We start from the raw sequence: 54,150 nt of genomic DNA, 5'->3' as shown, positions 1-54,150 counted from the left end.
CGAAACGCTGACCGCCTATCACCGGGCCGCACCCGCGCACGCCGGGGAAGTCGTCTCGGCCCACTGACCGTCACCGCTCGTCAGGGTCGCTCCGTCCACGCCAATACAGCGGCGCGAACAGCCACGCCACCAGGAACAGCACCGCGATGGTCACCCCGGCGAGCACGCCACCGGCCGTCCCGGCAACCATGCTCACCACCAACACCATGGCCCCGGTCAACGCGATGCCGAGCAGGCCGACACCGGACATCGCGCACCGATGCGCCGCGGCGACCACGTTGCCGAGACGATGCCGCCGGAACAGGATCCGATGCCAGGACACCGGCGCGACCAGGAACACGGTCGCCCCGATCGCGGCGCAGAGGGTGATGAGATAGAGCACCCGCAACGGGTGCGACAGCGTCCCGAACGACGCCTGGAACGGCACGATCAGCAGGGCCGAGATGAGGAACTGCACCCCGGTCTGCACCACGCGCAGTTCCTGGATGAGGGTGCCCCAATTGCGGTCCAGCCGTTCGGTTTCGGTCTCGCCGCGCACATCCCGGTTCCAGGTGTCGTTACGGCCGGGCACGAGCGGTCCTTTCCCGCTCGATCGCCGAGACGAGTCGTCCTCGGTCATCTCCCACCCGTCCTTCCGTTACCGGCCGTCGCGCACGGGAACGTGTACCCGGTCACCCCACGATTAACCAGCTACCCGCTGGGTATCACCGCAAAGCGCGCCCTGACGTACGCGTCCAGTCCATCGACGACGGAGAGAGTTGAGCCTCATGCGGATCGCGGCGATCGGCGATGTCCATTTCGGCACCGACTCGGCCGGCCTGCTCCGGCCCGAGCTGCTCGAACTGGCAGGGCGGGCCGACGCACTGCTGCTGGCCGGCGACCTGACCAACCACGGCACCCTCGACGAGGCCCGCGTGGTGGCGGCCGAATTCACCGACCTCGGTCTTCCGGTGGTCGCGGTGCTCGGCAACCACGATTATCACAGCGACGCCGAAGGCGATATCGCGGCAATGCTGTGCGACCACGGCATCACCGTGCTGGAGGGCACCGCGGTCACCTTCGACATCGACGGCCGGACGCTCGGCATCGCAGGCACAAAGGGCTTCGGCGGCGGCTACGAAGGCAAGTGCGCGGGCATCTTCGGCGAGCGGCTGATGCGCGAATTCGCCGGGCACACAGCGGATCTCGCGGCCTCGCTCGGATCGGCGCTGGCCGAGCTGTCCACCGATGTCACCCTCGCCCTCACCCACTACTCCCCCGTCACCGACACCCTGGTGGGCGAGCCGCCCGAGCTCTATCCGTTCCTCGGGTCCTACCTGCTCGGCAAGGCGATCGACGAGTTCGGCGCCGACCTCGCGCTGCACGGCCACGCCCACGCGGGCAGCGAACACGGGAAGACACCGGGCGGCGTCCCGGTGCGCAATGTCGCCCAGCCGGTCATCCACGCCGCCTGCCGAGTCTACGAATTGGTGCCGGCCGCAACCTGATCGGCCATCGATGGAGAGCGTGCGTTTCGGATTTCCCGACACGGGCACACGTGCCGTATGGACGCGCCGACGACTGAAACGAAGCGATACCGGACCGCCGCGCACCGAGCGTTGCCTACCCGATGACCGGGCACGTGCTGGTGGCGCGGCTGGACAGCGCGGGTGATGTGCTCCTGGCCGGTCCCGCCGTGCGCGCTGTCGCACGCAGAGCGGATTCGGTCACCTTTCTCGCCGGTCCGCGTGGCAGTTCGGCGGCCGCGCTGCTACCCGGCGTGGACCGGGTGCTGCAATTCGAGGCCGCCTGGGTCGAGGCCGATCCGCCGCCGCTGACCGATGCGGGCGTGCGCGCGTTGATCGAATGCGTGCGCATGCTGGCGCCGGACGAGGCGCTCATCAGCACCTCGGCGCATCAGTCCCCGTTGCCGCTCGCGCTGCTGCTCCGGATGGCGCGCGTGCCGCGGATCAGTGCGATCACCACCGACGAGGCCGGATCGCTGCTCGATGTCCGCCATCGCGTGAACGACGATATGCCGGAACAGATTCGGGCGCTGTCGCTGGCCGTCGCGGCGGGCTATCCGCCCGGCGGTCACCGGCTGCGGGTGCGCGACGATCTGCCCGAGGTCGCCGAATTGACCGGCGGCCCAGGCTATGTCGTGCTGCACCCCGGCGCCACCGAGCCGGCCCGCCGAATGTCGGCGCCGCGCAGCAGACAGGTGGCCGCGGCGCTGGCCGACGCGGGCCATCGCGTGGTGGTGACCGGCAGCGCGGCCGAGCGGGCGCTCACCGACACCGTCGCCGACGGGCACGCCCGCGATCTCGGCGGGGCCACCGATCTGGCCTGCTTCGCCGCCGTGCTGCGCGATGCCGACGCGGTGGTCGTACCGAACACCGGTGCCGCCCCGCTGGCCGCCGCGGTCGCGACGCCCGTGGTGTCGCTGTTCGCGCCGGTCGTGCCTGCCCGGCGCTGGGCGCCCTACGGTGTGCCGACCATCGTGCTCGGCGATCAGACCGCGCCGTGCGGGCGGTACGGCCTCGACGCCATTCCCGACGTCGCGATCGTCTCCGCCACCGAGCAGGTGCTGCGCGCCACCGATTGATCCTCGCCTGGCCGGGTATGCGGTCGAATGCCCCCTCTTCGGTGGGTAGGACCAGAAAGGATCCCTATGCTCCCCGGACCGGACGAGACAACCACCGGACACAGCGGCGCCGAACACCACGGCCGCCCCGACGACAACTTCCCGGACTACACCCGGACCTCACGCGCGCACGTCGGGGAATCCATCGCGGACGCCCGCAACTGGCCCGGCATCATCCTGGTGGCGATCGGCCTGGTCGGCCTCGCTCTGACGCTCACCGCGGCGGGCTACGGGTTCGCGGGCTGGGTCATCATCGGCGCCATCGCGACCGTGGTGTGCATCGGAGTCGGCATTTTCCTGGTCGTCGCCGAACATCGCCGCCTGAAGAATCGTGAGGGCTTGAACCTCACCGATCAGGCAGGTCATTGAGATGACCCGATATCGTCATCGGCCGGTGCTGCGCGCGCTGCTGATCGCCGGTGCACTCGCCGCCGCACCGCTGGTCGCCGCGTGTTCGGACAACAACATGGGCCCGGCGACCCCGGCCACCGCGACGAACAGCACCATCGTCTTCTCGATGCCGTCGCCCGCGCCGCAGGTGCCCAACCCCGACGCCCAGATCTCCGCCGCGGCGGCAAAACAGTTGTGCGACATGATGCGCCCGGACATCGACAAGTGGCGCACCGAAGGCGCGACCGTGGGCCGAGCTTCCTTCAACGGCACCGTGCACGACTGGGCGGCCCGCAACGGTGGACTCAACGGCACGGTGCTGAAGGACCGTGGCGTCGTCGACCAGATCACCACGCAGAACTGTCCCGACGTGCGCCAGCAGGCACTCGGGGCGCTCGACACCGATGACCTTGCCAGTGCCCTTGTCGGATTCGGAGGCTGATCATGATCAAGACCACCAAGTTCTTCGTGTTCGTGCTCCTCGCGGCGTTCTTCGTCGGCGGCTGCGGTGACGAGCCGAAGAAGCTCGTCAACAAGGGCGGCAGCACGCCGTGCAGCGAGTTCTCCGCGCAGGACGCCGACAAGCAGCGGATCACCGTCACCAAGTTCCTGGAGCAGGAACGCAACAGTGACTCCCCGGCCCCCGAGGGGCAAACTATCGATGCCGCCATCGCATCCATCAAGCTGATGTGCGCGGCGCAGGCAAACCCGGACACCCCGATCGACAAAGCTGATCTGACCGGCATCCTGGTCCCGAAGTAACCGAACGCATTCCGTCCCGAACGAGGCGAAGACATGACATCGCGTCACCACCAGAACGTCGTGGAACTCCTTGTTCTGCAACACAACCGGATGCGTGAACTACTCGACGACCTGCAGTCGACGGCGGGACCGGACCGCAGGGAATCGTTCGAGGAGTTCGCGCGCTGGCTCGCCGTGCACGAGGCCACCGAGGCGGAATTGATGACGGGCACCGTCAACTCACGGTGAGCAACCGCAACACCTGATCCACCGGCAGCGCCGGTGAGCGATGACCGCTGCGGCCGATCATCGTCTCACCGGCGAACAGCACGTTGACCACGGCTTCCTCCACGACCTGCACGACGGCGTCGTAGAACGGGTTGAGCTGGCCCCATGGGATGAATGTCAGTTGCTCGTACGGGGTTTCGGCGTTCGGAAAGGTGCTGGTGAGTGCGCCCTCGTTGGCGGTGGAGAAGGCGAGGAAGATGTCGCCGGAGAAGTGTGAGCCGCTGGTTCCGGTGCGGGCCAGGCCGAGTGGCACCCGGCGGGTCAGCGCGGTCAGCTGGCCGGGCAGCAACGGCGCGTCGGTCGCGATGACGACGATGACCGAGCCGGAGCCCGACGGCGCGGTCCACTCGCCCAGCGGATTGTCCTCGGCCAGCAGTGGGCCGACGGGGACGCCGCGGATCGTAAGTTCTTTACGAGAGCCGAAATTCGCCTGCACGAAGGCGCCGACCGTATAGGTGTCCTTGCCGTAATCGACTCGGCGCGAAGCGGTTCCGCTGCCGCCCTTGAAGCCGTAACAGTTCATTCCGGTGCCGCCGCCGACGCTGCCCTCGGCGATCGCGCCGCCCGCCGCGGCGTCGATGGCGGCCACCGCGTCGGCGGAGGTGACATGGGTGCCGTTGATGTCGTTGAGATAGCCGTCCCAGGTCTCGGCGACCACCGGAAGTGACCAGTCGTTGGGCAATTCGGGAAACGCGCCGATCAGCCAGTCGATGATGCCCCGATGGCAGGTGCCGACCGCGTGGGTGTTGGTGATCAGGATCGGCAGTGCCAGCGAACCCGTTTCGGTGAGCCAGGTGGTTCCGGTCATCTCACCATTGCCGTTGAGCGAATACCAGCCTGCCGCACAGGGAGTGAACACTCGCTCGCGGCCGCGCGGCAGGATCGCCGTGACGCCGGTGCGCACGTCCTCGCCGCGGATGAGGGTGGTGTAGCCGACCTCGACACCAGGAACGTCGGTAATCGCGTTCAAATCTCCGGTGGCTCCAGGGAATTGCAGCCCATACTCCCTTGCGCGCACATTCATGGGATGATCTTAGGCAAGGAAACGTTCTTCCGCTCGGAAACTTCTGCGGTTCAGCTACCGATTTCCGGGCAGCAACCGGCGGGTTTGCCGATCGGCGCACAGGCTATGCCGTGGTTATGACGTCACTATGGTTGAACGACGCAGAGGTTCCGGCACGTCTGCGATTAACGCCAGGATCACGCTTCGACACTGTCGTGATCGGCGGCGGTCTCACCGGATTGGTGACCGCGCTGTTGCTGGCCGAGAGTGGCGTCGAAGTGGCGGTGGTCGAGGGCCGGCGGGTCGGCGCGGGGACCACCGGTGCCACCACCGGAAAGATCAGTCTGCTCCAAGGAATTCGGGCCCAGCGGATTCGTCGACGGCATACCGCAGGCACGCTGCGTGACTATGTCGCGGCGAATCGTGAAGGGCAGCAATGGTTGTTGCGATTCTGCGAGGAGCACGGGGTGGGGGTTCAGCACGTCGCCGCGCTCACCTATGCGCAGTCCGAGGGCGAAATCGGCAAGGTGCGCGCGGAATTCGAGGCGACGCGGGAGGCGGGGTTGCCCACCGAGATGGTGGCGAAACTGGACGTGCCGTTCCCGTCGTATGGCGCGGTGCGGCTGGACGATCAGGCTCAGGTCGATCCCATGGCGGTACTGGCCGCGCTCGCCGCGGAGGTCGAATCGCATGCGGCGCCGGTCTATGAGTCGACCATGGTGCGCGGGGTGCGCGGTGGGGTGAACGGGGACCTGACCGTTGAAACCGACCATGGCGATCTCGGTGCGGGAACGGTTGTGTTGGCCACGGGTACACCGATTCTCGATCGCGGTGGGTTCTTCGCCCGGCTCACGGCTCAGCGCTCTTATCTTGCCGCCTTCCATGTGGACGAGCCGATTCCGCGGGATATGTACCTCAGTGCGGGACAACCCACTCGCTCACTGCGTTACGCGCCGACGCCGGACGGCGATGTGCTGCTGGTCGGCGGGAACGGTCACGTTGTCGGACGCACCAGGTCGGAGCGCCAGAAGGTCGACGAGTTGCTGCGCTGGACGCAAACCTGGTTCCCCACAGCGGAACCCATGCAGGACTGGTCTGCCCAGGATTACACGCCGGTCGGCGAACTCCCCTATGTCGGCCCGTTGCTGCCCGGGCAGGACAACATCCTGGTCGGCACCGGATACGCGAAATGGGGCCTCACCAACGGAGTTGCCGCCGCTTTGGCACTGGCCGGCCGCATCACCGGCAAGTCACCGAGTTGGAGCGGTGCGCTGGCCAGTTGGCGGCCAGATGAACTCAAGGCGTTGCCGTCCGCGACTCTCTCGAACAGCGCTGTGGCCCAACAACTCACGGCTGGGTGGTTACGCATGGCCGCCCACACCTCCGACCAGGTTCCTACGGAAGGCTGCGGCACTGTCGAACGGCACGGTGTACGGCCTACTGCCACTTGCACTGTCGACGGCACCACCACCGAACTGTCCGCCGTCTGCCCGCACCTCTACGGCATCGTCCGCTGGAACGACGCCGAACGTTCTTGGGACTGTCCGCTGCACGGTTCCCGCTTCGCGCCCGACGGGACGCTCCTCGAAGGTCCCGCCACCAAACCGCTCACCCCGCTCAGCGCGCCATAGCGGACCTACGCCAGCGGCTGCGCGCGGGCCAATATCTCGTCGACGGTCTGCTGAACCGTGAGATACGAAGTGTCCAGCCACAATCCGATCCGCGGCGTGCTCTGCCACAACGCCGCATCCAGCTCCGCAACACTGAACGCCCCATCGGCCGCCTTCCCCCGCCCCGCCTCCCGCGCGGCAACAACCTCCGGCCGCGGCGCCAGCACCACCACGAACAGCGGCCGCGTCTCGATCTGATCGATCGTGTATTGCATCAACTCGCCGAGCACCGTGTCCTGCACGATCGCCGTAAACCCCTCCGCCGCATAAGCATCAGCAGCCTTCGCGGCCAGCCGATGCCGCAAACACAGCTGCCGCAATGCCTCCTGCGACGGCTCCTGACTCATCTCCTCCCGCCCGCCGACCACAAACCGCCGAAAGCTATCCCCTCGCACGTGCGCCGACCGCGGCAACCGCTCGGCCAGCGCCTGCGCCACCGTCGATTTCCCGGCCGCCTGAATGCCGGAGATGAGGTAGACCGAAGGTGTCATGGCGATCATGATTGCACTCGAGGCAACCGAGTGCCCGCCGACAGCCAAATCGACTGCCGCGCCACCGAAGCCTGTCGGCCTACCTGATATGGAGGATTCCGATGGTTCGTTCACGCAGATGGGGTTCTACGTGGACGATATCGAGGCCACCGTCGCCGGCCTGCGTGATCGCGGCGTGGTGTTCAAGGAGTACGACGGCGCCGTGAACGGGATCATGGACATCGAAGGCAACTATCCGAGCAAGGGGCGCGGTGAGCGGGCCGCGTGGTTCCGGGACAGTGAGGACAACATGCTCGGGCTCGCCGAGGTGGTTCGATAGCCGGATGGCAGTTGATCCGATTCCCCAGGGCCAGCACAGTCTGACCGCGTACCTGTCCGTCGAGGACGCGCGCTCGGCAATCCAGTTCTACCAAGACGCTTTCGGCGCCATCGAAATCTACCGCGGCGAGTCCCCCACCGGCCGAATCGATCACGCGGAACTGAAGATCGGCGACTCCTCCCTGGTCCTCATCGAACCGTCCGAAGCCAGCCCACTCGTGACCCAACCCGGAACCTCAGTCGGCCTCCGCCTTTACCTCGAGGACGTCGACAAACACTTCGCCGAGGCCCTCCAACTCGGCGCCCGCCAGTTCAGTCCCGTCACAGACCTCTTCTACGGCGACCGCAGCGGAACCCTCGTCGACCCCTTCGGGCACGTCTGGATCATCTGCACCCGCACCGAGAACCTCACGATCGAAGAAATCCAGGAGCGCGCAAAGAAGTTGTACGGCGGATAGATCCGCTAGGCGTCTTCCCGCATGGTGATCACACCAGCCCGCCGACTGTCCAGCAAATCCAGGGGCAACCCGCGCCAGCGATCCTAGCCCGTGCCGGGGCAGGGCTACAGGACCATGGACAATGAGCGAGGCGGCGTTCCTCTCGTGTCCCGGTCGCGCTGGCCTGCCCGCAGGAATACGGCGGCGTCGTCGGTGTCATGAGGCTGGGTGCTGCTGTGTTCGGCGGAACGCAGCGGGGGTGGTTTGTGTTCGGAGAGTGAAGAATTTGCCGAAGTTGGTCGGTTCGGTGAAGCCGAGTCTGCTGCCGATGGTGACGACAGGGAGGTCGGTGTGGGCGAGGAGGCGTTTGGCTTCCAGAATGACCCGGTCATCGATGATTTCTTTGGCGGTGTGCCCTGCGGTGTGCTGGCAGGCTCGATTGAGGGTTTTGAGTGAGTAGCCGAGGGAGTCTGCGTAGGTCTGCGCGCGGCGTAGCACGGTGTAGGACCGTTCGAGTTCGTGGCGGAACCGGCGAAAGCAGTCGCCGTCGATCGCTGTGATGTCGCGCGGATCGGCGAGGCGGGCAATACGCAGCAACAGCGCAGCGAGTAGGTGTTGGAGCAACTCGACGTCGAGGTCGGCAGTCTGAGCGCTCAGTGCGCGGGAGTCGGTGGCCAGATCGGTGAAAGCGTGCGAAATGGCTGCATGGTCGGCGGGCGCGAGCTGAAACGCGGTCTGCCCGAACGGGTCGCCGATAACCGGTGCCGTGTGCGGTGAGTGGGCAGGGAAAGCCGCGGCGAACAGCACAAGGGTGGCATCGAGCTCGGCCGGTCGTTCGCCGCATTCGAGGGTGGGCAACCGTTGAACCTGGCCAGGCCTGGTGTGCAGCAGCGTCCCAGGAGTGCAGGGGAGTTCGGCGAAATCCACCATTGCCGTGGCAGCGCCGGCGTTGACCAACAGCAGCTGATGGAAGTCGAGCCGGTGCAGCTGTCCGAAGCCCGAGGCAGGTAGACGGGTGATGAGTTCGCGATAGGCCAGCACCTCGACACCGAGCCCGGGACGAGTCGGATGGCGATAGCCGCGCTCGATCAGCTCCATCTGTCCTATTTTAACCACCCCCGCACCCATTTATACCTAGCAGCTATGAGTCATGGGTTTGAACATGGACGAGTGAGTTACTGAATGGCAAATCTGCGAGAGGGATGGAATGACCCATACCGAGATCTCGATGCAGGCCGCGATTGCCGTGCCCGCGCCGGTGGTGGTTGCCGATTCCGGTGATGTCGCCGAACGCGGCCGCCTGATCGTCGACATCGGCGACGACACGATCGGCATCTTCCGCATCGATGGCCGCCTTTACGCCTATCACAACGTCTGTCCGCATCAGGGTGGCCCAGCGTGCCAGGGGCGGATCATCCCGAAGGTCCGCGAAGTCCTCGACGACCAGAAGCGTGCACGCGGGATGCGTTTCGACGAGTCGGAAATGCACGTCGTATGCCCTTGGCACGGTTCGGAATTCGTCATCACGACGGGCGAACACGCCACGAAACCGAACTTCCGGCTCAGCGCCGTCGAGGTCACCGAAACAGGAGGCAAGATCCATGTCCGCATCTGAGAATCTCATCGACGCGCTTGACCAGCTGCACGAAGGCGTCGAACGGCTGGCCTGCGGCGGTGTCGACACGTTGACATCGCAGGCGCTGTCGCGACTGGTCGCCGATACCGCCACCTTGTACGCGGCCGCGGCCCAATCGGCCGGCTACCTCCCGGCGCTCGACGCCGAGGGCTACTCGAGCACTGATGCCGTCGTGCTGATCTCGGCACTGATGGAATCGCAGAACCTCAACACCTTCGACCTCGCGCTGTGGCTGTCCCGAATCCCGTCGAGGGCAGGAGTCCGCTCGTGACCAGCACCATTGAGCCGAAGGTCGCGGTTCACCCGACCCAGGAAATCACCGTCACCACCGACTCGCGCCAGATTCTGGCCAACGCCGCCAACGACACCAAGCGCTACGGCCTGGACAGCCGCTTCATCGTCGATGTCGACTCCCACCACGTCGAGCTCGACTCCTGGCCGGAGATCATCGAATATCTCGATCATCCGATCCTGCGTGACTACGGCGAGCAGATCTCCCAGAACTGGCCCCAGGCGCGACATTTGGCGCTGTCCAACCACGTCGCCGGCCTGACCTTCCAGGACACCGCCGGCCGAGTACCGCACCAGGCCGCCTTGTCGGAATATGTCGAACCCAGTGGTGAGCACCGGGATTTGACCCTGGTGCGCCGCGCCATGGACGCGATGAGCATCGACTGCCAGGTGGTGTTCCCGCAACCGATGCTCGAAATCGGTTTGCACCCCAATCCGCTGATCGGGGCGTCGCTGATGATGGCCTACAACAAGTGGTTCGTCACCAACATCCTCGGCAAAGACCGCCGGATCAAGACCATGCTCGGGCTGCCGTTCGAGGACCCGGACATGGCATTGGAAACCATCCGCCTCTACCACGACCACCCCGATGTCATCGGGTTCCTGGTCACCAGCCAGCGCCACATATCGGTGCACGACAACCGATACATGCCCATCTACGCCGAACTGGAGCGCCTCGGCATGCCTATCGGCTTCCACGCCGGCCCGTCGTGGGGCGATTCGATGACCTCGACGATGAACCGCTTCACCGCCGTCCACGCCATCTCCTTCGTCACCTGCAACATCACCCACCTGACGAACTGGCTGTTCAACGGCATACCCGAACGCTTCCCCGGATTGAAAACGATCTGGATCGAAAGCGGCCTGGCCTGGCTCCCGTTTCTGATGCAACGCCTGGACCACGAATTCATCCTGCGCACCTCCGACGCCCCGCTACTGCGCAGGGCGCCGAGTGACTACATGCGCGAAATGTATTACACCTCACAACCTTTGGAGATGCCCGACCCCGATCTGCTACAGAGCACCCTCAAGGCTATCGACGCCGAGAACACCCTGATGTACTCCTCGGATTGGCCGCACTGGGACTTCGACACCCCGGGGCGCATCATGTCGATCCCCAACCTCTCCGAACACGCCAAGAACAACATCCTCGGCGGCACCGCCCTGAAGGTATTCGGCGCCAAAATCGCCGGACTCGCGCCCGCCACCGCCACGCTGGATTGTGCCAGGAATCGGTAGTTCCAGTTCGACCACCTCTGTGGAGACGCCCACCCCGCGTGAGACCCTCGTCAGCGACGTCAAATGCCGCCGATACCAGCTGATCTCAGCTTTGTAGTCCGACATCAGAACTCGCCGATAAGCGGCGGCGGAGTTACTGCCTCGTCAAGCCCGGTTGGAAACGACCGTGTGTTGGTGGAAGTCAGCGACCCGTTCCACAACTGAATTCGTGCCATAAACGTGCTACCTCTGGCGGCAGCGCCGCTGGCAGGAGACCGCCGGGCGCACGGCGAAGCGAAAGTGATTGCCACCGGCAAGATCACCGGTACCGATGCCCACAATCTGCCCGGAGTTCCCGGCCGGTGGAGCACCAACGATGCCGGCGCCCTGACCGCCACCGCGGCCGACGGTGTGCGGATCAACGACACACTCGACACGCGCTCTGCGGCATTGAAAGACGTTCGGACAGCCGTCCAACCCAGCTGATCCGCAGTGGATACGGGAGCTTCCTGTGAACCGGGCCAGATAGGCCGCGCAATTTTCTGAATACAGATTCTGATGTACCGTCGCAGGGTGGATATTTTGCTGCACCGTGACGCGCTGGCACGATTCGGGCACGCGCTGTCGGACCCGACTCGTACCCAGATCCTGCTGAGCTTGCGCGCCGCGCCGGGCTACCCCTCGGTTCTGGCCGAGCAGATCGGGGTCTCGCGTCAGATCCTGTCGAATCATCTTGCGTGCCTGCGGGGTTGCGGTCTGGTGGTGGCGGTGCCGGAGGGGCGGCGCTCACGCTACGAGCTGGCGGATGCCCGGATCGGGCGCGCGCTCGATGACCTGACCGGGCTGGTGTTGGCCGTCGACCCGGCCTGCTGCCCGGACTCCGAGTCCGAGGAGTGCTGCTGATGTCGCAATCACTGGGAATGCCGTCGGCCGTGTCGCGGAGGCTGTCGCCGCAGCGTCGGACGCTACTGGCACGGCGGATCCGCTGGTTTGTCGCGGCGACGATCACCTACAACGTCATCGAGGCGATCATCGCCCTGTCCGAGGGTGCTCGGGTGTCCTCTACCGCGTTGATCGGCTTCGGCTTGGACTCGATCATCGAGGTCTCCTCGGCGGCGGCGGTGGCATGGCAGTTCGCCGGGGCCGATCCGGAGAAGCGGGAGAAGGTAGCGCTGCGCATCATCGCTTTCTCGTTCTTCGCCCTGGCCGCCTATGTCGGCGTGGACTCGACCCGCGGCCTGCTCGGCGTCGGCGAGGCCCGGCATTCCCCGATCGGCATCACCCTCGCGGCGGTGAGCCTGGCGGTGATGCCTGTGCTGTCCTACGCCCAGCGTCGCGCTGGGCGTGAACTCGGCTCCGCCTCGGCGGTCGCCGACTCGAAGCAGACTCTGCTGTGCACCTACCTGTCAGCGGTGCTGCTGGTGGGGCTGCTGCTCAACAGCGTGTTCGGCTGGTCGTGGGCGGACCCGATCGCCGCCCTGGTCATCGCCGGTATCGCGGTCAAGGAAGGTCTCAACGCCTGGAACGGCGACACCTGCTGCCCCGCACCGCCCGCTCTGGGCGTCGGCGCGAAACCCCCTGCGGGCGAGCACGACTGCGCCTGCTGCGATGACTGACCTTGGACCTGTCGAGTTGAAAGGCTGACCGGTCTCGACCGCCAGGGAGCCCCTTCTCTGAGTTGGTGACCTTCTGCCCGCTCCCCGGGTCATAGTGCCCTGCTCGAAGTGGGTCCGGTGCGGCCAGTGTGGAAGTCGGACCCTGACGGTCCGATGTGAAGGAGCGCAGCGCAATGAACATGCAATCGCCGATGATGCAGATCTGCCACACGATCATGGTGTGGCTTCAGGGGCAGGGATTGTGCCCACCGATGACGATGCAGATGTGAGCGATGCTTGCTCGCCATCCTCTCGCAACGGGGTCAGGTCGAACGAAGGTAATCAGCGGTATATGCCGAAGAGGTGAACAGCCATGATGTGGAGCGACGGATACGGCTGGGGTGGTTGGATCCTGATGGGCGCGATAATGGTGTTGTTCTGGGGCCTGGTCATCGTGGCCGGGTTCGCCGCTGTGCACTACCTGCGCACCGCGAACAGCGGTGGCCGCTCCGAACCGGGCGGTGGTCGCGGAACCGAGCGGGCCGAGGTGCTGCTGGCTGAGCGGTTGGCGCGCGGCGAGATCGACGAAGACGACTACCGCAACCGGCTCGCCCTGCTACGCGAGACACAGTCATGACCATGCGCCGAAACTGGCTGCGGCCCATGCTGATCACCGCACTCGCTGTCGTGCTCGGCATCGCGACCACGATCGCGCTGGCGACGACCGGGACTTGGCGCGCCCGTCCGCAATGGTGCGGCCTGCCCGTGCTGTCCGGCCGCGTCGTCGATGTGACCGTCACCGACATGGGCGCGGGAATGATGCCCGGGATGATGGACGGCCGCACTCGTCCATCGAACGACCAGCGCTGGTGGGGTACCGATCCGATGCGGATTTTCACCGAACCCGGCACGGTCGCAGCCGGTGAAGTGTCTCTGCGCGTGCACAATTCGGGCAGGCTGATCCATGAGGTGCTGGTGCTGCCGCTCGCCGCGGGTCAGGTCTCCGGCGCCCGCAGTGTCGGCTCCGATGCCCGGGTCGACGAGATCGGCAGCGTCGGCGAGGCATCCACCACGTGCGGCGCCGATGCCGGTACCGGGATCGCCCCTCACAGTGTGTCGTGGACGACGCTCAGCCTGACCCCCGGACACTACGAACTGGTGTGCAACCTGCCCGGTCATTACCGCGACGGTGCTCACGTCGAATTCGACGTCACCAGCGCGAACGGCAAGTAGTCAGCCGCCCCGATCTGAAATCGGCGTGAGATCGCCTCAGGCGGTCGATCTTCGCCCCCACGGGCCCGTTCATACAGCGCGGTCAGCTGCTCTACGGTTCGCGAATGCTCGCGACTGTCAGCTGTTTACGGTGATGGTCATAGTGCTGCCCCGGATATCGGTAGAGGTCGGCGAGAGACATGTAATCGCGGAAATATGGGTCCCAACGACTCGGATATTCCATACCGCGAGCGAAGGACGCCTCGGATTCCCGGCGTAGCGAGCGCTGCAGTGAGGCGATGACCCGGTCCATCTTCGCACCCATCCTGCGCCGGTTGTACACGCGTGTCGCCGCGCGGGAGCCGTAGAAGTTGATCAGGTCGAAGGGCTTCGTCGCCGCGTTGAGGAATATCGAGTTCACGTGGCTCGCACCGGCCGGCAAGCGGCCGAACACTCGCACGAGTACGAGCAGCTTCTGAACGATCATGTAGCCGAACAGCATATGGAACAGCAACTCTTCGTTGTTCCAGCGCGTCCCGTTCGACGGCGCACTCCACTCGTCGCTGATCGTGGTGTCCAGCAGATGGTGGAAATCGGTTCGTGCCCGCTCCAGATCCGCTGCCAAGCCGTCGCGATCAACTGTCGGCTGTGTCATCACTGCACCTCGATCCGAGCGACACGACACGCTCATATATCAATAGTCGCGCTCGAACAACCCGAGTCAACCCATCTACATGCTGCATTCGGTGCGGGTTCAGACGGTCATCGCAACGAGATGCGTTCGGTGGCGTGGCGGTGGCGTCATTGCACGGGGTTCGCGCTGCCAGATCTGGCGGGTATCCGCTGGCCCCGACGATCAGGGCCTTCATCGCCGATCCGCCACGATTTCAGAAGCACCGATCGCCGCATAGGATCCGGTGAGCGCGACCATGGTCAGTGCCGTCCGCATGGGCACGTCGCGCCGGAGGAGGTGCGTGACGCCTGAGACGGTGTCGCAGATGTCGACGGCCAGACCGAATCTCTTCCATCGGTCCTGTTCCTGCGGGCCGCCGGTCAAATAACCCAGCCCCATCACCAACGCCCGGGCTCCGTAGATCCGTGTCAGGTAGATCAGCTCCGGTGAGCTCCGAACTCCGAGAGTCCTGGCGAATTTCTGCGGCGCGGTCAGTGATGCGACCGCCAGGACCAGCCGACCCGCTGCCATCAAGTTCAACGCGTTACTCCGACCCGGGCCGGCGGGGCTGAGTTCGGCGCGGGACAGACGGAACCGTGGCAGCAACCGCAGCGCGAGGCGGGGCCGCGTCAACAGCTTGGGCAGCAGCGGGATCGGATCGAAGTAGGTGTCGTTGCTGACGAAGCGGCCCTCGCGCAACACGATCCTGTCCACCACGTCCACCGTGATCGGCTTTCCGCCGAGCGTGCCGATAAGGGTGAACTCGATGAGCACACCGTCGTCGGTAGCCCCCCACCGATGGACGACCCCATGCAGGTCCGGTACGGCGGCGAACACGCCATCGAAGAGACGCTGAAATCCGGCAGGCCCCGATCCGCGGCGGGCGAGCGGCTGGCGTTGGCGGCTGTCGGGGGTAATTCTCGGGAGGAAGTGCTCGATGAATGCGTCACGGTTTCCCTGCGCCAAGCCTTGCCGGAAGAACTCGACGAACTCGGCTTTCTCGTCGCTCGAGGTCGTTCGAGTGATCGAATCGCTTTGTGTCATAAGTATTTCCGCCTTTCAAGGTGCAGAAGCGGTGCACGTGCCACAGTAACATAAGATTTAGAAGCTAGTTACCGATATTCGAAGCTGACTTCTGCTTAGCTTGTCGGCTGCTAGTGTGGCGGCATGGCACGACGTTCGTATGACCAGTTCTGCGGGTTGGCCCATGCGCTGGACGTGGTCGGGGAACGGTGGACGTTGCTGATCGTGCGCGAGCTGATGTCGGGCCCGAAGCGGTACACGGATCTGGCTGCGGCACTGGGCGGTATCGGAACCAGCCTGCTGGCGACCCGGGTCAAGCAACTCGAGTCCGAAGGGGTGATCCGGCGACGGCTCCTCGATCCACCCGTGGCGTCAGTGGTGTACGAACTCACCACCCCCGGCTCGGAGCTGGCGCGCGCCGTAGTCCCGCTCGCGGTATGGGGCGCCAGGCACTTCATGACTGCGGTGCGCGCCCCCGAGGAGAGTTTTCGCGCCGAATGGGCGCTGATCTTCCTCGCCGACCGCCTGAACGGCAGTAGGTTGCGAAACCCGAACGCCGAGTACGAGTTCCACATCGAGGACAGCGTCGCGCGGCTGCGCGCCACGGACGGTGTTTTCGATGTGGTCGCTGGAAAGGGTGACACCCCCGCCGACGTGATCCTGCGCTCGGACTCCGCCACCGCTGCCGCCCTCGCCGGTGGGCGCATGACGGTCACCGACGCGGTGACTTCCGGCCTGATCCGGGCAGAGGGGAAACCCGAAGCACTCGCAGAACTGCTGGAACTGTTGAGTTCTCAGCTGTCTTCACTAACCGCCCAGGTCGACGGCGCGGCCGCCCAAAGCAGTGGGTAACAGATCAGACCAGTGCGTTCGACTGGCACCAGTTCCCCTCGGCCCGTTGATCTTTCACAGTCCCGCACTGGTCGGCTCGATCAGCGCGCCATGTGGCATAGAAAGACGTTCACTGCCTCGATTCCGTGGACGTGGGGAACGTCCTCCTGATGCGCTTGTCGGGCTTGGTGTCCCATCGCAAGAGCAGGACGTTCCATGAGCAAAGGTAGCGGTGTGTCCCGGGGTGATCGCAACCGCAACATGCGTCTGAGCAGGCTGCGGGCGTTGGTGCCGCCCGAGCCCCGTCGAGGAAGTTCGAGCCTGCCCTCGAGCCCTCCGAAGATTCCCCTGGCAGTGCTGTATCGCACGCACAGCGCCAACTCCGTGTCGATCCAGCACTCTTCGACCGAGATCGAATGGCCTTCCGCCGCAAGGATGTCGACCAATTAGCGGACGGTGTCCCTACACTGGTGCGGTATGGGGGTGCGCGCGGTTCTGTTCGACATCGGCGGGGTTCTCGAAATCACCTCGGAGATGACCTTCTTCAGCGATTGGCTGCATCGACTCGGACTGTCGGCCGACGAGATCGATCCGGCTCTGATCGATATCTGGAAGGCGGGCGAACTCGGCACGGTCACCGAATCGCAGATGTGCGAGGCGATCCGAGTCGGTCTGGCAATCGATCAGTCGGTCACGGACGCCGTGATCGCCGACATGTGGGAACAGTATCTCGGAGTCGCGAACACCGAACTGATCGAGTATCTCCGCGGATTGCGTCCGCGATACCGGACCGGACTGTTGAGCAACAGCTTCGTCGGCGCCCGCGAACGCGAAAGAGCCGCCTATGGTTTCGAGCATCTGGTCGACGACATCGTGTACTCCCACGAAGTCGGCATGGCCAAACCCGATCCCCGGATCTACCTTTTAGCGTGCGCGCGCCTTGACATCGACCCCTGCGAGGCCGTGTTCATAGACGACTCAGAGGTAGCCGTCGCAGGAGCCGAGTCCGTGGGAATCACCGCGATCCACCACGTGAGCAACCTGGCCACGATCTCGGCGCTGGACACCTTGTTACAGCGAAACCGATCAGCAAGGCACGGCTGACCCGCTAGGCGTCGTCCCGCAGCCATGTGTCGGGCAGTCGGTGGTACACCTCCCGTGGGCACTCGAGGGTGAGCTCGCGAGCCAACTCGACATACACATCGCCCCAGCGGGTGGGAATGACCAGGTGCTCGGCCTGGTCGAGCTCGGTGTCGCAAAAACGTTGGAGCAGAACGAAGAACTGGCGCAGCTCCGCTTCTGTCATGGGCGTGCCGGAGCTGTCTGCCATGCCGAAAGTTTAGTTCCGTGCGAGCAGGCGCAGCGCGGTCGATCAGATCATCGAGCGGTGGATTCCCTGTGGTTCCCCGCCGAGTTGGGTCAGCGCCGAGGAATGGAAGATCGAGCCCGGTATGTGGATGGCGTGGGACAGGCCCGCGTGCGCGTCGCGCCAGAATCGTTGCAGCGGCGTCTTCATTTGCAGCGCACCGCCGCCCGAGCGGGCGAAGATTTCGTCCACGGCGCGAACTACTCGCCACGCGGCGGCGGTCTGGGTGCGGCGGCCGATCGCGCGCATCTCGAAGCTGATTTCTTGTCCCCGCTCGACCATGTCCCAGAACCGGTCCACCGTTTCGAGGATCGCGGCCCGTGACGCCGCGATCTCGGCGGCCGCATCACCGATCGCATACAGCACATACGGATCCTCTTTGATCGGGACGCCGGTGATCGCCACCCGCGATTTCTGTGCCGCGATGTGACATGCCAACGCGCCCTCGGCAATTCCGATCAGCGACGAGGTGATGCCGAGCGGAAAGATGCACGAGAACGGGAAGTTGTACAGCGTCTCGGTACGCCCAGCCTCCTTCGGCGCGGTGCCATCGAACACCTTCGCCGCGTCTATCGTGCGATACGCCGGCACGAACGCATCGTTGACGATCAGATCCTTGCTCCCGGTCCCCCGCAGACCGACAACATCCCAACTCTCCTGATCGATCTCATAGTCACTACGCGGCAACAACACATGCAACGTTTGTGGCGGCTTCAACCGCTTGCCCTGCTCGTCACCAACAGCGGCACCGATCATCACCCACTGACAATGATCGGTCCCGGTCGAAAACGACCACCGCCCACTGAGCAGATACCCACCATCCACCGGCGTCGCCACACCCATAGGCGCATAAGGCGACGCGATCCACGTATCCGGATCGTGCCCCCACACCTCGTCCTGTGCCTTGGTGTCGAAAAACGCCAGCTCCCAGGGATGCACACCGACGATCCCGGTAACCCACCCGGCAGCCCCATCCATCCCCCCGATTCCCATCGTGGTCTCCGCAAACTCCCGCGGATGCACCTCGAGCCCCCCATACCCCTTCGGCTGCAACATCCGAATCGCCCCGGTTTCCCGCAACCGAGCCGCCGAGGTATCGGCCAACCGCATCAATTTGTCGCCCTCGGCCCCCGCCGCCCGAATCTCCTCCGCATACTGCTCGACCCGATCGAGAACCGGCCCCATGAATTTCCCCGTCCGTACAGCCATGCCTTAAAACTAGAACACGTTACAGCATGTCTGCGGCAAAATGACCACTCTTCGGGATCACACTGATATGGACGCTCTATGCGATCCATCGCGGATGTCGAGGGTGAGTTGGAGGGTGTCGAGGACACTCTCGGCGCTGACGCGGGAGGTTTCTCGTCCGTTCAGGCAGGCGAGGACGTGGTCGATCATCGCGGCGGTCAGGTTGGTGACGGTGCTGACCTGAGGATGCAGGGTGGCGGAGTCGATCAGATCGTGGTCGATAATCGCGGTGGCGGGCGGGTCGATGATGCGTACACCTTGCTCGGTGAACTCGGTGAGCGTGCTGCAGTCGGATTGCCAGTCCCAACTGCCGAGTGGAGTGGTCATCTCGAGGACGCCATCGGTGAACGTGGCGCGGTAGCTTTCGAGGCTGCCGTGCGGGGTCGGCATGATCGAAGAACTGCCGCATCGGGCGATTGCCCCGGGGTAAGTCAGCAGGACTTCACCGGCTGAGCCTCGACCCTTCTCGGCCACATCCACTGCGGTGACCGTTTCCGGGCGGCCGAGAATGCCGACGACGATGTCCAGATATTGGTGCAGGATGTCGACGGCCATGGTGTCGAAGCCACGGTCGTAGCCCGGCCATTGCTCACTGGTGCGGATCTCGATCTCCAGGGACTTCAACGTCCCGTAGCGGCCTTCGGCGACGGCGGCGCTCAGATAGGTGTTGGCAGGGTTGAAGCGGGGGAACATGTCCACGAAAACCCGGCGGCCGGTGCATTGTTCGGCCTCGATGACACGATGAGCGTCGGCCATCGCAGTGGCCAGGGGCAGTTGGCACAGCACGTCCTTGCCTGCTTCCAGAGCGCGCACCGCGTGCTCGGCGTGCAGCGGGGTGGGCAGGCAGATGTCGACCAAGTCGATCGTCGGGTCGACGTAGAGGGAGTCGAGATCGGTGGTGGTGGCGAAGCCGGTCTCGGCCGCGATCACCGCGAGTTTGGCCGGGGTACGGCCGAAGACGATGACATCGTCGACGTCGGGATGGGCGCGCAAGACTGACGCGTGGGCCTGACCGAGGCCGGTGCCGAGCAAGGCAATTTTCATGGGTGAACTCCCTTAGAGTACATTTGTACTGTATTTGACCGTACCGTAGATCGTGCCGCCTCGAGACTCGGGGCCACACCACCGGTGGATCGCTCCGCAAACCGATGGCGTCGATGCAATGAGGAATCGGGATGACCGCAGGGCAGGTATCGGGCAAACAGCGTCAGCGCGACCCGCGGATGCGCGATCGCATCATCGCCGCAGCGCTGGGCCTCATCGCCGAACGAGGTCTCGCGGGATTGACCCACCGCGGCGTCGCCGCTGCGGCAGGCGTTTCACTGAGCTCGACCACCTACTACTTCGCCACCCTCGATGACCTCATTCACCTGGCTCTGCAACGCTGCCTCGATCAGCAAACCGACTACCAGCGTGACCTCCGCGAACGACTGGCCGACGCCGGTCGCGAGGAACTCCTCACCGCACTCACCGACATGGCCATGGACTGCTTCGGCCCCCACCGCAACGACGTCCTCATCCAATACGAGCTCTGCATGGCCGCGCTCCGCCGCCCCGAACTACGCACCACCGCATCACTTTTCGCCGAACGCACCATCACCACCCTGACCCAGTTCACCGACCCCGCCACCGCCACCGTCCTCTATGACCTCACCATGGGCCTGGTCCTGCGCGGCCTGGCCGCGCAGCACCCACCCGACCGAGCAACAGTCCAGAACGAACTCAGCGCAGCCTTCACTCCTCAGAAATAGGTCGCGAGCCGCTCGATACCGCACGGGGCCAAGGACCGAATCCCTGAGCATGGCTTCGCAACTCACGGACGCAGCGTTGCCCGCAGCTGGTCGGCGAGATCGGCGTTTCCGGCGGCGATGAACTTCCGGCGCCCACTCATCGCGTGGTTGATGTCGGCCATCGAGCCCAGCTCGTAGCCCAACGGAATCGGCATGCCGCGTAAATCCGTCACGATCCCGCCCGCAGCGTGCAGTATGTAGTGTCCTGGCAACAAGTCCCAGATCGCGAAGCCCTTCGCGAATTCGACCATGGCGTCGGTGAACCCGGCAGCTACGTGACAGAGGCCGATCGAGCCGTGCTCCGCACGACTGCCTGTCAGCGCGGCTTCGATCAGCCGAGGCCGGACTTCGTCCATTATCCGACGCACCAGGTCAGCGACGCCTCGGGCACGGTCTGGTATCTGACTAGAACTGCTCACAAGTAATCGCCTTCGGGTAGAAGGCGTGGTGACGATTCCCTGTACGCGGGCTTACTGGCCCGGGTCGTTCGGGTGGGGCTGTAGCGGGGTGATGGTGAAGGTCATCCAGGCTCGGAGGGGGAGGGTGTCGAGGACGTTGGTGCGGAGGTCGGCTTCGTCGGCTCCGCGCCAGAGGCCGATGCTGCGGAGTTCGCCTACAGGGCGCCATAGGCGGGCGAGGTTGCCGGTGGCGGCTAGTTCTTTGGCGCGGACGGCTTCGGCGGCTCGGCGGGCGTCGACGTCGGCGGGGTCGGTGCCTTCGGGGATGGTGGTGGTGATTTCGACGAGGAATTCCTGCATGGCTTGCTCCGTTCGGTGGTGGTGACCGGCGCGGTCCGCGGAAGACATTGGTGGGGCGCGAAGGAGAGCGGTGGACCTAATCGTGCGCTTGCGTCCGATGTGTCTGCAACGTCCGCTTGTGGGCGAAGATTCCCCCGGCTGCCGGGACGACGTACCGGCATTTGGTGGCTACGATCGAGCCAATATCGAAGTCCTGGCCTTCCGCAACGGCCGTTTGTCCGAATCTGATCAGGAGACCAGTTGACGTTCCGCAGTGTGGTCGGTGTGCAGTTGTTGATGAGCCGGGGCGAACGGGTGTTGCTTGCGCGCCGGCGGAACACCAGTTTCGGGGACGGGGAGTGGAATGCGCCCGGGGGCAGGCTGGACGACGGGGAGGATGTGCTCACCGCGGTCATTCGGGAGGCCGAGGAAGAGATCGGGGTGCGGGTCGAGCGGGATGACGTGCAGATGGTCGCGTCGATGCACATCCAGTCGCCGCCGGGGCAGGCGCTGATCGTGTTCATCTTTCACACCGACACCTGGTCGGGTGAACCACAGAACCTCGAGCCCGACCGCTGTTCGGACCTGCGCTGGTTCGCCTTCGACGACATCCCGGACGAGACGATCCTGAGCACCCGCGCCGGTATCGACATGTTCCGGCGCAAGCAGCATTTCGGGCTGTACGGCTGGCCGGAGCACGCGTCGCTCGGCGCGAAGAACTGGTAGGTCAGAGCAGCGTTCCGCCACTGGCATCGATATAAGAGCCGGTGATCCAGCGGGAGTCTTCGGACGCGACGAAGGCCACGACATCGGCGATGTCGGAAACCTCCCCCACGCGGTTGAAAGCGGACCACTCCGACATTTGCGCCACGGTGGCCGGGTCGTCGAAGACCGGATCGCCGTTGTTGGTGACACCCGGTGCGACCGTGTTGATGGTGATCCCCCGGGGCGCGATGTGCAGAGCCAGTTGCAGCGTGATCTGCTCCATCGCGCCTTTGCTCATCGCGTAGCAGATCTGCGAGGGCAGCGAGGTTCTGGTCATGCCGGAGGAGATGTTGATGATGCGGCCGCCGGCGGGCATCGAGGTCAGCGCGCGCAGGGTCAGGTAGTACGGCGCCTTCGCGTTCACCGCGATGTGCCGGTCGAACATTTCCGGCGTGACGTCCTCGGGCATGGCGCCGGTGAATCCCGCGTGCGCCGCATTGTTGACCAGGATGTCCAGGTTCGCGGTGCCGGTGCGGGTGAGCAGTTCCGGCTCCAGTTGTGCGAACAGCGCCGAGACCGCTTCTGGCGCAGCGAGTTCGGCGTGCACCAGGAACGCCTGACCGCCCGCCGCCTCGATCTGCCGGACGGTCTCCTTGCCCGCCTGCTCGTTGCTCGAGTAGTGCACCGCGACCAGCGCCCCCTCGCGCGCGAGGCGGCAGGCGATGCCGCGTCCGATGCCTCGGCTGGATCCGGTGACCAGGGCGACTTTGCCCCGCAGCTTGCCCATGACTTCCCCTCACGTCTACGACCTATTGTAGTAGATCATAGTGAGATACCCGAAAAGGACAATCCCGACGGTCGGTGCCCCACGCCACAGCCGAAAGGGGTTGCCCCGGAACGCCACCCACAGCATCTCCACACAACACCCACGACGCCCCCATGCCCGCGAACTATCGTGAGCCGTCATGATCAAGATCCGGCCGATCCCCGTCGCACTGCTCTACATTCTGGGCTCAATACTGCTCGGCCCCACCATCTTTCTGGCCGGCTACCTCATCACCCCCGCGAACGGCGACTTCTGCGACGTCGGAGCCCACGGCTCCCGCGCACAACGCGACCGCGACTACGCCCTGATCGACACGATCCAAACCACCGGCGCAATTGTCATGCTCGTGCTCGGCGCGCTCGCGCTCGCCTACTTGTGCCGCAACGTCCGAAGGATCGGCCTGCTCGCCACCGCAGTGCTCAGCGCCGGAATCCTGTTCATGGCGTCCGGCTACTTCCTGATCCTGAGCGCCGCGCGATACGGAAACCCGACCTGCTAGTCGGCGCGCCCCGTCCGCAAGGTGAGATAGCTCGGCTGGTCGGGATCGAGGACGATGGTCTGGCCGGTGATCGCGCGTTGCTTCCACGGCGGGATCAGATGGCGCGGAAAGCTGGTGCGGCTCACTGCGATTCGCAGCCGGTGACCGGCGCGCAGGACGGCTTCGGTGGGGTTGATTTCGATGTCGATGACGAACGGCTCGCCGGGGATCACCGGCAGCACGGAGTCCGCGGTGAGGGTGTGCAGGGGGAACAGCAGCTCACCGTCGACGTAGTCGCTGCCTGCGGTATCGATCGCGCGCAGGGTGGACAGCAGAGCACCGCGAGTGATCGGCACGGAGGCTCCGTCGGGTTCGACATCGCAGATGGTCACCGACCAGAACGCGTCTGCCCCTTCGGCTTCCACGTTCAGGTGCAGGTTCATCGGGCCGGACAGGACTGTGTCTTCCGCAAAAGGTTCGGTGGTGAAGGTGACCGCTCCGGCCTCGGCGTGCCGGTCGTCGGTGCCGAATCTACTGCCGAAGAGCAGGGCTACCCCCATGCTCATCACCCCGGTGTTGTTGGACGCCATACGGATACGCCCGGTGGGCAGCGGTAGTCGAGATTCGATCTCGGTCGGCTCCGCGGACAGGCCTGCGTCGGTAGCGGCATGTGGTGCGGCGCCGGTGATTTCGGAGTTCAGGTAGAGCCGCTGCAGGGTCGCGGCGGGATCCGGGAACTCGTTGTGCCGCAACCACTGTCCGTCCCCCTGCCGGCGGACGGTGATGGGGCCGTAGCGATCGATGCCGTTGTCGATATCCTTGACCCACCGATCGAACCAGGCACATTGCAGCTCGTCGATCGCCTGCGGACTGTCCGCGGCACCGAGACCCGAACCGACGGTCAGGTGGTAGGAATCATCGACGAGAACCTGTTTTGCCCCGCCGGACACCGGGATTCGATCGAACATGCGAAAGTTGGACCGGTTGTAGACGTCGTGCCAGCCACCGTGGATCCAGGTCGGCGCGTTGATGTCCTCGAAGCGCGCCAGCTTGCTCGCCCACATCGGGTTGAGGAAGCTGTCGGGATGCTGCTCGGTGAGCCCGATATCGATCGCGTGCCGCACCCAGCCTGCCGGGTCGGCGATCCGATCGCGCAGGAACTGCTTGGTGATACCGGCGCGCAGCAGACCGGGCACCGACGGCAGCCATTTGAAGCCGGTGACGGCGAGGATCCACAGCAGCATCCCCGGCGTCGGCACGCCACCGGTCAGGCCGAGTTCGCGCATCGGATCCTCGCCCGCCTCGATGGCGAACACCGCGCGCAGGCCCTCCGGTTGCAGACCGGCGGTGATCAGCGCGGAGATAGCCCCGTAGGACACCCCGGTCACCGCGAAATCACCATTGCACCAAGGCTGTTCGCGCACCCACGCGACCGCCTCCAGATAGTCCTGCTGCTCGCGCGGCTGGAAGAAATCCCAGCTCCCGGTGGAGGTCCCGGTACCGCGCACATCGATCATCAGCCCGACGTACCCGCGGCGCACCACGGTGCGGTTGATCACGAACGGTTCGAGAATCCCGCCCGCGGGAGTGTGCAGCACGTCGCGTGCGGTGAACCGCCGCCGATCCGAGGAGCCGACCCGCCCGGCCAGCGCACGTAACGTGTTGTGCCAGCGCATGCCCTGCCGGTTGATCATCTTGTTGTACGGCGTGAAATTGATGATCGCGGGCAGCGGCTCACGCGCGGGCCCCGCCCCGTCGCCGGGCCGCAGGATATCAGCGGTGAGGATCACACCATCCGACATCGGAATGGGAACGGTGGTGGCGCCGAACAACTTCGAGTATCGGGCGGGCCCGATATCGAATCGATGGTTCGGCGGCACCGTCGCCGCGGCAGTGGTCAGCGGCTGGGCCATAGTGAGGTCCTCTCGGCGTCAGCGCACGGTGGTCTTCGTGGCCGGTTGATCGATATAGCGACTCATCGCCCAATTCAGGCCACGCATGGCGAGGTTGTAGGAGGGCGGGAAATACCGCTGCGCCCAGTGCCCGATGCGAATGTCGTTCGAGGTGTAGACCAGATAGGTATTGCGCTCGACCCCGCGCACGATCGAGCGTGCCGCGGACTCCGGCGTCACCGCGCCCTTCAGGAACAGTGCCATCGCGCGCTGCACCACCTCGGCGTTGCGATCGATGCCCGCGATGTCCACCCGGTCGGCCATCGGTGTCGACATCGCGCCGGGACAGACCAGGCTGACCCCGATCCGATGTTGGCGCAGATCGAACCGCAGCACCTCCGACACCCCGCGCAACCCGAATTTGCCCGCACTGTACGGCGCGTGCCATGGCAGCCCGAACAGCCCGGCGGCGGACGACACATTCACCAGATGCCCACCGCGGCCCGCCGCGATCATCGGCGGCAGGAATTCCTCGATGACATGAATCGGCCCCATCAGATCGATATCGACGGTGCGCCGCCACTGTGTGTGGCTCAACCGGTCGACGGTCCCCCAGGTCGCGATCCCGGCCACGTTCATGATGATGTCGACGCTGTCCACCTCGTCATGCGCCCTGGCCGACAACGCGACCACCTGATCGTGGTCGCTGACGTCCGCGGTCGCCGCGAGGTGCACGTTCGCGCCCGCCGCCCGCGCCAGCGTCGCGGTCTGCTGCAGACCCTCCGCATCGATATCGGTCAGGATCAGCGAGGCGCCCTTGGCCGCGACCGCGAGGGCGGTACTGCGGCCGAGACCGCTGGCCGCCCCGGTGATCAAGCAGCTCTTGCCGCCGAACGTGGTCATAACTCACGACGATAGGCGGAAATGAACACTGTTGTCTACAGAACGGCGGATGCTGTCCCAGACGCAAAAAGGCTGGGATTCAGGCGGGTTCATGTTCGAAAACGATGGTCGTCCAGCCGCCGAGATGGATCCGATCGCCGCTGCGCAGCGCAACCGGCACCTTCGCGGGAATGAGCTCGTCACTACCGTTGACACTGGTGCCGTTGGTCGACCCGAGATCGGTGACGGTGAGTTCGTCACCGTCGAGGTGAATCATCGCATGCGCCCGGGACACACCCACGTCGGCGGGTGCGATACCGAGATCGATATCCGGCGTCAGCCCCTGTGAGACACTGCGCTTGCCGATCAGAATGTCGTTGCCGTGCAGGGTGATTCGACGTTCAGGATAGAACGCGGGAAAACCGACCTGGTCGGCATCGGGACCCTTGCGCGCGATGACCCGATCGTAGAACTCACGATCCGCGGTAATGGTGGCCACCCAGGCAGCCGAGGGGGCGGACACCGCAACCGAAGCTTCCGCGAGCAGCAGTTCAGGCCTGACGCTCGGCGTGGGCAACGCCGAATCATGTCCGCACACTTCGCAGAAACGCCCGCTGCTCGGCGCGCCACAGGACGGACACAGCGCAACCGGTTCCGCGGCAACAGGCGCCTCCCCGATCGGCGCGCCGCACACATCGCAATAGTCGGTCGCGCTCGACTGATGCCCCTCAGGACAGGTAACGGCCACTACCCCTCCTTCCGTACCCTGGCGGTCTTGGTCGAGCGAGCATCCAGGGCCATCTCGTCCGCCGCCGCGACGCTGGCCCGCAGCCGCACCGTCCCGCTGCGCTCGTCGACCTCGACTACCCCGCGCAACAGTTTCGCCGTGCTCTCGTTGCCCGACTCCGCCGCGAGCTCCACCGCACGCCGCAGTTTGGCGGTCGCGGTATCGGTGTCGCCACTCTTGCGCGCCGCCAACCCCTCCTGCACCACCTGGGCCAGTTCCGCCTGACCGGTGTAATGCGCTACCCGCCTGCTGATTCGGGCCGACAACTCGCTATCGGTGGTCCACACCGCCTTCACCAGTCCCTGCCCGAGCACCTCGTCGCCACTCACCACACTCACCCGCGCGGCAAGCTTCTCCCGGCCGGGCGCGGCGGGTTCCACCTCGACCTGCACGTGATAGTCGCGGTCCTCGGCACCCCACGCACCGAGCGGGTACTCCCCCACCTGCGCCGCGGTCTCCACTCGCCGCGCGGTGAGGTCCTCGATGGCCGGGGCGACCTGCTTGACGAACCGCACCTTCGCGCCCGCCGGCGTCCACACCCGCAGCGTCAGTTCCGGAATCGCCTTCGCCATCGAGCCCTGCATCATCGCGGCGAAGTCGGCGGCCAGCTTGGCCGGGTCCGCCACGATGTCGACGGTCCCGTGCAGCGCCGAGGCGATGGTGCGCAATTCGTCGACCCGCCAATCGGTTCCGACGCCGCGGCAGTCACAGGTGAACACGCCCTCGGACTGCTTGATCTCCGCGGCGAGCGCCGCGGGCTCCTCGTGCTCGTTCTTGCCGTCGGTGAGCAGGATGGCGTGCACCATCGCGCCGGGATGCTTCTTGGCCAGCTGCCTGGTCAGGCCGAGCCAGGTGCCCATCGCCGTGCCGCCGCCGGGCGTCAGCTTGTCGAGTGCGCGCCGCGCGGCCGCACGGGAGTCCCGATTCACCGCCAGCGACGGCACGTTCGACGGAAAGGCCAACCGCGCCATCGCCGTGCCCTCGATGATCGCGAACTTGGTACCGTCGGCCATCACGTCGAGCGCGGCCAGCGCGGCCTGACGCGCCCCGGGAAACTTGCGACCGGTGGCCATCGAGCCGGAGCAGTCCAGGATGAGGATCTCCAGCCGCTCCTGCGGCGCGGCCGCCACCACCAGATCGGCCGCGGTCTCGACCGTCACCACCGCGTCGACCGTGCCGACGCCGTCGGCCAGATACTCGTTCTGATCGATGGCTACCGAAATGCCATTGCCTGCAACGGAACTCACTTGACTTCTCCTGGCTGTGGAACGGGAACGATCGCGACGGTGATGTTGTCGCTGCCGCCGCAGCGCAGCGCGAACTCGACGAGTTCGCGCGCGGCGACGGCGGGGGCGGTCGCGGTGGCCACCTCGGCGAGCGCGGTCGCGTCGGACAGGTAGTTCCAGAGACCGTCGCTGCACAGCAGCAGCACACCGGGTCCGGTGGTGCGCATTGTCCGAATGCAGCTGTCGGACCACGGTTTCGCCGGGCCGTCCGCGCCGAGCCAGCGGATCAGGGTGTGCGCCCTCGGGTCGTTCATCGCGGCCTGCTCGTCCATCGCGCCCGCGTCGACCAGGGCCTGTGCCCAGGAGTCGTCGGAGGTCAACCGCTGCGACGGTGGATTGCCGGGCTCGTCGGGCGCGTCGGCGTGTAGCCAATACGCCCTGCTGTCACCGACATTCGCGATGGTGATCTCGGTGCCGTCCGCATCGGCGCGCACCACGGCCGACACGTAGGTGCACGACGGCGCGTGGCCGTCGGCCACCGCGATATCGCGGACCGCCTGGGCCGCCGCCGCGAGACCCGCCATCGCTGCTTCGGCCGCGGGCAGTCCGTCGAGCAGCGCGGTGCGGCAAGCGTCGACGCCTGTCCTAGCGGCCGTACCCGAGGCCACCTGTGGGTCCTCCGAGGACGACACCCCGTCGGCGACCACGATCACTACCGTCCGCGGCGCACCACCGGTGCCGTCCAGCACGGCCGCGGCGACCGCATCTTCGTTGCGCGCGTGCGAGATTCCGCGATCGGTGACCACCGCGACAGCGCCGAGGTCCGCGTCGAATCGGTCCGGCGCCCCACGTAACTGGCCGCAGTCGACGCAGTAACCGTCGCCGTCGTACTTCAGTCCACCGCACCCGTCACAGACGCTGGGTGGCCCTGGTTCGTTGTTCGGCAACGCGATTCGCTTGCCGCCCAACTCCTGCCCGCAGTTCTCGCAGAAGCGATCCTGCTGATGTACCTCGGCCGCGCAACCCGGACAATTCAAACCAACCCCCGTACTCATAACCTGGTCCTCGGCCGGACTGTGTTCGCCTGCTCTACCAATGCGAATCGCTCCCACATGTCGTCGGTTTCCCGGGCCAGGTCCCGATAGCAACGCTCCAATCCGGTACGGACACCGTCTTGATCCAGCTTCGTGCCGAGCAGCGGATCGAGTGCGTTCGAGACGCCGCCCGCCCGTAGCCAATCCAATGCGGCGGTCAGCACGCGCAAACGCACCTGTGCGCCACGGCGTTTGGAATCCAGTCGCAATCGAGCCACCCGCTCGCCCGCGTCGCGCACGATCAACTCGGTGAGGTCGGCCGGTGACCGTCCGTGCAACGTGGTCTCGACCGCCGCGATTCTGGCCTCGGTGAACAGCGAAGAACCGGCATCGACCTGATCGAGCACCGCTACCGCGCCAGCGCGATCGTCGGCCGACGCGCGCAGCCTGGCCAGCCCGAACACGGCACTGAGGTACGTGCGATCGGTGCGCCACACCGTCTCGTAATAGTTTGCCGCACTGCGCTTTTCCTGCGCGGCACTGAATCCGCCGGAATCAGGGGTCGCGGCTCCGGAAAGCTCGGCGACGGCCGCCAGCGCGAGTTTGGGTGCTCCTTCGCCGGGCAGCGCGGCATACACCGCATCGAATTCGCTGGTCGCCGCCGCGAAATCGCCTGCAAGCAAACGACTCTCACCGCGATACCAGGCGAGCCGCCAATCGCCGGGCAGCGTCTCGGCGACCTCTGCCAGCCGCCGATCCGCCTCAGCGGTGTCGCCCACCTCCAGCGCGGCCCGAATGAGTCGCAACGGAATCTCGGTCGACGCGCTGCGTCCGGTGACAACCGAGCGCAACCCGGCCTCGAACGCCTGCTCCAGCTCCGCCGGCGTGGTGCCGCTCGTCGTGGCAAGCAACGCGGCCGCACTGTCGGTCGGATCGACCAGCGGAACCGGCAGGGCGGCAATGATATTCGCCGCGTCCAGCGCCGCATCGACACCGAAGACACCGCGCGGCGGCCCGAAGTAGGTCGACATGCCGGGCCGCGGCACCCCGTCATCGGTCGAAAGGACCTCGCGCAGCACCCCGGTCAGCTGATCGGTCATCTCCTCCATCGAGGCGAACCGCACGTCCGGGTCGTCGTCGGTGGCCCGCAACAGGAAGCGGTAGAGCGAATCGTAAGTAACCAGCAGCGGTTCGGTGTCCGGCCCCGGCAACTCGGCGAAATGCCCGCCCCGCTGCGGCACATCCATCAGCAGCACGGCCAGCGTGCGCCCGACCGTATAGACCTCGGTGGCGACGGTCGGCCCGGTCTCGGCGATCTCGGGCGCCTGATAGCCGATGGTGCCGTAGATGGGGCTGTCCTGATCGTCCATGGCGATCACCGCGCCCAGGTCGATGAGCTTGAGCTGCTCGTCGGTCTGCATCACGTTGTCCGGCTTGAAATCACAGTAAGCGAGGCCGAGGGAATGCAGATAGCCGAGCGCGGGCAGCATCTCCAGCACGTAGGCGATCGCCTGGGCCGGTGGCAGGAATCCGCCCCCCGCGTCGCGGTGCGCGCGCAGGATCTGCTTGAGCGAGGTGCCGCCGACATACTCCATCACGATGTAGCCGACCGCGACCCCGTCCGCCCCGGCGTGCTCGACGAAGTTGTGGATCTTGACGATGCTCGGGTGCTCCACCTCGGCCAGGAAGCGCTTCTCGGCCACCGCAGCCAGCATCGCGTCCGCATCTCCCGCGTTGAGCAGGCCCTTCAGCACCACCCAGCGGTCGCTGACATTGCGGTCGATCGCCAGGTAGATCCAGCCGAGCCCACCGTGCGCGAGACACCCCGCGACCTCGTACTGACCGGCGACCAGATCGCCCTTGATCAGCTTGGGCGCGAAGGAGAATCGGGTGCCGCAGTTGGCACAGAAGCCCTCGCTGCGGCCCGGCTTACCGTCGCGGCCCCGGCCCACCGGCTTCTCGCATTTGCCGCAGAACCGCTTGTTCTCCGGCACCTGCGGGTCGGTCATGATCGCGGTGCCCGGATCGATCCGCGGTACGCGCGGCACCTCGACCATGCCCGCGCCGAGCCGCCCGCGCCTGCTCGACTTGGACGACGACCGGCCGGTGCGCACCGAGCGCGAGCCGGACCGGGTACTGCGGGTGCTGCCGGATACCGTCGCGACCGTCTCCGAGGTCGGCGCGGTGCCGCAAACTTCGCAGTAGCCGTCGATTATCGTTCCGCCGCAACCGGGTTCGGTGCACTGCCGATGCGCGGACTCGACCGTCGTCGACTCGGTCGTCGCGTTGGCCGTCTTCGGCTGAGCCGCCGTCGAACTCACGGTGGTCGCCTCGGCCGGGGCGGTCCCGCACACCGCGCAGTAACCGTCTTCGATGGTGCCCGTGCAGCCGGGTTCGGTACATGTCCTCACGGTCGCCTCCCCGATTTCTCCGCGATGAGTTGCTGATAGTCGGCGACCGCGCGGGTGACCGCCGCCAGATCACACGGCGTGCGCCCGAGCAGCCCGGTGGCGATCTGATGGGAGGCGAGCAGGTCACGGTCCTCGCCGACGCCCAGACGCGCCGCCTTGGCCTGGTAGGCGGCCAGCCTGCCGCGCAGTTCACCGCGCCGATCGAGCAGGCCCTGGGCCAGATTCTCGGCTGCGGCCGCTGCCGAGCTCGCGGCATCGATGCGACCGCCGAGCTCCAGCAGCGCCGCTGCCGCACCGGGATTGGCCGCGACCGCATCGAGCTGGGCGCGCAGCTGGCCGATATCGTCCGCAGGCACCGGCAGCGGACCCGACACGATGGTGCGCTCGACCTTCGCCCTGGCCTGCGCGGCCCGCTCCCGGGTCTCCTGCAACGCGTCCAACTTCTTGCGGGCGCCCGTGATCGCGGCGGGCCAATTGGCCACCACCGCGGCGAGTTCGGCGAGCACGGCCGCCTCCCGGCGCATGGCACCGGTGAGTTCGGCGAGGCGAGCATCGATGTCGGCGCTGGTCAGCGCGAGCGGGTCGGTGGCCGAGCGGCTCAGCAGATCGGCGATGCCGTCGCCGATCGCGCGCAGCCGCGGGGTCACGCCCCCGGCTTTGTCGAGTTTATCCTGCAGCGGCGCAAGTCCGGACATCACGCGGGTGTTCACCTTGTCCACCGCGTCGAGGAATTCGGCGATCATCGGGAAGGTCGCCCGCATGCGATCAAGCGTATCGGCGAGCCCGACGAACAGCACGAATTCGCTCGGACCGGTCAGCGAACGTTCGGCAAGCGGGATCGGCGTGCGCGACACCTCGTGCGGTCGGCCGCGCAGCAGCTCGGTCAGCTTCGCGCGTTGCGTGTCGTCGAGCCTGGTGCGGTTGCCGCGCACCGCGTGCGCAGAATCCAGGATCGCGCGCATCCGGCCGAAGTCCTCCCACATCAGCGCGAGCGCGTCCCGGACCGGCAGCCAACGTGCCTCGGTCACCCCGGACGGCGGGAAGCTACGCACCAGGTTCAGTCCGGGATGCTTGTCGAGCTCCAGCAGGGTGGCCACGATCGAATCGGCTTCGCTTGCGCGCCTGGCCAATTCGCGGTCTATCTCGATCAGGGTGAGTGGTTGCATGATGGTCGGGCTCATCCCACATACCGTGGCGCGGGTTGGCCGGGCGAGGGGCCGAGCACACTCAGCCGGGCTGCGTAGATCCGCTCCCAGGCGCCGTCGGAGCGCATCCGCTCGAGCACGCCGTTGACGAAGCGAACCAGATCGTCGCTGCCCTTGGGCAGGCCGACCGCGTAACCGCCGACGCCGATGGGTTCACCGACCACCTGGAGGTTGGGGTCCTGTTCGACCAGGCCGAACAGAATCGGCGCGTCGCCGCTGATCGCGTCGACCAGTCGCTGCTGCAGCGCGACGAGGCAATCGGTCCAGTTGGTGACGCCGATGACGGTGGGGCGGTTGGCCATCGCGAACAGTGGCGTGGCCGCCGTGGTGCCGCGTGCCACGCACACCCGCTTGCCGGTCAGGTCGGCGCCGGTGTTGATGCCGGAGTCGCGTGGGGCCAGGATCCGTTGTGCCGCACCGTAATAGACGGAGGAGAAGTCGACCTCCTTGCGCCGCTCGCAGGTCGCCGAGAAGGTGCGCACGATCATGTCGACCTTCTTGTCGCGCAGCGCGGGCAGGCGTTCGGCGGCGGTCACCGAGCGCAGCTCGATCTTGTTCGGGTCGCCGAACAGCGCGTTGGCGATCTCGTGTGCGATGTCGATGTCGAAGCCCTCGAGCTCGCCGGTGCCGGGGTTGCGGAAGCCGAACAGATAGGTGTTCTGGTCGACGCCGACCTTCAGCCTGCCGTTGGCGACGATCGCCGCCATCGCCGAACCCTGCGGCATCGCACCGGGTCTCGGCAACGGGCCGGGCCGCAGGCTGGCCTCCGTGTCGCAGCTGCTCTCGATCGGCGGCGGATCGGTGATCTCGCCCGCGCCCGCGGGTTTCGGGTTCACCGCGTCCAAGGCGTTCGGTGTCGGCAGGTCGCCCGACCCGCAGCCCGTCAGCATGGCGGTCACGGCTACGAGCAGCGCGGCAAGCATCAGGCGCGTGTTCACAAGAACTCCTTCAGCCGCGGCCACACCCCGGCGGCGACGGCGGCCGCGGCGACAATCAGCAATACCAGCGTGCCGGACGGGCTGAGGAGCAATGCCGTACCCGCCGTTCGCAGACCGTCCCGGAGATCACGGCGGGCCTGGGCGAGGTTGTCGTTCAACGAGCGGTCCAACGCGGCGAACTGGGTGGCCGACGAGCTGGGCGCGGCGCCGATCGCCTGCGCGACCGCCGCCGGATAGTTCGCCGCCTGATACGCCGCCACCTGTGCTTGGTGTCCGGCCGACCACGTGCTGAGCTCTTGCACGGCAACGGAATCCGAGCCGACCACGGTGCCGAGACGGTCACGCAGGTCGGTGGTGTGCTTGGTGTACATGTCTTCACCGGCCGCGATGTCGCCGCGGGTGATCAGTTCCAATGTCTCCTGGGTGCGCGCCTGCTGGGCCGCGATGCGCGCCTTCGCCAGCGTCTCGAAACGGCTACTCGCGCCGGACGCCCCCGTGTCGAGGGCGTTCGATGCCACGCCCGTCGCGATGACCAGCCACAGCAGCGCGAGCACCGCCGCGGCCGCCGCGCCGGCCACCCCGAGGTTGGCCAGTCGGTTGGTGCGGCGCACCAGGATCCATGAGCCCACCGCGCAGCTGATCAGCATTAGGACGACCAGCACGACGCTCAGCACCGGCGTCGTCGCGATGGCCCGCTGATCCGCGCGCACCGCGGCGAATCGGTCGGCGGTGAGCCGTTCGGCGTTGGGCAGCAAGGATTTCTGCATCACCTCCGACGCCTCACTCAGATAGGACGAGCCCACCGGAAAACCTTGCCGATTGTTCGCCCGCGCCGTTTCGACCAGGCCGGTATAGGCGGGCAGGTCCGCGGCGATGCCTGCCACGATCTGCCTGGTCTGCTCGTCGGACGCGCCCGCGGTGGCCTCCGACAACGCGGCAGCGGCGTCGGCCAGTGACTGCTGGTATCGCTGGCGCGGCGCGGCCGCCTCGGTGCCCGCGGACAAGAACTCGGCGGCCGCCGAGGCGTCGGCGGCCGAGAGCGCCACGTACAACCGCTGCGCCGCGAAGGCCAGCGGTTCGGTGCGATCGAGCGCGATGTCGCGGCGCGCGCTCTTGTCGCTCATCTGATTCGCGCAGGCGAAACCGGCGAGCAGGCACAGCACGACGGAAACGACGGCAACAACGGCGATCACCCCCGGCGTCGTTCCGGCGAAGCGTCGCAACCACAGGGTCCCGTTGCGGATGCGAGGTCCCACACCGTCCTCCTAACATCTCCCCGGCCGGTGCATTCGATCGCGATAGTACGGGAGGCGGATTACGGCTGCCGACCGATTGCCCAGGTAGTGGACAATCGGGGTTTCAGACGGCGGTGCGAACCAGCTTGGGGGCGGTGCTGATTCGAGCCACGATCAACGCGGCAGCGCACAGGCCGGTGATGGTCAGCCAGCCCAGATTAGCTGGCGGCCGGAAGGCTTCGGCCGAGGTCAGGGCGTCGGGATGGCTGGCGATCAGTGATCCGATCACCGCGACGCCGAGTGACTGGCCGATCTGCCGTGACGTGGTGGCCAGGCTGGCCGCGACCCCGGATTGCGCGGGCGGCAGACCGGCCACCGCCGTGGCCGTGATGGGCGTGTAGATCAGGCCGATGCCAGCGCCGAACATCGCGTAACCGATGAGCAGCAACAGGTTTCCGCCGCCGTCGAAGGTCGCCGTCAGCACCGCCGCCGCGGCGGTCGCCAGCACCGCCCCCGCGCTCAGCGCGCTGCGGGCGCCGCGGCGCGCGACGATCCGGCCCGACATCGGCCCGAACACGAACATGGCGACCGCCATCGGCACCAGCGCGAGCCCCGCGGTCAGCGGCGAGTCGTGCCGGATCTCCTGGAGGTAGAACGTATTCAGGAACAGGAATCCGCCCAGCGCGGCGAACGCGAGGATCGCGATCACGAACGCGCCGGTGAACGGGGCCGACCGGAACACCCGCAGGTCGATCAGCGGGTGCGGGTGCCGCGGCGCGTACCGCAGCAGCGCAACGAGGCAGGCCGCCGACCCGGCGAAGCAGCCGATCGTCGGCGGCGCGAGCCAACCCCGGTGTGGCCCTTCGATAATCGCGAACACCAGCAGTCCGAGCAGACCGATCACCAGCAGCTGCCCGAACGGGTCGAGCGCGTGCGGGCTATCCGACTTCGACTGCGGGACGACCAGGAAGGTGAGGGCCAGCGCGATCACCGCGATCGGCACGTTGATCCAGAACACCGCCTCCCATCCGATCGCGTCGACCAGGAAGCCGCCGACCACCGGACCGGCCGCCATGCCGATCCCGACGGACCCGCTCCAGATCCCGATCGCCCGGACCCGCTGCCCCGGCTCGGTGAACACCGCCGAAATGATCGCCATCGCAACCGGAGTGAGCATCGATCCGCCGACCGCCTGCAGCACCCGGAACGCGATGAGCCAGCCGATCGAGGGCGCGAGACTACAGGCCAGCGAACTCACGGCGAATATGGCGAGGCCGAGCTGGAAGATGGTCCGGCGACCGATCCGGTCGGCCAGCGAGCCGGACAGCGTCAGCAGGCAGGCCAAGGTCAAGGTGTAGGCGGCGACCACCCACTGCGCCCCGGCCAGCGAGCCTTCGAGCCCGTGCCCGATGACCGGCAGCGCGACGTTGACCGCGGTGGTGTCCACGTTTGCCATCACCACGGCGGTGCAGCAGACGGCCAGCACCATGGTCTGCCGGATCGTCTTCGGGACACTCGGCGCAACAGGGGCGCTGATCGACATGCCAGCATACTTGCAGCATCCTGGCGGTCTTCGGCTCCCAACACACCGTGCGGTACGACTGGTTCCAGTTGGGAGCTCTGCGTGAATGGCCTAGTGGGCGCCCGCGGGGACCGGAGCCCTGGCCGGAACGGACGACCGGCCGCCGTGCAGCCGGAACTCCTGCGGCGGGCAGCCTTTCCAGCGGCGGAAGGCGCGGATGAAGGAGGCGGCTTCGGCGTAACCGAGGCGGGCGGCGACCTGTTCGGTGGTCAGATCGGTATAGGCGAGCAGCTGCTCCGACATCAGCTGCCTGACCTCGTCGAGCAGGCCGCGGAAGGAGGCGTCCTCGTCGTTGAGTCGCCGCGACAGGGTGCGCGGGCTCATGAACAACTCGTTGGCGACCGCGATCTGATCCGGAATATCGCCCGGCGTGCGGACGAGCAGATCGCGGACCGCGCCTACGACACCGGAGCGGGTGCGATGCCGGTCGAGCAGATCGCGGCAGAACTGCGCACAGGCACTGCGCGCCCGTTCGTTGGTTTTCGGCACCGGAAGGTCGAGGCAGCGACCATCGAACGAGACCGCATCGGTCTCGGCGCCGAAAATCGGCTCCACGCCGTATATCTCGCGATACCGGCTCGGGTCCGCCGGCGTCGGATGCCGGAATTCGACTCGGGCGGCCGGAATTCCGCTATCGAACAGCTCGCTACCGATTGTCTTGATACCGGCCAGGATTCGCTCGGCGAGAAAGGCGCGCAGGTCCGGCGGGCATTCGGCATCATCGAAGCGCGCGCTGGCGCCACCTGCGGTTTCCACGACTGTCAGCCGCCCGGAAACGGCGGCGTGGTCGAGGTAACGCACCATGACGTCGACCGCGTCGCGCATTGTGCGGCTGCTGAGCAGTGCGAGGCCCCATGGGCCGGACAGTGGGATATCGGCCCGGCTGCCCGCTTCCGCACCGAGGCCGGGCCCGGTACCGAAGCGTTCGACGAGATTGCGCACGACCCGTAATTCCTGGGTGGCCGTGCACTCGATATCGGTCGGCGACAGCATGGTGCCGGATAGGCATTCCACACCGGACATTCCGCGCTCCGCGGCGAGCGCGATCAGCACGCGAACGCTGGAAGTGCTGCGGCGAAAATTCCGGTCGAACATGTACTCGCATTCCTCATCGAATTCGCCGCGCCAGACGGCTTGGCGAAATCTATCAATGCCGGGCCGGTCGGTGGGGCAAAACGACAAACTGGTCAGGGCGCGCGCAGCAACATTTCGTTCAGCATGGCAATGATTCGGTCGCTGTCGAATCGGACGGGGTCGTCGAGGACCAGTTGGGTCGCGGTGTGGATGATGGTCTCGAAGACGCGGACCAGGACATCGATATCAACGTCCTCGGCGCCGCGTTTACCGGAAAGCCACGCGCCGAGAGCGTGATTCAGCGGTGCGCTCAGGTCGCCGCGGGACTTCTCGATGCGGTCGCGCAGGATCGGCGGGATCCCGTCGATCGGGAAGTAGACCAGCCGCCAGCTGTCCGGCACGGCGCGTACCTCGGCGAGGAAACGGGCCAGTGCCGCCGACAACGCGGCGGCTCGATCCTCCTGCGGCGCTGCGGATTCGAGGCCGAACATCGATCGGTCCACCGCTTCGCGCAGGCGTGCGCTCTCGCGTTCGATGAGCTCGTGCAGCAGGTCGTCGCGGCTGGCGAACGAGTCGTAGACCACCGGACGGGTGACGCCGCCGCGCTCGGCCACCGCGGCGATGCTGACGTCCCCGAATCCGTTCTCGATGACGATTTCCAGTGCGGCGTCGAGCAATTGGGCCCTGCGGTCGGCGGGCGCAAGGCGCTTGGCGTAGCGCCGCCGCTGCGGCTTGGCTGCAGGCTCCGGCACCGGCTATCCCGCCTCGACGGCGAGCATGGCCTCGGTCATCCTGCGTATCATCCAGCGCAGGGTGCGGGACACCGCGTCCCGCCGTGCACCGCCGTCAGCCAAGGCCAAGCGAACGCCGGTCTCTCCGGCACTGGTTATCGCATGGCTCAGCAGCTCCGCATCGATCACCCGGTCGTGCAGCGCGGCCACCGCCGTGATCGCCGCTTCGGTCTGCTGTCGAATCTCGTTCCTGCCGTGATCGATTCGGTCGTGCGCGGCGGCGGGGAGGCCGTCGCCGGACATCACGACCAGCTGCCAGGTCTCGGGTGCGGACTGCGCCAGATCCAGGAAAACGTCTACCGCGTCCACCACCAGGTCCACCATCATGTCGGCCGGGTCGGCGTCCGGCGGGATGGTCGGCTGCGCGCTGGCGGCCATCGCCACTACCCGCGCCTTCTCTCGGTCCAGCAGCGCCGCGAAAACCTCGTCGCGGTCGCCGAATTCGGCATAGAGCGCAGGGCGGGTCACCCCGGCCGCGCGCGCGATGGCGTGCATGCTGACCCCGACGTACCCCTCCCGGACGATGACCCCCCGCGCCGCATCCAAGATGCGCTCGCGTCGCGCCGACACGATCTCCTCCAGTGGTGCTCGAGCGGTGATCATCAGGTCGGTCGACCGGTGATCCGGTGGCGTCAGTGTACGCATCGGCTATAACTGCCACACCGGCTTCGGGGGTCGAATACTGCTGACCAAAGATCGGATAGTACGTGCTCAGCCCGGCCTTGGTAGCGAAATTGACACTGTTGTTCCGGAGTCGAACCGGTGCTACCGTGTGCCGAGCGTTGGTGTGGCGGATCACAGTTGGGCAACCAGCCGCACCATCGACGCGCGAGCACGCGACCTCACCGACGCGGTTGTCGATAACTGTCAACACCCGGTAGGAGACTGATGAAGGGCGCTCCCCCGCTCACGGAGCAGGCCGGCTCCGCCTCGGCCGGGCAGATCGTGCGCGAGAATCTCACCGGCACCGTGCTTTCCAGCCTGCGCACCTTCGGGCGCGCGGTGGACCTCGGCCTCGAGTCGGTGCGCGGCACAGTGACCGACGTGGTCAACCTGCGGTTCCAGTGGTCGGAGATGCTGCGCCAGGCTTGGTATCTGATCACCGTGACGGCGATACCCGCGGTGCTGATGGCCATTCCGTTCGGGGTGGTCGTCTCGCTGCAGGTGGGCAATCTGATTCACCAGCTCGGCGCCGACTCGATGATCGGTGCCGCGGGTGGGCTCGGGGTGATCCAGCAGGGTGCGCCGATCGCGACCGGGCTGTTGCTCGGCGGCGCGGGCGCCTCCGCGATCGCCGCCGATCTCGGCGCGCGTACGGTGCGCGAGGAGATCGACGCGTTGCGCACGATGGGGATCAGTCCGGTGCACCGGCTGGTCATTCCGCGGGTGACGGCGATGCTGCTGGTCGCGCCGCTGCTGAACATTCTGATCATCTTCGTCGGCATCGTTTCCGGTTACGCGGTCGCGATCGGCGCGCAGAACGTGACGCCGGGCAGCTACTGGGCCACGTTCGGGTCGTTCGCCGTGCTGGCCGATGTATGGATCTCGCTGGCCAAGGCGATGCTGTTCGGCTTCATCGTGGTGATCGTCGCCTGTCAGCGCGGGCTGGAGGCCAAAGGCGGGCCGCGCGGGGTGGCCGACGGCGTCAATGCGGCCGTGGTGGTCTCGGTCGCCGGGATCATCGTGGTGAACCTGGTGATCACCCAGGTGGTGGCGATGTTCTTACCGTTGCGGGTGGCCTGATGACCGCGACACCGTATGCGCCGAGGGGGCTCGGCTGGGCCTATCGCGTTGTCCGGCAACGTGGTCGGGTGTTCGCGCCGATCGAGACCGTCGGGTTCATGCTCGGCTTCGTCTGCCAGGCGCTGTGGGCGATTCCGCTGACGTTGCGCCGCTATCGGGCACAGACGATGCGCACCATCACCGATATGACCTGGGGCCGTGGGTCCGTCCTGGTCGGCGGCGGGACGGTGCCGATGCTGGTGGTGCTCGGTATCGCGATGGGCGCGGGCGTCGGCATCCAGTCCTTCGCGGCCCTGGACCTGCTCGGTCTCGGACCGGTGACCGGCGTGGTGTCCGCGTTCGCGAACACCCGTGAGCTGGCGCCGATCGCGGCGGCGGTCGGGTTCGCCGCGCAGGCGGGCTGCCGGATGACCGCGGAGATCGGCTCGATGCGGATCTCCGAGGAGATCGACGCGCTGGAATCGCTTGGGCTCCGGTCGATTCCGTTCGTGGTCACCACCCGGGTGATCGCCGGGGCGGTGGCGATCGTGCCGACGTTCCTGATTGCGCTGGTGCTCAGCTACGTCGCCTGCTCGACCGTGGTGGTGCTGCTGCACGGCCAGGCGGGCGGCGTGTACGACCACTACTTCTTCCAGTTCACCAGCGGCTACGACGTACTGGCCGCGGTGGTGAAGATTCTCGTCTTCGGCGTCGCGGTGATCCTGATCCATTGCTACTACGGCTTTTTCGCCTCCGGCGGGCCCGAAGGCGTCGGCATCGCGTCGGGGCGGGCGGTGCGGGCGAGCTTCGTCGCGATCGTCGCCTTGGACATGGTGCTGTCGATTCTGCTGTGGGGCGTCAACTCCGCCATCGAATTCCCGGGGTGAGCTGATGCCGAACTACAGCATGCCCGGCGTCTCGATGACCCGCCGCGGCTCACTGGTCATCGGTGCGCTCGCCCTCGTCACGACCGCCGTGGTAATCCTCGGCTGGCGCGGCGTTTTCGACAACGCGGACGCCGACCGGGTGCGCATTCAGTTACACACCGAGCAGATCGGCGAAGGGGTCATCCCGGGCACCAAGGTGCGGATGGACGGCGTGACGGTCGGCAAGATCGCCACCATCGCCAGCGCCGGGCAGGGCCAGCTGATCACCCTGGATCTGAACCGCACCGAAACCGCCTCCCTCACCGACGCTTTCACCGTCGACTACGCGCCGGACAACCTGTTCGGGATCAGCGCGCTCACCCTGCGCCGAGCCACCGGCGGTGCGGCGCTGCACGAGGGCACGGTCATCGATCTGGCGGGCCGCAACGCCGACAAGGTGACCGATGTGACGATGGGCAGCCTGCTGCGCTCGCTCACCGAGACCTCCACCGAGGTGCTCACCCCGAAGCTGACCGAGCTGATCACCCGGTTCAACGGGGACCTACACGCCTTCACACCGCTGTTGCAGTCCATGGTCACGCTCAGCCGCGCGGTCGCCGACACCCAGCGCTATCCGACGCCGTACCTGCTCGATCAGTACGCGGCGCTGTTCGGCGGGCTCGGCTCCTTCACCTCGGCCACCTTCCGGCTGCTCGATGCCGTGATGAATATCGAGGTGTTCGTCAACGATCGAGCGAAGTTCGACGCGTTCATCGGCATGGTCGTCAACGATGTGTTCCCGGCGATCGGTCAGGTCGGCGACGCGGCGCGCGGCCAATTCCTCGGCTACGCGCAGATGCTCACGCCGCTGCTGGAAGCCATGGCCGCTACCGTTCCCGACCCGCAACGGACCAGGGCCGAAGGCACCGAGCTGATCGACCGGCTGAACCGGATGTTCGCCGATACCCCGGACGGGCCGGCGGTGAACGTGGACGTGGTGCTGCGCGGCATGCCGGGCATCGCGACACCGCTGTTCGGTCAGCACGGCCTCGGGGGTGTTCGGTGAAGCAATTGCCTATTCGCTCGATCGTGGTGCGGCTCAGCGTGTTCGCGGTCGCAATGGTGGTGCTGCTGATGGTGGTCGCGCAGGCGATCACCCGGCCGATCGGCGGCGACACCGACGACTTTCGCGCACGATTCACCGATGCGAGCGGACTGAAGACCGGCGACGACGTGCGCATGTTCGGGGTGCAGGTAGGCAAGGTCACCGCGATCGACCTCGACGGCGCGACGGCGATGGTCCGGTTCTCCGTGCAGCGGGATCGGCCGGTGTACGACGCCAGCGTGCTCGCCATCCGCTACCAATCGCTCACCGGGCAACGCTATGTCGACATCAAGCAGCCGGACCGGCCGGGTACCCGGTTGCGGCCGGAATCGACCATCGCCGAGGCGAATACGATTCCGTCGTTCGATGTCACCCAGCTGTTCAACGGGTTGCAGCCGGTCATCGCCCAGTTCTCCCCCGGCGCGCTCAACCAGTTCACCGAGAACGTCCTCGCCGTGATCGACGGCAACGGCTCCGGCATCGGGCCCGCGCTGGAATCCCTCGATAAACTCAGCCGATTCGCCACCGACCGGCAGGCGGTGATCAGCACCATCGTGGCCAACCTCAGCACTATCTCCAGCCAGATCGGCGGCCGCTCACCGCATCTGGTCACGCTGCTGCGCGGGATCGCCGACGTGTTCACCGCGTTCCGTGAAAAGCTGGACGGGCTCCTCGATTTCGCCGCGGTGGCACCGTCGGCGCTCGCGCCGCTCAACAGCCTGATGGACACCCTCGGCTTCACCGAGAACACCAACCCGGATCTGATGACCGATCTGCGGCTGCTGTTTCCCGACCCGCAGGCGGCGCTCGACCTGCTCGGCAGGCTGCCCGGTTTGCTGCAGGCGCTCAGTGCCGTGCTGCCGCCCGCCGGTGCCGCGGCGAGCGAGGTGAACCTGACGTGTTCGAAGGGTTCGGCCGAACTGCCAGAGGTCATGAAGATCCTGGTGGCCGGGCAGAGGATCACGATATGCAACGGGTGACATCGCCGAAGGGCTTGCTGCACAAGCTGATTCCTGATCATGCGCACGTCGACCGGCACGAGGCCACGAAGAATCGGCGCGAACTGCGGCTGGGGCTGCTGGGGGCCGCGTTCGTAGCGGTACTGCTGGTGATCACCGCGGCGATCTATGTGGTGCCGATCGGCAAGTCCACCTACACAGCCGAATTGGCCGAGGCGCAGTCGGTGAAGGCGGGCGATCAGGTGCGCGTCGCCGGGATCACCGTCGGTTCCGTCACCGGGCTGGAGCTGAAGCCGGATCGGGTTCGGATGACCTTCACCGTCAAGCGGGGCGTATTCCTCGGGGACGCGACCTCGCTGGAGCTGCGCATGCTCACCGCGGTCGGCGGCCACTATGTTGCCGTGTTCCCCGCGGGCTCGAAGCCGCTCGGCAACAAGGTAATTCCGATCGATCGCACGCGACTGCCCTACAGTCTGATCCGCACCTTGCAGGACGCCGCGCAGCCCACCCGCGACGTCGACGGCGATACGCTGCGGAAAAACCTGGCGGCCCTGCAGGATTCGCTGGATCAGAGTCCGGACGCGTTGCGTCGGATCGGCGGGTCGGTGCAATCGTTCGTGGACATCTTGAACCGCCAGAACGCCGAGGTGTCTCGCGCGCTGACGGTGATGAACGAATTCCTCGGCACCATCGACCAGAACAAGGGCCTGGTAGGTGTTTTCGTGCGCCAGATCGGGATGCTGCTCGTCGAGGGCCTGGACAAGCGGGCTGAGATCGAGGTGGCGTTGCGGATCACCGCGCAGCTGCTGTCCAGGATCGCCGCGCTGGAGCCGTCGTCGCGAGAGGTGCTCGAGCCGCTGGCCGGGAAGCTGCGCGAGACGCTGCCGCAGCTGGCCGAACTCGGTGCGCAACTGGACGTCGCGATTCCGGCGTGGCGGGAGTTCCGTGATCGCCTGGTCGCCGCGACCGCGGGGCATGACGGGATCGCTATCGACCAGGCCGCGTTGACACCGCAGGTGTGTGTGCCGGTGCCGGGGCGGGGGTGCTGATGAAACGTCTGCTTGCCGCGCCGGGCTTCGTCACCGTGGTCGGTGCGCTGCTGCTGGCCGTCGTCGCGGTCACGGGGTACGTCATCGCGTTCGATCCGGCCAAGAAGATGCTGAGTTACTGCGCGCTGATGCCCGACGCGGTCGGCCTGTACACCGGCAATCAGGTGACCACCCTTGGTATTCCGGTCGGCAAGGTCACCGCGATCCGGCCGGAGGGCACCGCCGTCCGGGTCGATTTCGAGGTGGCGGCCGATCATCCGCTGCGCGGGCAGCCCACCGCGACCACCCTGTCGGACAGCCTGGTCGCCGACCGCACGCTCGCCGTCTTCGGTGAGCCTGCCGCGCCGGCCGAGTGGGACCGGAGCCATTGCCTCACCAAAACTTTCACGCCCAAGAGCATCAGTCAGACGCTGGAAGGTTTCTCCCAGCTCGCCGCTCAGCTCGGCGGCGGCGACAATCCCGCCGATCAGACCCGAATCCGAGACGGTGTCAACGCTCTTCGAGCAGCCACCGCCGACACCGGCCCGCGCCTCAACACCCTGATCAAGGATCTGGCCGGGGCATTGCGGCAACCGGATGCCGCGATCGGCAATATCGGGCACCTGATCGACGCGTTCGCCTCTATCGTCGGGAGCATCTCGACGAACTGGGACGATATCGCCACGGTGCTGGTGCGCGCGAATACCGGTATCGCGTTCGTCAACGGCATCTGGTCGCGGGTCGTGCAGATCGTCGATTCGCTGCTGGTGCTGTTGCCGTGGCTCAACCGCCTCGCCCGGGATTACGGCAGGCCGCTGCTCGGCGCGCTCGATGGCGCCGTGCCGGGGTTGCGGCTGCTGGCCGCGAATGTCGGTTCGCTGCAACAGGTTGTGAACATGATCCCGGCGATCGTGCAGGCCTTCCAGCAGTCGATCGATCCGGCGACCGGCTGGCCCCGGATCAGTTATGCGGCACCGAAAGTGGCGCTGCCGCAGGAGCAGGCGGACCACATCTGCGGGGCGATCAATGCGGTGAGCCCCGGCCGATGCGGCTCTGCGGCGAATGGCCTGTCCGCGGTGGACGTGGTGCCGATGATCCTGGGATCGGTAGGTGCGCGGTGAGTAGTTCTGGGACAAGACGATTCAGGCTCGCGTTGACCGCCGCCGCGGCCGCCGTGCTGCTGACGGCGTCGGGCTGCGCATTCGACCCGGCCACCGTGCCGGTGCCCGGCGCGTCCGTGTCCGGCCCGACCTACCAGGTACGCATCGAACTCGCCAACGCGCTCAACCTGCCCACGCAGGCGAAAGTGGTGGCCAATGGCGCGCAGATCGGCAGCCTGCGCTCGGTGCACGTGGTGGACCCGACCGCGACGAGCGGCGGCCGCGTCGACGCCATCGTCGAGATATCGAGCTCGGTGAAGTTGCCGACGAGCACCACGGCTCAGCTGCGGCAGAACACCTTTCTGGGCGACATCTACATCGGACTCGCCTCTCCGGCAACGGGTTTCGCCGACATGATCCCGGACGGCGGCATTATCCCGCTGCGCCAGACCAAGGCCGCGTTGCAGGTGGAGGACCTGCTGGCGGGCATGTCGACGTTCGTCGGCGGCGGCGCACTGCAACAAGCCCAGGACATCATCAACCGGGTGAACGCGGTGCTGCCGGAGCAACCGACGGAAACGGCGCGGATCTTCGACGTACTCGGTCGCGACGCACAAGACGTCGCGGCCGACACGGGCTCGGTGGACCGGATGCTGGACGCGATCGAGCAGGATCTCAATGCGGTGCTGGACAATCCGACCCAGCTCGACGCGTTGCTGAGCGACCGTGGCGCGGTGGAGATCCCCGCGGACGCGCGGTCGCTGGTATTGACGCTCGGCGTGGTCGGCGGGCTCGGCGTGGTCGGGCATGCGGTGCAGTGGCTCGGGCCCGCGCTGGAGGCCGGTGACGCGACGGCAAAGGCGCTGGTGCCGTTGCTGTTCGCGAATCGTCCCCTCGATCTGAACTCGCCGTCGAACCTCAATCGGGTGGTTGCGCTGTTGCGGGACAAGGTCATCCCGTTCGCCGAGCGGGGACCGAAGGTCAATGTCACACACGTCGGCATCGAGGGCGCGAGCCCGGTGGACGCCGACGAGCAGGTCGCGCGAATGATCGACGCGCTGCGGATGATCGGAGTCGTCCGATGAGGCGCCTGGGATCGATCGCATCGCTCGGTTCGATCGGGGCCATCCTGGTTCTCGTCGGTTCGTATCTCACTTTCGGCGTGGTCCGGGTCGACTGGTTCAAGGACAGCACCAGCGCGACCATGCTGCTCGCGGACTCCGGCGGGCTGCTGCCGCGGTCGAAGGTGTTGTTGTCCGGCATCGAGATCGGCCAGGTGACGTCCGTGGCGCATCAGGGGCCGTCGGTCGAGGTGGCGTTTCGGTTCGATGCCGAGTATCGGATTCCGACGGCGAGTTCGGCTCGGATAGAGGCGCTTTCGGGGCTCGGCGAGCCCTATCTGGAGTTCCGGCCGACCGCGCCGGGCGGGCCGTACCTGCGGGACGGTCAGCGGGTCGACGCGACCACCGTCGCCAAGCCGGTCTCGATCCCCGAGGTCGCGCGCGCCGCAACGCGATTGCTCGAGCAGCTCGATCCGAAGGCGATCGCGGGCATCGTCGCGACGTTCGACCAGGGTTTGGCGGGAACCGAATCCGTCATTCCGCAGCTGTCGCGGTCCACCGATCTGCTGGCGGCGACGCTGCTCAGCCGGACCGATGTGATCCGCAAGATGCTGGTGGACTTGCAGTCGCGGGCCTCCGAGATGTCCTGGGCCGGGCCGGAATTGGATAAGGCGGCCGGGCCGTGGGCCGAATTCGGGCCGCGGGTCGCCGAGGTCGCCGCCGCCGTCGCGCGGATCGCCCGGTCGGGCGACGTGCCGGGCGACTATCTCATCGACACCGACCAGACCATCGGCTTGATCCCGCTGCTGAAGGAGGTCGCCACGAAGATCAATCTGCTCGGGCCGGACCTGCAGGCTCTGCTTCCGGTGTTTCAACCGGTGGTCGCCGCGACCACCGGGGTGGCGCACCAGATCGACCTCGGCGCCCTCATCTCGCAGGCACTGAACGCCACCAGTCCGGATGGCGCGCTGCACCTGCAGATCACTGTCAAATAGACCAGACGGAGTTACCGGCTATGCCAGAGCTGACGAAGACGATCGAATCCCCCACCGCGCCAACGGAACCCGCTCGCCCTCCGGCGGCAAGCGGCCGGACTGTGAGTATCGAGATTCCCACACTCATTCGTGGCGCGGTCATCGCACTGCTCGTGCTGGCCGTGATCGTGCTGTCGATCTTCCTCGCTCGCGCTCGCGGCGAGCTGGCCGACGGACGCGCCGCGGCGGCGGACGATCGGCACGCCGAGCAGATCGCCACCGACTATGCCGTGGGCGCGTCGACCATCAACTACGCCGACATCAATACGTGGATCGGCAAGTTGAAGGCCAACACCGCCCCCGCGCTGGCGAGCAAGTTCGATGCCGTCGGGCCGAAGATGGGGGAACTGCTCACGCCGTTGAAGTGGACCTCGACCGCGACGCCGGTGACCGCCAAGGTGACCGCGCGGAACAACGGCGTGTACACGGTGAACGTGTTCGTGGACCTCACCATCTCGAACGTGCAGAGCCCGCAGGCCGGTCAGGTGACCGCCACCTACACGGTGACGGTCGACCAGCATTCCGAGTGGAAGATCACCGAGGTCGGCGGGATGAATCAGGCGCTGCCGCTCAAGTAGTCCGGACCGACTTCGCGCGCAACACCGCGCTGCTCACCGCGAGCAACCAGAGAATGGTCAGGCCGCCCGTTGTCGCCGTCGTGCCCCAGCCGTTGGCCGCGTAGAAGTTCGCGGGGTCGTTCCCGAAGAACATCGACGGCACGAACGCCAGGTGGATCGCGGCCAGGCCGAACGCCGACCACATGGTCCAGCGCGGCAGCAGGGCGGTGCTCGCGATCGCGATGCCGAAGGCCGTCAGGAACAAAGCGATCAGCAGCTTCGACAGCGAGCCGTAGAGCAGATACGTCCCGGTGACGGCGATGGTGGGATCGATCGGGTCCGGAGCGGCGATGGTCGCGCCGACCTCGAGGCAGATCGAGACCGCGCTGACCGTGAGCCACATCACTCCGGCGACCGCGGTGATCGAGCCGATCCACGCGTACTCCGGACCGCGCGTCCGCAGCAGATATGGAAGCCCGATCATGAACACCACGAGCAGCGTATTGCCGATGAGCCCGAACATGCTGCGGGTGACGATGTTCCAGTCCGGTGGCGGGCCGTCGTAGACGAAGTAGAGCGGTAATTCGACGAGCATCAGGATCGTGGCGACCAGGCCCGCCGTGCCGGTGGTGCGTCTGATGACGGTGCTGTCCATGGACTCTCGCTTTCGCTGACCTGCCGCCCGTATCGCGGCTACCAGGCTCTTTCTTCTTTAGTATATCTCTTATACTATATGACGCATGCTAACGTTCCGGCCGTTCGAGCACAAGCACTGAGGAGGCGAACCGCACGATGGTCGACGACACCCCGCCGAACGAGTTGGTCCGCCTGTGGCGGCTGCCCATCGGTCCGCGGCTGGGCCGACCGGCCGGGCTCGATGTCGATCTCGTCGTCCGCACCGCCGTACAACTGGCGGACCGGGATGGATTGTCGGGCGCGACCTTGCCGAAGATCGCCGAAACCCTCGGCGTCACACCGATGTCGCTCTATCGCCACATCGGATCCAAGGAGGAGCTGCTCGTCCTCATGAACGACGCGGCCATCGGACCCGCGCCGACTTTCCCTGCCCCAGTCAATGATTGGTGTCCGGCGCTACGCGAGTGGGCCGTCAGCCTCTGGTCCGCGCACCGGCAACGCCCCTGGCTGACCCAGCTGCCGATCGCCGGGCCGCCCAGCGGCCCCGGCGCCATCGGCTGGATGGACGCGGGCCTGCGCGCCCTGCGCGGCACCGGCCTCGACGCAGGCGCTAAGGTCGGCGTGGTGACGGTCGTCAGCGGCTACGTCCGCCAGGCCGACCTACTCGCCCAGCAACTCGAACAGGGCAGGCGCACAACCGGTCTCGACGAGACCGAAACGAATCGCGACTACGGCCGCCACATGTCCCGCCTGGTCGATCCAGTACGCTTCCCCGACGCAGCCGAACTCTTCAACTCCGACCTCTTCGAATCGGCCTCGCCCCCGGCTACCGCCGACCCCGCCCAGGACGACTTCGAGTTCGGCCTGGAGGTCATACTCGACGGCGTGGCCGCGACGGTCGCCCGCGCCGAAGCTTAATCGCTACTCACACACCGCGTTTCGGGCCGAAAACGGGTCGCCGAGGTAGCGCACGACGAGGCCGTCTATGCATGGGTTGACGTCGGCGAAGACGAAGGTGTGCCCGTCACCCTCCCGCGTCAGCAGCGGGCTGGCGAAGTAGTCCGCCATGTGCTCGGCGTTGCGCAGTGGAGTGGTCGGGTCGTGCCTGGTGCCGACGAACAGCACCGGCGCCGAAGCCTCGGCGCGATGCGGCCGGAATCCCTTGGCCGTCCCCGGAAACGGCCAGAGATCGCAGGTGCCCAGCGGGAACTCGGCGGGACGCGGTCCGTAGTAGTAGAAGGGCGCGGCGTCGTATATCGCCGCCTCGTCGGCTTGCCGTGCGGCCCGATCATCGGTCGGCTCCGCGACGTCGGCGCAGGTGATCGCCATGAGCGCATGGTCGTACATATCCGAAGTCCATGAGGCGAGACCGGTCGCCGAGTCGGCCAGTGTGCGCATCGGGGCGCCGTCTCCGTGCCGGACCGCGCCCAGCGCATCGAGGTAAGGTGCCCAGCCGTCGGGCCAGAGGTAGCTCGTGGTCAGCGCCTTCAGGATGTCGCCCGGATCGACCGCAGGTGCCGCGCCTGCCGGGACGGGGTGGTCCTGCGCGTTGCGCATGATGCCGCGAAAGACGTTCTGCGCCTGGCCCGGATCGTCGCCGAGCGGGCATTCCGGGTGCCCTTCCGCGCGGTACCGGCCGACGCAGAAGGCGGCCACCCGATCGAAAGTCTCCTGATAGCCCTGCTCCTGACCTAACCGCATCTGGGTGCTGTTCTCGGTGACATCGACAACGCCGTCGAGCACGGCGGCACGATAGCCGTTCGGGTAACGGTCGATGTACATCGCCGCGACCTGCGTACCGTAGGACTCCGCAAGGATATTCAGCTGCGGCTCACCGAGTACGCCACGCAGGATGTCGATGTCATCGGTAGCCTCGTCGGAACCGATGTGCGCCAACACTTCCGGGGTCGTGCCGCGCAGGCACGAGGAGACGAACGCACGCTCCCACGCCTCGATCGCCGCCACCGAGTCCGGATTCTTCGTGCGATCGTCGCCGGTGGGGTCGCACCGGATCTGCGGTGTCGAGCGACCGACGCCGCGCGGGTCGTAGGAGACGATGTCGTAGTGTCGGCGGATCTGTTCAGGGAACGCCATGTCCAGCATCGATAAGCCGGGGTGGCCGGGTCCACCGCTGATCAGCAGCAGAGTACCGCGTTTCTCGGCCTCGGCGGGCCGCCGCGCGACAGCGAGCGAGACCGTCAACCCTGCGTCGGGAGCCGGCCGGCCCCCGTGATAGCTCAACGGCGCGAGTATGTGTGCACACATGCGGTTATCCGCCGGACTGTCCGGGAACCAGTCGCTCGGTATGCACGGGACCCAGTCGACCTGTTGGGCGTAAAACGCGTCCCGCTCACCGTTGGCCGGAAGTTCGACTTCGTCATCAGAGCATCCGCCGACCAGCAGCGCCGCCACTATCGGGACAACGGCCAGAGCCAGCATTCGCAAGGCTTGCACGGGTCGGTCTCCTCACTGCTCGGAGCCAGACGATCGAACTCGACGCTTACCGAAACATTAGCAATTGGCTACCGGAGAATATGCAAAGCTCCACGGCGATCACGAGTTCCGGACCACCACGCCGAGGTGGCGGGCGAAAGCTGGTGCCAGTTCCATCAATTGGCCGTTGTCGATGGTCGCACCGCGGAGCGAATCCAGGCCGTCGGTGATGTCGAGGGCGCGGGCGCCGCGCAGGTCGACCTTGGTGAGTTTTACTCGGTTGAGGACCATGCTTTCCAGGATCGAGCCGGGGAAGGTGACGTTGGTGAGGGTGGCGTCGCCGAAATCGCAGTCACGCAAGACGCATTCGACGAAGGTGACGTCGCGTAGCTGTGCGGTGCGGAAGTTGACGGAGTCGAACTTGCAGCCCTCGAAGCGAACGCGGCGCAGGCGAGAGCCCGCCAGATCGACGCCGGACATGGCGCCGGCGATGACCTCGCTGTCGATCCAGCCGGTGTCGGCGAGTTCGGTGCCGATCCAGCGCACGTTGCGCAGCCAGACGTCCGCGAATCTGGTGTGTCGCATGCTGCCTCGATGGAAGGCCATGGAGGTGAACGCCGACTCGCTGAAGCGGGCGTTCTGCACGTCGACCTCGTCGAGTTCACCGCCGTCCAGATGCACGCAGTCGTAGTCGCCTTCCGGCTCGAGGTCGCCTTCCAGTGCCGCGAGATGGCGCGCGTAGGGCAGGTCTTCGAGCTCGCTGGGCATGCGGGATCCTCCTGGTGACGGTTCATGGTGCGACGGCAGTCGAGTATTCCGGTCGGCACCGACAAGTTCATGCCGAGGTCGGTCCAGGATCGAGACGGGCCGCGCGGGCGTTCAGGTATCGCTGTTGCGGCAGGCTCATCGCCCGTTGCGCCGCAAGGAGATACGCGGCGCGGGCCGCCGCGATGTCGCCGGTGGACTCCAGTAGGTGGGCGCGTACGGCGTGCAGGCGGTGGTCCTCGGCGATGCGGCCGTCGGCTTCGAGGTCGTCGACCAGTTTCAGGCCCGCGTGCGGGCCGCGGGCCATGGAGACCGCGACGGCGTGGTTGAGCGCGATCATGGGATTGTCGACGAGGGCGAGCAGGCGTTCGTAGAGCAGCATGATCTGCGGCCAGTCGGTCGCCGAGTAGCTCGGCGCCTCGTCGTGCAGCGCGGCGATCGCGGCCTGGAGTTGATACGGGCCGGGGACGCCGCGCGGCAGGGCCGCGGTGATGAGGGCGATGCCCTCGGTGATGAACTCGGCGTGCCAGCGAGTGCGGTCCTGCTCTTCCATCGGGACGAGTTCACCGCCGGGTCCGGTCCGTGCCTCGCGGCGGGCGTCGGTGAGCAGCAGCAGCGCGAGCAGGCCGGCCACCTCGGCGTCCTCGGGCAGCAGCCGGTGCACCAGGCGGGTGAGCCGGATTGCCTCCGTGGACAATTCGACGCGGTGCAGGCTGGCGCCGGAGGTGGCGGCGTAACCCTCGGTGAAGATCAGGTAGAGCACGTGCAGCACCGCGGCGAGGCGCGCGTCACGATCGCCGAGGGCCGGTGGCGCGAACGGGACGCCGCTGTCCTTGATCGTCTTCTTGGCTCGGCCGATGCGCTTGGTCATGGTCGGCTCGGGAACCAGGAAGGCGCGGGCGATCTCGGCGGTGGTCAGGCCGCCAACCGCGCGCAAAGTGAGTGCGACCTGTGACTGCGGCGAGAGTGCCGGGTGACAGCACAGGAACAGCAGGATCAGGGTGTCGTCGGAATCCGTCGGCTGCCGATCCGCGGGCGGGGTCAGCCAATCCTGCGGCAGCGCCCACCGGGCGACCGTCTCCTCGCGCTGTTTTCGGGCCTGCTCGCTGCGCAGCAGATCGGTCAGCCTGCGGGATGCGACCGTGATCAGCCAGGCCCGCGGATTGTCGGGAACGCCGTGGCCAGGCCATTGCGTCGCGGCCGCGAGCAGCGCCTCCTGCACCGCGTCCTCGGCGGAATCGAAATGGCCGTAGCGGCGCACCAGCGCGGCGAGGACCTGCGGCGCGGCGACGCGCAGCAGGTCCGCCACCCCATCATTCGACATATCAGCCGAACTCGGGCGGCGCCTCGGCGAGCGGCCGCACATCCGCATACGCTGTGTCGGCGATATGCGCGGGCCCCGGGCACTTGCCGAGGCCGGCCGCGATTTCGGTAGCGCGGTCGAAGCTTTCGCACTCGACGATCCAGTAGCCCGCGAGGACCTCCTGCGTTTCGGCATACGGTCCGTCGGTGACGAACGGTGCGCCGTTCTTGCTGCCGATCCGCCTGGTGTGCACCGGATCGACCAGCCCGCGGGTCTCCACCAGCTCGCCGGACGCCTCGAGCCCCTTGTTGAAGTCCGTCATGAACTCGACCATCGCCGCCACCTCCGCGGCCGTCCAGGCGGGCTTGCCGGTGTCCTTGCCCGCCAGGCCGTCGTAGTCCTGCTGCGAGCCGTAGCTCAGGATCATGTATTTCACGGCAACTCCTCTGGGTAGTCGGCACCGCGGTGGCACCGCTCGTCAGGAACGTCGGAGCCGCTGACCATTCTCGGACATCCGGGCCGACCGTATCTCGAAGCAAGATCAAGTGATCTAGATCACAGTTTAGATCCGACAGACTGGTCGCTCCGAATCACGCACTTGAAGTTCTCTGAAAGTTTGCGGGCGAGCGGTTTTCGTCCGGTCCTCGTGCTGAGTCGCAGTACCGCCACCCGCGCCGCGCTGGCGGTGGGCTTGCTGGCACGGGTGCCTCGCAGGCGGTGTGACGACAACTCGACGGAACGGAGCGATCTGATGTCAGCAGCAGTGACTGACCCGCCCGCGGAGTCCGACCGACCGGACGCCGAGAACCCGTTCCCGCTATCGCACGCTCAGCTAGGCATCTGGAATATGCAGCAGGTCGCCCCGGAGTTGCCGCAGACCGTTTCACAATATGTCGAGCTGCGTGGCGAACTGGATGTCGAACTGCTCGCCGAA

64 protein-coding genes (2 of these 64 cut by a window edge) are annotated in these 54,150 nt (G+C 66.5%); 34 read left to right on the top strand and 30 right to left on the bottom strand.

Annotation, left to right across the window (positions count from 1 at the left end; genetic code table 11):
• Positions 1 to 67: the 3' end of a glycosyltransferase gene (locus ABZ942_RS34695; RefSeq protein WP_357389607.1), read on the top strand. It extends 1,154 nt beyond the left edge of the window; the window shows 67 of its 1,221 coding nt (coding positions 1,155–1,221); its start codon lies beyond the left edge, outside the window; its stop codon occupies positions 65 to 67.
• Between the two features lie 3 nt (positions 68 to 70).
• Here ABZ942_RS34695 and ABZ942_RS34690 read toward each other — a convergent pair whose 3' ends face one another.
• Positions 71 to 571, bottom strand: coding sequence for a DUF6328 family protein (locus ABZ942_RS34690; RefSeq protein WP_357389605.1), 501 nt, complete (start codon positions 569 to 571; stop codon positions 71 to 73).
• 196 nt (positions 572 to 767) lie between these two features.
• Between ABZ942_RS34690 and ABZ942_RS34685 the strand changes: the two genes are divergently transcribed.
• The 6 genes from ABZ942_RS34685 (at position 768) to ABZ942_RS34660 (ending at position 4,003) form a co-directional block, all read left to right on the top strand.
• On the top strand, positions 768 to 1,487 hold the full coding sequence (locus ABZ942_RS34685; protein WP_357389882.1) for a metallophosphoesterase: 720 nt from the start codon (positions 768 to 770) through the stop codon (positions 1,485 to 1,487).
• A 122-nt stretch (positions 1,488 to 1,609) separates the two neighbouring features.
• Positions 1,610 to 2,584, top strand: coding sequence for a glycosyltransferase family 9 protein (locus ABZ942_RS34680; protein WP_357389603.1), 975 nt, complete (start codon positions 1,610 to 1,612; stop codon positions 2,582 to 2,584).
• 66 nt (positions 2,585 to 2,650) lie between these two features.
• Complete coding sequence (locus ABZ942_RS34675; RefSeq protein ID WP_357389601.1) at positions 2,651 to 2,992, top strand: hypothetical protein; 342 nt, start codon at positions 2,651 to 2,653, stop codon at positions 2,990 to 2,992.
• Between the two features lies 1 nt (position 2,993).
• Complete coding sequence (locus ABZ942_RS34670; RefSeq protein WP_357389599.1) at positions 2,994 to 3,455, top strand: hypothetical protein; 462 nt, start codon at positions 2,994 to 2,996, stop codon at positions 3,453 to 3,455.
• Positions 3,456 to 3,457: 2 nt separating this feature from the next.
• Complete coding sequence (locus ABZ942_RS34665) at positions 3,458 to 3,775, top strand: hypothetical protein (protein WP_357389597.1); 318 nt, start codon at positions 3,458 to 3,460, stop codon at positions 3,773 to 3,775.
• Positions 3,776 to 3,808: 33 nt separating this feature from the next.
• A complete protein-coding gene (locus tag ABZ942_RS34660) occupies positions 3,809 to 4,003 on the top strand; it encodes a hypothetical protein (RefSeq protein WP_357389595.1) in 195 nt (64 codons plus the stop codon).
• On the opposite strand, the gene ABZ942_RS34655 is transcribed toward ABZ942_RS34660, so the two are convergent.
• Positions 3,990 to 5,066 carry a P1 family peptidase gene (locus ABZ942_RS34655; RefSeq protein WP_357389593.1) on the bottom strand — a complete coding sequence of 359 codons (1,077 nt, stop codon included), beginning with the start codon at positions 5,064 to 5,066 and terminating at the stop codon, positions 3,990 to 3,992. The two genes, ABZ942_RS34660 and ABZ942_RS34655, sit on opposite strands and share 14 nt — an antisense overlap.
• Before the next feature lie 116 nt (positions 5,067 to 5,182).
• Between ABZ942_RS34655 and ABZ942_RS34650 the strand changes: the two genes are divergently transcribed.
• Positions 5,183 to 6,676: an FAD-dependent oxidoreductase gene (locus ABZ942_RS34650; RefSeq protein ID WP_357389592.1), complete on the top strand. Its 1,494-nt coding sequence runs from the start codon at positions 5,183 to 5,185 to the stop codon at positions 6,674 to 6,676.
• Positions 6,677 to 6,681: 5 nt separating this feature from the next.
• Here the strand turns inward: ABZ942_RS34650 and ABZ942_RS34645 are convergent, their stop codons facing one another.
• Positions 6,682 to 7,206, bottom strand: coding sequence for an AAA family ATPase (locus ABZ942_RS34645; RefSeq protein WP_357389590.1), 525 nt, complete (start codon positions 7,204 to 7,206; stop codon positions 6,682 to 6,684).
• Between ABZ942_RS34645 and ABZ942_RS34640 the strand changes: the two genes are divergently transcribed.
• On the top strand, positions 7,205 to 7,525 hold the full coding sequence (locus tag ABZ942_RS34640) for a hypothetical protein (protein WP_357389588.1): 321 nt from the start codon (positions 7,205 to 7,207) through the stop codon (positions 7,523 to 7,525). The genes ABZ942_RS34645 and ABZ942_RS34640 overlap by 2 nt on opposite strands.
• Before the next feature lie 4 nt (positions 7,526 to 7,529).
• Positions 7,530 to 7,982 carry a VOC family protein gene (locus ABZ942_RS34635; protein ID WP_357389586.1) on the top strand — a complete coding sequence of 151 codons (453 nt, stop codon included), beginning with the start codon at positions 7,530 to 7,532 and terminating at the stop codon, positions 7,980 to 7,982.
• Positions 7,983 to 8,177: 195 nt separating this feature from the next.
• On the opposite strand, the gene ABZ942_RS34630 is transcribed toward ABZ942_RS34635, so the two are convergent.
• Positions 8,178 to 9,089: a helix-turn-helix domain-containing protein gene (locus ABZ942_RS34630; protein WP_357389584.1), complete on the bottom strand. Its 912-nt coding sequence runs from the start codon at positions 9,087 to 9,089 to the stop codon at positions 8,178 to 8,180.
• Between the two features lie 79 nt (positions 9,090 to 9,168).
• Here ABZ942_RS34630 and ABZ942_RS34625 point away from each other — a divergent pair, with 79 nt between their 5' ends.
• The 8 genes from ABZ942_RS34625 (at position 9,169) to ABZ942_RS34590 (ending at position 13,934) form a co-directional block, all read left to right on the top strand.
• The gene (locus ABZ942_RS34625; protein WP_357389582.1) at positions 9,169 to 9,576 is read left to right on the top strand and encodes a Rieske 2Fe-2S domain-containing protein; all 408 of its coding nucleotides are present in this window, start codon (positions 9,169 to 9,171) and stop codon (positions 9,574 to 9,576) included.
• The gene (locus ABZ942_RS34620) at positions 9,563 to 9,868 is read left to right on the top strand and encodes a hypothetical protein (protein WP_357389580.1); all 306 of its coding nucleotides are present in this window, start codon (positions 9,563 to 9,565) and stop codon (positions 9,866 to 9,868) included. Before ABZ942_RS34625 ends, ABZ942_RS34620 begins: the two co-directional genes overlap by 14 nt.
• Positions 9,865 to 11,127 carry an amidohydrolase family protein gene (locus tag ABZ942_RS34615; RefSeq protein ID WP_357389578.1) on the top strand — a complete coding sequence of 421 codons (1,263 nt, stop codon included), beginning with the start codon at positions 9,865 to 9,867 and terminating at the stop codon, positions 11,125 to 11,127. Before ABZ942_RS34620 ends, ABZ942_RS34615 begins: the two co-directional genes overlap by 4 nt.
• 279 nt (positions 11,128 to 11,406) lie before the next feature.
• Entirely contained in the window at positions 11,407 to 11,592 is a 186-nt protein-coding gene (locus ABZ942_RS34610) for a hypothetical protein (protein WP_357389576.1), read from the top strand.
• Between the two features lie 87 nt (positions 11,593 to 11,679).
• Positions 11,680 to 12,009 carry a metalloregulator ArsR/SmtB family transcription factor gene (locus ABZ942_RS34605; protein WP_357389574.1) on the top strand — a complete coding sequence of 110 codons (330 nt, stop codon included), beginning with the start codon at positions 11,680 to 11,682 and terminating at the stop codon, positions 12,007 to 12,009.
• Positions 12,009 to 12,722: a cation transporter gene (locus ABZ942_RS34600; RefSeq protein ID WP_357389572.1), complete on the top strand. Its 714-nt coding sequence runs from the start codon at positions 12,009 to 12,011 to the stop codon at positions 12,720 to 12,722. The genes ABZ942_RS34605 and ABZ942_RS34600 overlap by 1 nt, the downstream gene beginning before the upstream one ends.
• 352 nt (positions 12,723 to 13,074) lie before the next feature.
• The gene (locus tag ABZ942_RS34595; RefSeq protein ID WP_357389570.1) at positions 13,075 to 13,338 is read left to right on the top strand and encodes an SHOCT domain-containing protein; all 264 of its coding nucleotides are present in this window, start codon (positions 13,075 to 13,077) and stop codon (positions 13,336 to 13,338) included.
• A 2-nt stretch (positions 13,339 to 13,340) separates the two neighbouring features.
• A complete protein-coding gene (locus ABZ942_RS34590; RefSeq protein WP_357389568.1) occupies positions 13,341 to 13,934 on the top strand; it encodes a hypothetical protein in 594 nt (197 codons plus the stop codon).
• A gap of 91 nt (positions 13,935 to 14,025) precedes the next feature.
• Here the strand turns inward: ABZ942_RS34590 and ABZ942_RS34585 are convergent, their stop codons facing one another.
• Positions 14,026 to 14,568 (bottom strand): DinB family protein, encoded by a 543-nt coding sequence (locus ABZ942_RS34585; protein WP_357389566.1) that lies wholly within the window; start codon positions 14,566 to 14,568, stop codon positions 14,026 to 14,028.
• 210 nt (positions 14,569 to 14,778) lie between these two features.
• Positions 14,779 to 15,630: a nuclear transport factor 2 family protein gene (locus ABZ942_RS34580; RefSeq protein WP_357389564.1), complete on the bottom strand. Its 852-nt coding sequence runs from the start codon at positions 15,628 to 15,630 to the stop codon at positions 14,779 to 14,781.
• 123 nt (positions 15,631 to 15,753) lie between these two features.
• On the opposite strand from ABZ942_RS34580, the gene ABZ942_RS34575 reads away from it, so the two are divergent.
• On the top strand, positions 15,754 to 16,461 hold the full coding sequence (locus ABZ942_RS34575) for a helix-turn-helix domain-containing protein (RefSeq protein WP_357389562.1): 708 nt from the start codon (positions 15,754 to 15,756) through the stop codon (positions 16,459 to 16,461).
• 456 nt (positions 16,462 to 16,917) lie between these two features.
• A complete protein-coding gene (locus tag ABZ942_RS34570) occupies positions 16,918 to 17,544 on the top strand; it encodes an HAD family phosphatase (protein WP_357389560.1) in 627 nt (208 codons plus the stop codon).
• A gap of 4 nt (positions 17,545 to 17,548) precedes the next feature.
• Here the strand turns inward: ABZ942_RS34570 and ABZ942_RS34565 are convergent, their stop codons facing one another.
• From ABZ942_RS34565 to ABZ942_RS34555, 3 genes are all read right to left on the bottom strand, one after another.
• Positions 17,549 to 17,770 carry a hypothetical protein gene (locus ABZ942_RS34565; protein ID WP_357389558.1) on the bottom strand — a complete coding sequence of 74 codons (222 nt, stop codon included), beginning with the start codon at positions 17,768 to 17,770 and terminating at the stop codon, positions 17,549 to 17,551.
• Between the two features lie 42 nt (positions 17,771 to 17,812).
• Positions 17,813 to 18,991, bottom strand: a complete 1,179-nt coding sequence (locus ABZ942_RS34560) for a hydroxylase (RefSeq protein WP_357389880.1) — start codon at positions 18,989 to 18,991, stop codon at positions 17,813 to 17,815.
• 81 nt (positions 18,992 to 19,072) lie between these two features.
• The gene (locus ABZ942_RS34555) at positions 19,073 to 20,098 is read right to left on the bottom strand and encodes a Gfo/Idh/MocA family oxidoreductase (RefSeq protein ID WP_357389556.1); all 1,026 of its coding nucleotides are present in this window, start codon (positions 20,096 to 20,098) and stop codon (positions 19,073 to 19,075) included.
• A 131-nt stretch (positions 20,099 to 20,229) separates the two neighbouring features.
• Between ABZ942_RS34555 and ABZ942_RS34550 the strand changes: the two genes are divergently transcribed.
• Positions 20,230 to 20,805 (top strand): TetR family transcriptional regulator, encoded by a 576-nt coding sequence (locus tag ABZ942_RS34550; protein WP_357389554.1) that lies wholly within the window; start codon positions 20,230 to 20,232, stop codon positions 20,803 to 20,805.
• A 62-nt stretch (positions 20,806 to 20,867) separates the two neighbouring features.
• Here the strand turns inward: ABZ942_RS34550 and ABZ942_RS34545 are convergent, their stop codons facing one another.
• Together ABZ942_RS34545 and ABZ942_RS34540 are read right to left on the bottom strand one after the other, a co-directional pair.
• Positions 20,868 to 21,200, bottom strand: a complete 333-nt coding sequence (locus tag ABZ942_RS34545) for an inositol monophosphatase family protein (protein ID WP_357389552.1) — start codon at positions 21,198 to 21,200, stop codon at positions 20,868 to 20,870.
• Between the two features lie 114 nt (positions 21,201 to 21,314).
• Positions 21,315 to 21,602: a muconolactone Delta-isomerase family protein gene (locus tag ABZ942_RS34540; protein WP_357389550.1), complete on the bottom strand. Its 288-nt coding sequence runs from the start codon at positions 21,600 to 21,602 to the stop codon at positions 21,315 to 21,317.
• Between the two features lie 240 nt (positions 21,603 to 21,842).
• Here ABZ942_RS34540 and ABZ942_RS34535 point away from each other — a divergent pair, with 240 nt between their 5' ends.
• Positions 21,843 to 22,307 carry an NUDIX domain-containing protein gene (locus ABZ942_RS34535; protein WP_357389548.1) on the top strand — a complete coding sequence of 155 codons (465 nt, stop codon included), beginning with the start codon at positions 21,843 to 21,845 and terminating at the stop codon, positions 22,305 to 22,307.
• A 1-nt stretch (position 22,308) separates the two neighbouring features.
• On the opposite strand, the gene ABZ942_RS34530 is transcribed toward ABZ942_RS34535, so the two are convergent.
• Entirely contained in the window at positions 22,309 to 23,073 is a 765-nt protein-coding gene (locus tag ABZ942_RS34530; protein ID WP_357389546.1) for an SDR family oxidoreductase, read from the bottom strand.
• A gap of 178 nt (positions 23,074 to 23,251) precedes the next feature.
• Here ABZ942_RS34530 and ABZ942_RS34525 point away from each other — a divergent pair, with 178 nt between their 5' ends.
• The gene (locus tag ABZ942_RS34525) at positions 23,252 to 23,611 is read left to right on the top strand and encodes a hypothetical protein (RefSeq protein WP_357389544.1); all 360 of its coding nucleotides are present in this window, start codon (positions 23,252 to 23,254) and stop codon (positions 23,609 to 23,611) included.
• Here the strand turns inward: ABZ942_RS34525 and ABZ942_RS34520 are convergent.
• The 13 genes from ABZ942_RS34520 to ABZ942_RS34460 form a co-directional block, all read right to left on the bottom strand.
• A complete protein-coding gene (locus ABZ942_RS34520; protein WP_357389542.1) occupies positions 23,608 to 25,503 on the bottom strand; it encodes a CocE/NonD family hydrolase in 1,896 nt (631 codons plus the stop codon). The genes ABZ942_RS34525 and ABZ942_RS34520 overlap by 4 nt on opposite strands.
• An 18-nt stretch (positions 25,504 to 25,521) precedes the next feature.
• Entirely contained in the window at positions 25,522 to 26,385 is an 864-nt protein-coding gene (locus ABZ942_RS34515) for an SDR family oxidoreductase (protein ID WP_357389540.1), read from the bottom strand.
• A gap of 79 nt (positions 26,386 to 26,464) precedes the next feature.
• The gene (locus ABZ942_RS34510) at positions 26,465 to 26,941 is read right to left on the bottom strand and encodes an FHA domain-containing protein (RefSeq protein ID WP_357389538.1); all 477 of its coding nucleotides are present in this window, start codon (positions 26,939 to 26,941) and stop codon (positions 26,465 to 26,467) included.
• Positions 26,942 to 27,111: 170 nt separating this feature from the next.
• Positions 27,112 to 28,398, bottom strand: a complete 1,287-nt coding sequence (locus ABZ942_RS34505; RefSeq protein WP_357389536.1) for a VWA domain-containing protein — start codon at positions 28,396 to 28,398, stop codon at positions 27,112 to 27,114.
• A complete protein-coding gene (locus tag ABZ942_RS34500; RefSeq protein ID WP_357389534.1) occupies positions 28,395 to 29,432 on the bottom strand; it encodes a PP2C family serine/threonine-protein phosphatase in 1,038 nt (345 codons plus the stop codon). The genes ABZ942_RS34505 and ABZ942_RS34500 overlap by 4 nt, the downstream gene beginning before the upstream one ends.
• The gene (locus ABZ942_RS34495) at positions 29,429 to 31,822 is read right to left on the bottom strand and encodes a tetratricopeptide repeat protein (protein ID WP_357389532.1); all 2,394 of its coding nucleotides are present in this window, start codon (positions 31,820 to 31,822) and stop codon (positions 29,429 to 29,431) included. Before ABZ942_RS34495 ends, ABZ942_RS34500 begins: the two co-directional genes overlap by 4 nt.
• Complete coding sequence (locus ABZ942_RS34490; protein WP_357389530.1) at positions 31,819 to 33,003, bottom strand: hypothetical protein; 1,185 nt, start codon at positions 33,001 to 33,003, stop codon at positions 31,819 to 31,821. Before ABZ942_RS34490 ends, ABZ942_RS34495 begins: the two co-directional genes overlap by 4 nt.
• Positions 33,000 to 33,965, bottom strand: a complete 966-nt coding sequence (locus tag ABZ942_RS34485) for a glutamate ABC transporter substrate-binding protein (RefSeq protein WP_357389528.1) — start codon at positions 33,963 to 33,965, stop codon at positions 33,000 to 33,002. Before ABZ942_RS34485 ends, ABZ942_RS34490 begins: the two co-directional genes overlap by 4 nt.
• Positions 33,962 to 35,221 (bottom strand): hypothetical protein, encoded by a 1,260-nt coding sequence (locus ABZ942_RS34480; RefSeq protein WP_357389526.1) that lies wholly within the window; start codon positions 35,219 to 35,221, stop codon positions 33,962 to 33,964. Before ABZ942_RS34480 ends, ABZ942_RS34485 begins: the two co-directional genes overlap by 4 nt.
• A 103-nt stretch (positions 35,222 to 35,324) precedes the next feature.
• Positions 35,325 to 36,743 (bottom strand): MFS transporter, encoded by a 1,419-nt coding sequence (locus ABZ942_RS34475; RefSeq protein ID WP_357389524.1) that lies wholly within the window; start codon positions 36,741 to 36,743, stop codon positions 35,325 to 35,327.
• 90 nt (positions 36,744 to 36,833) lie between these two features.
• Positions 36,834 to 37,877, bottom strand: coding sequence for an AraC family transcriptional regulator (locus ABZ942_RS34470; protein ID WP_357389522.1), 1,044 nt, complete (start codon positions 37,875 to 37,877; stop codon positions 36,834 to 36,836).
• A gap of 92 nt (positions 37,878 to 37,969) precedes the next feature.
• Positions 37,970 to 38,608, bottom strand: a complete 639-nt coding sequence (locus ABZ942_RS34465; RefSeq protein WP_357389520.1) for a helix-turn-helix domain-containing protein — start codon at positions 38,606 to 38,608, stop codon at positions 37,970 to 37,972.
• 3 nt (positions 38,609 to 38,611) lie between these two features.
• Entirely contained in the window at positions 38,612 to 39,292 is a 681-nt protein-coding gene (locus ABZ942_RS34460) for a helix-turn-helix domain-containing protein (protein ID WP_357389518.1), read from the bottom strand.
• 243 nt (positions 39,293 to 39,535) lie between these two features.
• Here ABZ942_RS34460 and ABZ942_RS34455 point away from each other — a divergent pair, with 243 nt between their 5' ends.
• The 9 genes from ABZ942_RS34455 to ABZ942_RS34415 all read left to right on the top strand — a co-directional run bounded on the left by ABZ942_RS34455 (position 39,536) and on the right by ABZ942_RS34415 (position 48,100).
• Entirely contained in the window at positions 39,536 to 40,390 is an 855-nt protein-coding gene (locus ABZ942_RS34455) for an ABC transporter permease (RefSeq protein WP_357389516.1), read from the top strand.
• Complete coding sequence (locus ABZ942_RS34450) at positions 40,390 to 41,256, top strand: ABC transporter permease (RefSeq protein WP_357389514.1); 867 nt, start codon at positions 40,390 to 40,392, stop codon at positions 41,254 to 41,256. Before ABZ942_RS34455 ends, ABZ942_RS34450 begins: the two co-directional genes overlap by 1 nt.
• A 4-nt stretch (positions 41,257 to 41,260) precedes the next feature.
• Complete coding sequence (locus ABZ942_RS34445) at positions 41,261 to 42,301, top strand: mammalian cell entry protein (RefSeq protein ID WP_357389512.1); 1,041 nt, start codon at positions 41,261 to 41,263, stop codon at positions 42,299 to 42,301.
• Positions 42,298 to 43,320, top strand: coding sequence for an MCE family protein (locus tag ABZ942_RS34440; RefSeq protein ID WP_357389510.1), 1,023 nt, complete (start codon positions 42,298 to 42,300; stop codon positions 43,318 to 43,320). Before ABZ942_RS34445 ends, ABZ942_RS34440 begins: the two co-directional genes overlap by 4 nt.
• Positions 43,308 to 44,348 carry an MlaD family protein gene (locus tag ABZ942_RS34435; RefSeq protein WP_357389508.1) on the top strand — a complete coding sequence of 347 codons (1,041 nt, stop codon included), beginning with the start codon at positions 43,308 to 43,310 and terminating at the stop codon, positions 44,346 to 44,348. The genes ABZ942_RS34440 and ABZ942_RS34435 overlap by 13 nt, the downstream gene beginning before the upstream one ends.
• Positions 44,348 to 45,448 carry an MlaD family protein gene (locus ABZ942_RS34430; protein WP_357389506.1) on the top strand — a complete coding sequence of 367 codons (1,101 nt, stop codon included), beginning with the start codon at positions 44,348 to 44,350 and terminating at the stop codon, positions 45,446 to 45,448. Before ABZ942_RS34435 ends, ABZ942_RS34430 begins: the two co-directional genes overlap by 1 nt.
• A complete protein-coding gene (locus ABZ942_RS34425; RefSeq protein WP_357389505.1) occupies positions 45,445 to 46,512 on the top strand; it encodes an MlaD family protein in 1,068 nt (355 codons plus the stop codon). Before ABZ942_RS34430 ends, ABZ942_RS34425 begins: the two co-directional genes overlap by 4 nt.
• Positions 46,509 to 47,483 carry an MlaD family protein gene (locus tag ABZ942_RS34420; RefSeq protein WP_357389502.1) on the top strand — a complete coding sequence of 325 codons (975 nt, stop codon included), beginning with the start codon at positions 46,509 to 46,511 and terminating at the stop codon, positions 47,481 to 47,483. The genes ABZ942_RS34425 and ABZ942_RS34420 overlap by 4 nt, the downstream gene beginning before the upstream one ends.
• 101 nt (positions 47,484 to 47,584) lie before the next feature.
• Entirely contained in the window at positions 47,585 to 48,100 is a 516-nt protein-coding gene (locus ABZ942_RS34415; protein WP_357389500.1) for a hypothetical protein, read from the top strand.
• On the opposite strand, the gene ABZ942_RS34410 is transcribed toward ABZ942_RS34415, so the two are convergent.
• The gene (locus tag ABZ942_RS34410; RefSeq protein ID WP_357389498.1) at positions 48,093 to 48,734 is read right to left on the bottom strand and encodes a hypothetical protein; all 642 of its coding nucleotides are present in this window, start codon (positions 48,732 to 48,734) and stop codon (positions 48,093 to 48,095) included. The two genes, ABZ942_RS34415 and ABZ942_RS34410, sit on opposite strands and share 8 nt — an antisense overlap.
• A gap of 137 nt (positions 48,735 to 48,871) precedes the next feature.
• Here ABZ942_RS34410 and ABZ942_RS34405 point away from each other — a divergent pair, with 137 nt between their 5' ends.
• The gene (locus tag ABZ942_RS34405) at positions 48,872 to 49,633 is read left to right on the top strand and encodes a TetR/AcrR family transcriptional regulator (protein WP_357389496.1); all 762 of its coding nucleotides are present in this window, start codon (positions 48,872 to 48,874) and stop codon (positions 49,631 to 49,633) included.
• A 3-nt stretch (positions 49,634 to 49,636) separates the two neighbouring features.
• Here ABZ942_RS34405 and ABZ942_RS34400 read toward each other — a convergent pair whose 3' ends face one another.
• The 4 genes from ABZ942_RS34400 to ABZ942_RS34385 all read right to left on the bottom strand — a co-directional run bounded on the left by ABZ942_RS34400 (position 49,637) and on the right by ABZ942_RS34385 (position 53,643).
• Positions 49,637 to 51,169 (bottom strand): alpha/beta hydrolase, encoded by a 1,533-nt coding sequence (locus ABZ942_RS34400; protein ID WP_357389494.1) that lies wholly within the window; start codon positions 51,167 to 51,169, stop codon positions 49,637 to 49,639.
• 99 nt (positions 51,170 to 51,268) lie between these two features.
• A complete protein-coding gene (locus ABZ942_RS34395) occupies positions 51,269 to 51,916 on the bottom strand; it encodes a pentapeptide repeat-containing protein (protein WP_357389492.1) in 648 nt (215 codons plus the stop codon).
• A gap of 67 nt (positions 51,917 to 51,983) precedes the next feature.
• Positions 51,984 to 53,222, bottom strand: a complete 1,239-nt coding sequence (locus tag ABZ942_RS34390; RefSeq protein WP_357389490.1) for a sigma-70 family RNA polymerase sigma factor — start codon at positions 53,220 to 53,222, stop codon at positions 51,984 to 51,986.
• Between the two features lie 16 nt (positions 53,223 to 53,238).
• The gene (locus tag ABZ942_RS34385) at positions 53,239 to 53,643 is read right to left on the bottom strand and encodes a YciI family protein (RefSeq protein WP_357389878.1); all 405 of its coding nucleotides are present in this window, start codon (positions 53,641 to 53,643) and stop codon (positions 53,239 to 53,241) included.
• A 324-nt stretch (positions 53,644 to 53,967) separates the two neighbouring features.
• Between ABZ942_RS34385 and ABZ942_RS34380 the strand changes: the two genes are divergently transcribed.
• Positions 53,968 to 54,150, top strand: partial view of an amino acid adenylation domain-containing protein gene (locus ABZ942_RS34380; RefSeq protein WP_357389488.1) — the 5' end (the start) only. The gene runs 7,041 nt beyond the window's last position; the window shows 183 of its 7,224 coding nt (coding positions 1–183); it begins with the start codon at positions 53,968 to 53,970; its stop codon lies off the right edge, out of view.

Origin of the sequence: Nocardia sp. NPDC046473, from assembly GCF_040645995.1 — a bacterium.
Taxonomy (GTDB): domain Bacteria; phylum Actinomycetota; class Actinomycetes; order Mycobacteriales; family Mycobacteriaceae; genus Nocardia.
Note: the sequence above shows the minus strand (reverse complement) of the source record. Positions and strands in the feature narration are given on the sequence as shown.

Excerpts from the sequence above, each read along its gene's own strand:
- ABZ942_RS34685 (WP_357389882.1), top strand. The coding sequence starts at position 768 with ATGCGGATCGCGGCGATCGGCGATGTCCATTTCGGCACCGACTCGGCC.
- ABZ942_RS34680 (WP_357389603.1), top strand. The coding sequence starts at position 1,610 with ATGACCGGGCACGTGCTGGTGGCGCGGCTGGACAGCGCGGGTGATGTG.
- ABZ942_RS34675 (WP_357389601.1), top strand. The coding sequence starts at position 2,651 with ATGCTCCCCGGACCGGACGAGACAACCACCGGACACAGCGGCGCCGAA.
- ABZ942_RS34670 (WP_357389599.1), top strand. The coding sequence starts at position 2,994 with ATGACCCGATATCGTCATCGGCCGGTGCTGCGCGCGCTGCTGATCGCC.
- ABZ942_RS34665 (WP_357389597.1), top strand. The coding sequence starts at position 3,458 with ATGATCAAGACCACCAAGTTCTTCGTGTTCGTGCTCCTCGCGGCGTTC.
- ABZ942_RS34660 (WP_357389595.1), top strand. The coding sequence starts at position 3,809 with ATGACATCGCGTCACCACCAGAACGTCGTGGAACTCCTTGTTCTGCAA.
- ABZ942_RS34655 (WP_357389593.1), bottom strand. The coding sequence starts at position 5,066 with ATGAATGTGCGCGCAAGGGAGTATGGGCTGCAATTCCCTGGAGCCACC.
- ABZ942_RS34650 (WP_357389592.1), top strand. The coding sequence starts at position 5,183 with ATGACGTCACTATGGTTGAACGACGCAGAGGTTCCGGCACGTCTGCGA.
- ABZ942_RS34640 (WP_357389588.1), top strand. The coding sequence starts at position 7,205 with ATGGCGATCATGATTGCACTCGAGGCAACCGAGTGCCCGCCGACAGCC.
- ABZ942_RS34645 (WP_357389590.1), bottom strand. The coding sequence starts at position 7,206 with ATGACACCTTCGGTCTACCTCATCTCCGGCATTCAGGCGGCCGGGAAA.
- ABZ942_RS34635 (WP_357389586.1), top strand. The coding sequence starts at position 7,530 with ATGGCAGTTGATCCGATTCCCCAGGGCCAGCACAGTCTGACCGCGTAC.
- ABZ942_RS34630 (WP_357389584.1), bottom strand. The coding sequence starts at position 9,089 with ATGGGTGCGGGGGTGGTTAAAATAGGACAGATGGAGCTGATCGAGCGC.
- ABZ942_RS34625 (WP_357389582.1), top strand. The coding sequence starts at position 9,169 with ATGACCCATACCGAGATCTCGATGCAGGCCGCGATTGCCGTGCCCGCG.
- ABZ942_RS34620 (WP_357389580.1), top strand. The coding sequence starts at position 9,563 with ATGTCCGCATCTGAGAATCTCATCGACGCGCTTGACCAGCTGCACGAA.
- ABZ942_RS34600 (WP_357389572.1), top strand. The coding sequence starts at position 12,009 with ATGTCGCAATCACTGGGAATGCCGTCGGCCGTGTCGCGGAGGCTGTCG.
- ABZ942_RS34595 (WP_357389570.1), top strand. The coding sequence starts at position 13,075 with ATGATGTGGAGCGACGGATACGGCTGGGGTGGTTGGATCCTGATGGGC.
- ABZ942_RS34590 (WP_357389568.1), top strand. The coding sequence starts at position 13,341 with ATGCGCCGAAACTGGCTGCGGCCCATGCTGATCACCGCACTCGCTGTC.
- ABZ942_RS34585 (WP_357389566.1), bottom strand. The coding sequence starts at position 14,568 with ATGACACAGCCGACAGTTGATCGCGACGGCTTGGCAGCGGATCTGGAG.
- ABZ942_RS34580 (WP_357389564.1), bottom strand. The coding sequence starts at position 15,630 with ATGACACAAAGCGATTCGATCACTCGAACGACCTCGAGCGACGAGAAA.
- ABZ942_RS34575 (WP_357389562.1), top strand. The coding sequence starts at position 15,754 with ATGGCACGACGTTCGTATGACCAGTTCTGCGGGTTGGCCCATGCGCTG.
- ABZ942_RS34570 (WP_357389560.1), top strand. The coding sequence starts at position 16,918 with ATGGGGGTGCGCGCGGTTCTGTTCGACATCGGCGGGGTTCTCGAAATC.
- ABZ942_RS34565 (WP_357389558.1), bottom strand. The coding sequence starts at position 17,770 with ATGGCAGACAGCTCCGGCACGCCCATGACAGAAGCGGAGCTGCGCCAG.
- ABZ942_RS34560 (WP_357389880.1), bottom strand. The coding sequence starts at position 18,991 with ATGGGGCCGGTTCTCGATCGGGTCGAGCAGTATGCGGAGGAGATTCGG.
- ABZ942_RS34555 (WP_357389556.1), bottom strand. The coding sequence starts at position 20,098 with ATGAAAATTGCCTTGCTCGGCACCGGCCTCGGTCAGGCCCACGCGTCA.
- ABZ942_RS34550 (WP_357389554.1), top strand. The coding sequence starts at position 20,230 with ATGACCGCAGGGCAGGTATCGGGCAAACAGCGTCAGCGCGACCCGCGG.
- ABZ942_RS34545 (WP_357389552.1), bottom strand. The coding sequence starts at position 21,200 with ATGGACGAAGTCCGGCCTCGGCTGATCGAAGCCGCGCTGACAGGCAGT.
- ABZ942_RS34540 (WP_357389550.1), bottom strand. The coding sequence starts at position 21,602 with ATGCAGGAATTCCTCGTCGAAATCACCACCACCATCCCCGAAGGCACC.
- ABZ942_RS34530 (WP_357389546.1), bottom strand. The coding sequence starts at position 23,073 with ATGGGCAAGCTGCGGGGCAAAGTCGCCCTGGTCACCGGATCCAGCCGA.
- ABZ942_RS34525 (WP_357389544.1), top strand. The coding sequence starts at position 23,252 with ATGATCAAGATCCGGCCGATCCCCGTCGCACTGCTCTACATTCTGGGC.
- ABZ942_RS34520 (WP_357389542.1), bottom strand. The coding sequence starts at position 25,503 with ATGGCCCAGCCGCTGACCACTGCCGCGGCGACGGTGCCGCCGAACCAT.
- ABZ942_RS34515 (WP_357389540.1), bottom strand. The coding sequence starts at position 26,385 with ATGACCACGTTCGGCGGCAAGAGCTGCTTGATCACCGGGGCGGCCAGC.
- ABZ942_RS34500 (WP_357389534.1), bottom strand. The coding sequence starts at position 29,432 with ATGAGTACGGGGGTTGGTTTGAATTGTCCGGGTTGCGCGGCCGAGGTA.
- ABZ942_RS34490 (WP_357389530.1), bottom strand. The coding sequence starts at position 33,003 with ATGAGCCCGACCATCATGCAACCACTCACCCTGATCGAGATAGACCGC.
- ABZ942_RS34475 (WP_357389524.1), bottom strand. The coding sequence starts at position 36,743 with ATGTCGATCAGCGCCCCTGTTGCGCCGAGTGTCCCGAAGACGATCCGG.
- ABZ942_RS34470 (WP_357389522.1), bottom strand. The coding sequence starts at position 37,877 with ATGTTCGACCGGAATTTTCGCCGCAGCACTTCCAGCGTTCGCGTGCTG.
- ABZ942_RS34460 (WP_357389518.1), bottom strand. The coding sequence starts at position 39,292 with ATGCGTACACTGACGCCACCGGATCACCGGTCGACCGACCTGATGATC.
- ABZ942_RS34455 (WP_357389516.1), top strand. The coding sequence starts at position 39,536 with ATGAAGGGCGCTCCCCCGCTCACGGAGCAGGCCGGCTCCGCCTCGGCC.
- ABZ942_RS34450 (WP_357389514.1), top strand. The coding sequence starts at position 40,390 with ATGACCGCGACACCGTATGCGCCGAGGGGGCTCGGCTGGGCCTATCGC.
- ABZ942_RS34445 (WP_357389512.1), top strand. The coding sequence starts at position 41,261 with ATGCCGAACTACAGCATGCCCGGCGTCTCGATGACCCGCCGCGGCTCA.
- ABZ942_RS34435 (WP_357389508.1), top strand. The coding sequence starts at position 43,308 with ATGCAACGGGTGACATCGCCGAAGGGCTTGCTGCACAAGCTGATTCCT.
- ABZ942_RS34430 (WP_357389506.1), top strand. The coding sequence starts at position 44,348 with ATGAAACGTCTGCTTGCCGCGCCGGGCTTCGTCACCGTGGTCGGTGCG.
- ABZ942_RS34420 (WP_357389502.1), top strand. The coding sequence starts at position 46,509 with ATGAGGCGCCTGGGATCGATCGCATCGCTCGGTTCGATCGGGGCCATC.
- ABZ942_RS34410 (WP_357389498.1), bottom strand. The coding sequence starts at position 48,734 with ATGGACAGCACCGTCATCAGACGCACCACCGGCACGGCGGGCCTGGTC.
- ABZ942_RS34405 (WP_357389496.1), top strand. The coding sequence starts at position 48,872 with ATGGTCGACGACACCCCGCCGAACGAGTTGGTCCGCCTGTGGCGGCTG.
- ABZ942_RS34395 (WP_357389492.1), bottom strand. The coding sequence starts at position 51,916 with ATGCCCAGCGAGCTCGAAGACCTGCCCTACGCGCGCCATCTCGCGGCA.
- ABZ942_RS34385 (WP_357389878.1), bottom strand. The coding sequence starts at position 53,643 with ATGATCCTGAGCTACGGCTCGCAGCAGGACTACGACGGCCTGGCGGGC.